The sequence below is a fragment of the Streptococcus pseudopneumoniae genome, assembly GCF_001068775.1.
Classification (GTDB): domain Bacteria; phylum Bacillota; class Bacilli; order Lactobacillales; family Streptococcaceae; genus Streptococcus; species Streptococcus pseudopneumoniae_N.
The window spans coordinates 57,672-100,384 of sequence record NZ_JWAJ01000077.1 but is presented as its reverse complement, the minus strand read 5'-3'; the positions used below and the strand labels follow the sequence as shown (position 1 = coordinate 100,384).

General features: G+C 40.6%; 36 protein-coding genes and 1 pseudogene (1 of these 37 only partly in view). 8 read left to right on the top strand and 29 right to left on the bottom strand.

All coding sequences use genetic code 11. From position 1 onward, the window contains the following. The 3 genes from ADF68_RS03325 to ADF68_RS03315 all read right to left on the bottom strand — a co-directional run. Positions 1–461 (bottom strand): ABC transporter ATP-binding protein (locus ADF68_RS03325; RefSeq protein WP_049548631.1); only part of this gene is annotated, 461 nt, incomplete at its 3' end. Positions 462–787: 326 nt separating this feature from the next. After that, the gene (locus ADF68_RS03320; protein ID WP_049548630.1) at positions 788–1,762 is read right to left on the bottom strand and encodes a sensor histidine kinase; all 975 of its coding nucleotides are present in this window, start codon (positions 1,760–1,762) and stop codon (positions 788–790) included. Further along, positions 1,755–2,432, bottom strand: coding sequence for a response regulator transcription factor (locus ADF68_RS03315; RefSeq protein ID WP_049548629.1), 678 nt, complete (start codon positions 2,430–2,432; stop codon positions 1,755–1,757). Before ADF68_RS03315 ends, ADF68_RS03320 begins: the two co-directional genes overlap by 8 nt. A gap of 95 nt (positions 2,433–2,527) precedes the next feature. On the opposite strand from ADF68_RS03315, the gene ADF68_RS03310 reads away from it, so the two are divergent. Together ADF68_RS03310 and ADF68_RS03305 are read left to right on the top strand one after the other, a co-directional pair. Continuing rightward, complete coding sequence (locus ADF68_RS03310; RefSeq protein ID WP_049548628.1) at positions 2,528–3,604, top strand: DUF2974 domain-containing protein; 1,077 nt, start codon at positions 2,528–2,530, stop codon at positions 3,602–3,604. Between the two features lie 105 nt (positions 3,605–3,709). Further along, positions 3,710–4,339: an MBL fold metallo-hydrolase gene (locus ADF68_RS03305; protein WP_049548627.1), complete on the top strand. Its 630-nt coding sequence runs from the start codon at positions 3,710–3,712 to the stop codon at positions 4,337–4,339. Positions 4,340–4,378: 39 nt separating this feature from the next. Here ADF68_RS03305 and ADF68_RS03300 read toward each other — a convergent pair whose 3' ends face one another. After that, positions 4,379–6,271: a M13 family metallopeptidase gene (locus ADF68_RS03300; protein WP_049548626.1), complete on the bottom strand. Its 1,893-nt coding sequence runs from the start codon at positions 6,269–6,271 to the stop codon at positions 4,379–4,381. 179 nt (positions 6,272–6,450) lie between these two features. Between ADF68_RS03300 and ADF68_RS03295 the strand changes: the two genes are divergently transcribed. The 5 genes from ADF68_RS03295 (at position 6,451) to ADF68_RS03275 (ending at position 10,441) form a co-directional block, all read left to right on the top strand. Beyond that, positions 6,451–7,173, top strand: a complete 723-nt coding sequence (locus tag ADF68_RS03295; RefSeq protein WP_049548625.1) for a metal ABC transporter ATP-binding protein — start codon at positions 6,451–6,453, stop codon at positions 7,171–7,173. Then, positions 7,170–8,018 carry a metal ABC transporter permease gene (locus tag ADF68_RS03290; protein ID WP_049548624.1) on the top strand — a complete coding sequence of 283 codons (849 nt, stop codon included), beginning with the start codon at positions 7,170–7,172 and terminating at the stop codon, positions 8,016–8,018. Before ADF68_RS03295 ends, ADF68_RS03290 begins: the two co-directional genes overlap by 4 nt. Before the next feature lie 31 nt (positions 8,019–8,049). Continuing rightward, on the top strand, positions 8,050–8,979 hold the full coding sequence (gene psaA / locus ADF68_RS03285) for a metal ABC transporter substrate-binding lipoprotein/adhesin PsaA (protein WP_000733076.1): 930 nt from the start codon (positions 8,050–8,052) through the stop codon (positions 8,977–8,979). Positions 8,980–9,206: 227 nt separating this feature from the next. Further along, positions 9,207–9,701, top strand: coding sequence for a thiol peroxidase (gene tpx, locus ADF68_RS03280; RefSeq protein ID WP_049548623.1), 495 nt, complete (start codon positions 9,207–9,209; stop codon positions 9,699–9,701). 89 nt (positions 9,702–9,790) lie between these two features. Continuing rightward, entirely contained in the window at positions 9,791–10,441 is a 651-nt protein-coding gene (locus ADF68_RS03275; protein ID WP_049548622.1) for a metal-dependent transcriptional regulator, read from the top strand. A gap of 43 nt (positions 10,442–10,484) precedes the next feature. Here the strand turns inward: ADF68_RS03275 and dtd are convergent, their stop codons facing one another. The 24 genes and pseudogenes from dtd to ADF68_RS03155 all read right to left on the bottom strand — a co-directional run bounded on the left by dtd (position 10,485) and on the right by ADF68_RS03155 (position 41,488). Beyond that, entirely contained in the window at positions 10,485–10,928 is a 444-nt protein-coding gene (dtd, locus tag ADF68_RS03270) for a D-aminoacyl-tRNA deacylase (protein ID WP_049548621.1), read from the bottom strand. Between the two features lie 29 nt (positions 10,929–10,957). Continuing rightward, the gene (locus ADF68_RS03265; protein WP_049548620.1) at positions 10,958–13,174 is read right to left on the bottom strand and encodes a RelA/SpoT family protein; all 2,217 of its coding nucleotides are present in this window, start codon (positions 13,172–13,174) and stop codon (positions 10,958–10,960) included. A gap of 146 nt (positions 13,175–13,320) precedes the next feature. Then, positions 13,321–14,451, bottom strand: a complete 1,131-nt coding sequence (locus ADF68_RS03260; RefSeq protein ID WP_049532807.1) for an ABC transporter ATP-binding protein — start codon at positions 14,449–14,451, stop codon at positions 13,321–13,323. Between the two features lie 113 nt (positions 14,452–14,564). After that, positions 14,565–15,434, bottom strand: coding sequence for a helix-turn-helix domain-containing protein (locus ADF68_RS03255; RefSeq protein WP_049548619.1), 870 nt, complete (start codon positions 15,432–15,434; stop codon positions 14,565–14,567). Positions 15,435–15,437: 3 nt separating this feature from the next. After that, positions 15,438–15,824, bottom strand: a complete 387-nt coding sequence (locus tag ADF68_RS03250; protein ID WP_049548618.1) for a Mini-ribonuclease 3 — start codon at positions 15,822–15,824, stop codon at positions 15,438–15,440. Further along, on the bottom strand, positions 15,817–17,160 hold the full coding sequence (gene cysS / locus ADF68_RS03245) for a cysteine--tRNA ligase (RefSeq protein WP_049548617.1): 1,344 nt from the start codon (positions 17,158–17,160) through the stop codon (positions 15,817–15,819). Before cysS ends, ADF68_RS03250 begins: the two co-directional genes overlap by 8 nt. Before the next feature lie 17 nt (positions 17,161–17,177). Beyond that, complete coding sequence (locus ADF68_RS03240) at positions 17,178–17,699, bottom strand: dihydrofolate reductase family protein (protein WP_049548616.1); 522 nt, start codon at positions 17,697–17,699, stop codon at positions 17,178–17,180. 162 nt (positions 17,700–17,861) lie between these two features. Beyond that, positions 17,862–18,623, bottom strand: coding sequence for a nucleoside phosphorylase (locus ADF68_RS03235; RefSeq protein WP_049548615.1), 762 nt, complete (start codon positions 18,621–18,623; stop codon positions 17,862–17,864). Between the two features lie 3 nt (positions 18,624–18,626). Continuing rightward, complete coding sequence (locus ADF68_RS03230) at positions 18,627–19,493, bottom strand: GNAT family N-acetyltransferase (RefSeq protein ID WP_049548614.1); 867 nt, start codon at positions 19,491–19,493, stop codon at positions 18,627–18,629. A gap of 11 nt (positions 19,494–19,504) precedes the next feature. Next, the gene (gene cysE, locus ADF68_RS03225; protein ID WP_049548613.1) at positions 19,505–20,122 is read right to left on the bottom strand and encodes a serine O-acetyltransferase; all 618 of its coding nucleotides are present in this window, start codon (positions 20,120–20,122) and stop codon (positions 19,505–19,507) included. A gap of 14 nt (positions 20,123–20,136) precedes the next feature. Then, the gene (gene pnp / locus ADF68_RS03220; protein WP_049548612.1) at positions 20,137–22,359 is read right to left on the bottom strand and encodes a polyribonucleotide nucleotidyltransferase; all 2,223 of its coding nucleotides are present in this window, start codon (positions 22,357–22,359) and stop codon (positions 20,137–20,139) included. 353 nt (positions 22,360–22,712) lie between these two features. Next, the gene (gene metF, locus ADF68_RS03215) at positions 22,713–23,582 is read right to left on the bottom strand and encodes a methylenetetrahydrofolate reductase [NAD(P)H] (RefSeq protein ID WP_049548611.1); all 870 of its coding nucleotides are present in this window, start codon (positions 23,580–23,582) and stop codon (positions 22,713–22,715) included. A gap of 62 nt (positions 23,583–23,644) precedes the next feature. After that, positions 23,645–25,894 carry a 5-methyltetrahydropteroyltriglutamate--homocysteine S-methyltransferase gene (gene metE / locus ADF68_RS03210; RefSeq protein WP_049548610.1) on the bottom strand — a complete coding sequence of 750 codons (2,250 nt, stop codon included), beginning with the start codon at positions 25,892–25,894 and terminating at the stop codon, positions 23,645–23,647. Between the two features lie 259 nt (positions 25,895–26,153). After that, positions 26,154–26,447, bottom strand: coding sequence for a helix-turn-helix domain-containing protein (locus tag ADF68_RS03205; protein WP_000797748.1), 294 nt, complete (start codon positions 26,445–26,447; stop codon positions 26,154–26,156). A 337-nt stretch (positions 26,448–26,784) separates the two neighbouring features. Continuing rightward, complete coding sequence (locus ADF68_RS03200; RefSeq protein ID WP_049548609.1) at positions 26,785–27,150, bottom strand: TIGR02328 family protein; 366 nt, start codon at positions 27,148–27,150, stop codon at positions 26,785–26,787. Beyond that, positions 27,134–27,538: a YbgA family protein gene (locus ADF68_RS03195; RefSeq protein WP_049548608.1), complete on the bottom strand. Its 405-nt coding sequence runs from the start codon at positions 27,536–27,538 to the stop codon at positions 27,134–27,136. The genes ADF68_RS03200 and ADF68_RS03195 overlap by 17 nt, the downstream gene beginning before the upstream one ends. A 92-nt stretch (positions 27,539–27,630) precedes the next feature. Continuing rightward, positions 27,631–29,232 carry a type I restriction-modification system subunit M gene (locus ADF68_RS03190; protein WP_049548607.1) on the bottom strand — a complete coding sequence of 534 codons (1,602 nt, stop codon included), beginning with the start codon at positions 29,230–29,232 and terminating at the stop codon, positions 27,631–27,633. A 45-nt stretch (positions 29,233–29,277) separates the two neighbouring features. Continuing rightward, complete coding sequence (locus ADF68_RS03185; RefSeq protein WP_049548606.1) at positions 29,278–30,033, bottom strand: hypothetical protein; 756 nt, start codon at positions 30,031–30,033, stop codon at positions 29,278–29,280. 115 nt (positions 30,034–30,148) lie between these two features. Next, positions 30,149–31,024, bottom strand: a pseudogene (locus ADF68_RS03180) (HAD family hydrolase); the annotation flags it as partial. Between the two features lie 15 nt (positions 31,025–31,039). Further along, entirely contained in the window at positions 31,040–32,200 is a 1,161-nt protein-coding gene (locus ADF68_RS03175; RefSeq protein ID WP_049548604.1) for a restriction endonuclease subunit S, read from the bottom strand. Continuing rightward, a complete protein-coding gene (locus ADF68_RS03170) occupies positions 32,193–34,883 on the bottom strand; it encodes a hypothetical protein (protein WP_049548603.1) in 2,691 nt (896 codons plus the stop codon). The genes ADF68_RS03175 and ADF68_RS03170 overlap by 8 nt, the downstream gene beginning before the upstream one ends. A gap of 12 nt (positions 34,884–34,895) precedes the next feature. Next, positions 34,896–35,747, bottom strand: coding sequence for a macro domain-containing protein (locus ADF68_RS03165; RefSeq protein WP_080979372.1), 852 nt, complete (start codon positions 35,745–35,747; stop codon positions 34,896–34,898). Between the two features lie 21 nt (positions 35,748–35,768). Continuing rightward, positions 35,769–38,759, bottom strand: a complete 2,991-nt coding sequence (locus ADF68_RS03160) for a type I restriction endonuclease subunit R (RefSeq protein WP_049548602.1) — start codon at positions 38,757–38,759, stop codon at positions 35,769–35,771. Between the two features lie 74 nt (positions 38,760–38,833). Next, the gene (locus tag ADF68_RS03155; RefSeq protein WP_049548601.1) at positions 38,834–41,488 is read right to left on the bottom strand and encodes a DEAD/DEAH box helicase family protein; all 2,655 of its coding nucleotides are present in this window, start codon (positions 41,486–41,488) and stop codon (positions 38,834–38,836) included. Between the two features lie 137 nt (positions 41,489–41,625). Here ADF68_RS03155 and ADF68_RS03150 point away from each other — a divergent pair, with 137 nt between their 5' ends. Further along, positions 41,626–42,243 carry a TVP38/TMEM64 family protein gene (locus tag ADF68_RS03150; protein ID WP_049548600.1) on the top strand — a complete coding sequence of 206 codons (618 nt, stop codon included), beginning with the start codon at positions 41,626–41,628 and terminating at the stop codon, positions 42,241–42,243. Positions 42,244–42,559: 316 nt separating this feature from the next. Here ADF68_RS03150 and ADF68_RS03145 read toward each other — a convergent pair whose 3' ends face one another. Beyond that, a protein-coding gene (locus ADF68_RS03145; RefSeq protein WP_049548599.1) for an MFS transporter crosses the window boundary here: on the bottom strand, positions 42,560–42,713 show its final stretch. It continues 1,001 nt past the right edge of the window; the window shows 154 of its 1,155 coding nt (coding positions 1,002–1,155); the start codon falls outside the window, past its right edge — the gene reads right to left on this strand; it ends in the stop codon at positions 42,560–42,562.

Here is a 42,713-nt window from a genome sequence, read left to right as displayed (position 1 = left end):
ACCCTTTGTTTTTGCCCTCCAGAGATTTCATAAGGGTACTTCTCCTGCAATTGATTGATGCCAAGATTTTCGGCCGTCACGACCAATTTTTTCATCATTTCTGTTATAGGCTTTCTAGACAATACCAAAGGGAGTAAGATATTGTCTTTAACAGAAAGCGTATCTAACAAATTGAAGTCTTGGAAGACAAAACCTAACTTTTCACGACGGAAGCTTGATGCTTCAGTATTTTTAATGGTAGCTGTGTCAGTTCCATTTAGGAAGACCTGACCACGAGTTGGTTTGTCAAGCATGGCGAGAATATTGAGTAGGGTTGATTTCCCAGAACCAGACTCACCCATGATAGCGACGTAGTCGCCTTTTTCAACTGTAAAGTGAATATCTTTCAGGGCTTCTACTTGGTTGCCTTGAAAGCGAGTTTTATAAATCTTTTGAACGTGTTTTACATCTAATACTGTCATTTTAACTTCTCCTTTTTAATATCCCATTAATTGAAACTGAGCTTGCATCATTTCGATGCCGATTTGAACTCGCTCGATATCCTTTGGACTCGGCTTACTTGTATGTTTCTTTTGTAAAATTGTTTTCATGGTTTCTCTCCTTTTTCTTTATGCTCTAAGTTTACTCCAAAAAAAGATGGCTTGCCATAACATAACCTTACAACAGAGGCCTTTAATCTTACATTTTTGTAAGATTACATTTTTATCTAATTGTAGCCTTTTTTCTCACTATATCAAGGTCTAAAGAAGAGCTTGAAAGGTTTCTTCCAAGCTCTTCACAATTCTTTTCATTCAATCAGTAAATTCACTTCAGAGAACTTAATCCTCACAGTTGTTCCTTGCCCAAGCTCGGATTCTATTTGAATCTGATGTCCTAATTCTTGGCTGATTTTCTGGGTTAGATAGAGTCCAAGTCCAGATGACTGCTGGGTCATTCGACCATTATAGCCTGAAAATCCGCGTTCAAAGACTCGCAATTGATCACTGTTTTTGATACCAATCCCAGTATCTTTGATGCAAAGGTCTTGATCTTCCATATAGATCTCAATTCCACCTTCATTTGTGTATTTGAGGCTATTTGAAAGGATTTGTTCAATAACTACTAACATCCATTTTTTATCCGTCACAATGCTTCTGTCCAAATCATGCAGATTGATACTAAGACCTTTCTGAATAAAGAAAATGGCATATTTGCGAATGACTTCCTTGACCAAATCTTCTATATTCTCTTTCTTCAAAACCAAATCATCATGGAAGCTTTCTAAGCGTAGATATTGGAGAACGAGGTTGGTATAGGAATCAATCTTAAAAATTTCCTGCTCCAACTGTTGTTTCAGTTGGCGATCCGCCACCTCGCTCACTAGTAGTTTACTAGCTGCAATTGGTGTTTTTATCTGATGAACCCAGAGTGTATAGTAGTCCACCAAATCATTATAGCGGTTTTCAGCATCTGATTTCTTTTGATAGAGTTCAGCTTCGCTTTTCTCTAATTTTTCAGTTAGAAGGACTTCCATTGGTGACTTAGCTTTTCTTTCGCCATAGAGCAATTCCTTACGATAACGTTGCAATTCTATCAAGAAATCAAATACCAAAAACAAAAATGTCAAAAATGTAGATAGAAAGAAGAAATAGTTAAAGTAGGGCCCTTGCTTATCAAACAAGATTTCAAAGAGAAAAAGCAAACCTGTAAGAGCAAGAATAAAAGCAAAAAAACGGCTACGCGAACGGATATAAGCTAGAAAAAAACTTTTAATATCAAGCATGTTTCAATCCATACCCTATCCCTTTCTTGGTTTCGATAAAACCAATCAAACCTTCTTCCTCCAATTTCTTACGCAAACGAGCGACATTAACGGACAAGGTATTATCATCGATAAAGAAGTCACTGTTCCAGAGTTCCCGCATCAAATCATCACGCGCTACGATATTTCCCGCATGTTCAAATAAAACCCGTAAAATCTGAAATTCATTCTTTGTTAAACTGATAGCTTTGCCATTGACATGCACATCCATAGACTTGGTGTTGAGGATAACTCCAGCATACTCTAGGAGACTTTCATCCCGTCCAAACTCATAAGAGCGACGCAATAATCCTTGTACCTTAGCTAAAAGTACCTGCTGGTCAAAAGGCTTGGTCACAAAATCATCTGCCCCCATATTAATAGCCATAACGATGTCCATAGCCTGGTCTCTTGATGACAGAAACATAATAGGAACTTTGGAAATCTTGCGAATCTCCTGGCACCAGTGATAACCATTAAAGAGAGGCAAGCCGATATCCATGAGAACCATATGAGGTTGAGATTGAACAAATAGTGTCAGAACTTCCATAAAGTCTTCTACCATAACTACTTCAAAACCCCATTCGGAGAGCATTTTCCCAACTTGCTGACGAATAACTGGATCATCTTCTACTAGTAAAATCTTGTGCATCTGCTCCTCCTTTTTCTATATTATAGCAAAATTCTTCTCACTACTAGCGAAATTGATGTAAATCTGATATGATAAAAGTTAAGAAAGGAATTCTCATGGCCAATATTTTTGACTACCTAACTGACGTTCAATACGATTCTTTTTATGATCTCCCTTTAAATGAACTGGATGTACTTGCTTTGACAGAGCTGACCTATCTTTCTTTTGATCATCTATTGGACCAGCCTGTCAATCGTTTAAGCGATGTCGCAACACGCATCCCGCGAGAAAGTACCATGTTGACCAATAAAGAACGGCTTCAGCTCCTCGATCAGTTATCCCAACACAAACGTTTTAAAAATAGCAAACTTTCTAATTTTGTCAACGAGATAGACACAGAACTCCAAAAGCAATTCGCTGCTATGACCTATCGTCTGAACCTAGATACTTATCTGATTGTCTTTCGAGGTACAGACGATAGTATTATTGGTTGGAAGGAAGATTTCCATATGACTTACATGAAGGAAATCCCTGCCCAAAGGCATGCTCTTGAATACTTAGAAGAATTCTTTACCCAACATCCAAAACAGAAAGTGATTGTAGCTGGACATTCTAAAGGTGGGAATCTGGCCGTCTATGCTGCAAGTCAAATCCAACCTGAATTGCAGGAAAAGATATCTGCAATTTATACCTATGATGCCCCTGGTTTGCAGGCTCATCTGACTGAAACCACTGGCTATCAAGATGTTATTCCAAAAATTGGCCGCTATGTCCCACAGGGATCTGTCATTGGCATGATGCTAGAAGTCCCTGATACACCTATCGTCGTCAAGTCTACAGCTCTCGGAGAAATCGCTCAACACAGTACCTTTAGTTGGCTGACAGAGGGACACCACTTTGTCCAACTAGAGGCTATCAGTAGCGAAAGTCTCCAAATCAAAGACACTCTTAAAGAATGGGTGGACAGTGTGCCCGATGAAGAACTAGAGCTCTACTTTGATCTCTTTTTCGGAACCATCCTAGAATCTGGAATCACTTCCATCAACGATTTATCTTCTAGAAATGCTATTGAACACATTCGACAACTTGTTTCTCAAGCTCAGACTCTGGAGCCTGAGCAAGTTGAAATCTTAAAAAATCTGACACAACTCCTACTGGATGCACGCTTCCAAGCCTGGAAAAATCATTTTTAATGTCTAAAAAAGTCCCTTCTTTTATGGAGGGACTCTTTTGTTGATTCCTTATTTTATGCTTCTGTGTTATACTAGAAACTGTAAATCTTTGAAAGAGGAAATCCTATGAAAATCCATAAAACTGTGAATCCTATCGCCTATGAAAATACTTATTATCTTGAAGGAGACCATCACCTGATTGTGGTTGATCCGGGTAGCAACTGGGAGGCTATTCGTAAGACTATCGAGACCATCAATAAACCGGTCTGTGCGATTCTCCTAACCCACACCCACTATGACCATATCTTGAGTCTGGACTTGGTCAGAGATACTTTTGGAAATCCTCCCGTTTATGTAGCGGAAAGCGAAGCCACTTGGCTCTACACTCCAGTTGACAACCTCTCTGGTCTCCCTCGTCATGACGATATGGCAGATGTCGTATGTAGACCAGCTGAACACACCTTTGTCTTTCATGAAGAATACCAGATTGAGGAGTTCCGCTTCACTGTATTACCAACTCCAGGCCACTCTATCGGAGGAGTTTCATTTGTTTTTCCAGATGGTCGCTTGGTCTTAACGGGTGATGCACTCTTCCGAGAAACTATTGGACGAACAGACCTACCTACAGGTAGCATGGAACAACTCCTTCATAGTATCCAAACCCAGCTCTTCACCCTCCCTAACTACGACGTCTATCCAGGACATGGTCCGGCTACGACTATCGCCCACGAAAAAACTTTCAATCCATTTTTCTAGCAAGTGAAAAACCAAGGACAATCATCCTTGGTTTTTTGATTACCAAATAATCACGCGGTCTTCTGGTGAGCGCCACATGCCGTCGCCTTCTTTGACATCATAGGTTGTAAAGAAGTCATCAAAGTTTGGCACTTGGACGTTAACGCGGAGTTTTGCTGGCGCGTGCACATCAACACTAGCCATGAGTTTCATCAACTCTGGGCGGCCTTTCATTCGCCAGATACGAGCAAAGTTATGGAAGAACTCTTCAGCTGAGAAATCTGGTTCTCTCTTGGCAGCTTCTAGCGCTGCAGCGATTCCTCCTAGGTCAGCAACATTTTCTGATACGGTCAATTTACCGTTAATCGTTGCGCCGTAAGATTCTTGGCCGTCAAACTGGTCGATAACCTTCTGAGTTTTCTCTTTGAAGGCTGCATAGTCGCTCTCAGTCCACCAATCCTTGAGACTTCCATTTTCATCAAAGGAAGCTCCATTAGTATCAAAGGCGTGAGAAATTTCATGGGCAATAACCGCACCGATTCCACCATAGTTGGCAGAAGATGACTGATGCAAATCATAGAATGGAGCCTGTAAGATAGCAGCTGGGAAGACAATCAAGTTCTTTTGTGGATTGTAGTAGGCATTGACCATATGAGCAGGCATTCCCCACTCCTTGTAGTCAACTGGCTGGTTCCACTTGCTCCAGCTGTGCTTGATTTCCACACGCGCAAAGGCTAGGGCATTCTCAAAGAGGCTAGCAGATTCATCCACTACCTTGTCCTTATAGCGGGCTGGTAGCTCCTCTGGATAACCAATATAAGGCTTGATGACATTGAGTTTGACGATGGCTTTTTCTCGAGTTTCAGGAGTCAGCCAGTCATTTTGGGCTAAACGTTCCTTATAAACATCAATCATGGTCACCACTTTTTTCTCTACGTCTGCCTTGGCTTCCGGAGAGAATTTTTCGTGGGCGTACCAAAGGCCCAGGGCTTGTTTGAATGGCCCTTGAGCTAAATGGTACGCAGCCTTGCGTTTATCTTGGGCTTCTGGAACTCCTGAAAGAGCACGGCCATAAGCACCTGACAAGATACGAATCTCATCTGTCAGATAACTAGTTGAAAGATTAACCACACTTAAGATCAAGGTTGCCTTGAGTAAAGGCCAAGCTTCTTCACTATAGAATTGCTCTGCTGCTTGCCAGAAACGTTCTTCATCTACAATGACCTTATCAGGTACTTGACCAAGAACAGCTTGGAAAAAGTCATCTAGAGGTAGAGCAGGGGCAAACTTTTTGAAATCTTCATAAGAATATGGATGGTAAAGTTTGGCATATTCTGAACTTTCTTCATTAGAGAGGACTACAGCTGCGATACGACGGTCCAATTCCAATCGTTTCTCTAATAAATCTTCGATTTCTTCATCTGAGAAGTTATAGGCTTTGAGGAGATTAGAAGTACTTTCTTTCCAAAGGTTCAATAATTCCTCACGCTGAGGATGGTCTTCCGCATAGTAGGTTGTATCAGGCAAGATAGTTCCTGGAGCACTAGCCCAAAGAACATTGGTTCTAGCATCCATAAAGTCTGGTGATACACCAAATGGAAGGAAGTTTGGTTTGCCAGCTAATTCAAACTCTGCTAGTTTACCTGCGAAATCCGCAAAACTCTCTAAATTCTGGTATTCCTTCAATAAAGGAAGAATTGGCTCGATTCCATCAGCTTCTCGCTTATCGAAATCTCTCACCATAGCGTGGTATTTGACAAAATTTGCCAAGATAGCATCTTCTGTAACATCTTCTCCAGCCAACCATTTGTCGGTTGTCGTTAGCATCAACTCTTCGATTTCTTCGTCGAGATCGATAAAACCACCTGTTCTCGATTTATCAGCTGGAATGACGGCAGTCTTTTCCCATTCACCATTTATAGCATCATAAAAATCATCTTGATAACGTGTCATCTTGTTCTCGCTTTCCTATTTTCACTTATTCCTAGCTTAGCAAAAATCCCTAGGGATTGCAATTAAAAATGCCGAGTTGACCTCTTATTTTAATCATTAATATTTTAAATTTTTACAAAAATTAACTTGACTTAAAAATAAAATTAAGGTATATTAAAAATTAGGAGGAATATAACTGTATGATACGTATCGAAAACCTCAGTGTCTCCTACAAAGAAACGTTGGCACTAAAGGATATTTCACTAGTGCTCCAAGGACCAACGATTACCGGAATTATTGGTCCAAACGGTGCTGGGAAATCAACACTATTAAAAGGTATGCTGGGAATTATCCCACATCAAGGTCAGGCATTTCTCGATGACAAGGAAGTTAAAAAATCCTTACATCGAATCGCCTATGTCGAACAAAAAATCAATATCGACTACAACTTTCCCATCAAGGTCAAGGAATGCGTCTCGTTAGGACTCTTTCCCTCTATCCCTCTCTTTCGAAGTTTAAAGGCTAAACATTGGAAGAAAGTGAAAGAAGCCCTTGAAATCGTCGGCCTAGCTGACTACGCAGAACGGCAAATCAGTCAACTGTCTGGAGGTCAATTCCAGCGGGTCTTGATTGCCAGATGTTTGGTGCAGGAAGCCGACTATATCCTCTTGGATGAACCCTTTGTTGGGATTGACTCTGTCAGTGAGGAAATCATCATGAATACGCTGAGAGATTTGAAAAAAGCTGGGAAGACGGTTCTGATCGTTCACCACGACCTCAGCAAGGTTCCCCACTACTTCGATCAAGTCTTGCTTGTCAATCGAGAAGTGATTGCCTTTGGTCCAACCAAAGAAACCTTTACCGAAGCCAATCTCAAAGAAGCTTACGGTAATCGACTCTTTTTCAATGGAGGTGATCTATGATTGCAGAATTTATCGATGGATTGCAAAAATTCCATTTCTTACAAAATGCCTTGATAACAGCCATTGTCATCGGGGTCGTAGCTGGAGCTGTAGGATGTTTCATTATTCTACGCGGGATGTCACTCATGGGAGATGCCATTTCACATGCTGTCTTACCAGGTGTAGCCCTCTCCTTTATCTTGGGAGTTGACTTCTTTATCGGAGCCATTGTCTTTGGATTGCTAGCTGCTATCATCATTACCTACATCAAGGGGAACTCGATTATCAAAAGCGATACCGCCATCGGCATTACCTTTTCTTCTTTCTTAGCCCTCGGTATCATCTTGATTAGTGTCGCTAAAAGTTCAACTGACCTTTTCCATATCCTTTTTGGTAATATTCTAGCCGTCCAAGATACGGATATGTTTATCACTATGGGCGTAGGGGCGGTCATTCTCTTGTTAATCTGGATTTTCTTCAAGCAACTCTTGATAACTTCCTTTGATGAACTTCTGGCTAAAGCCATGGGAATGCCTGTCAATTTCTATCACTACCTCCTCATGATACTCCTGACTCTCGTGTCTGTGACAGCCATGCAAAGTGTTGGAACTATCCTGATTGTAGCCATGCTGATTACCCCAGCTGCAACTGCTTATCTGTATGCTAATAGCCTGAAAAGTATGATTTTCCTTTCCTCAACCTTTGGAGCTACAGCTTCAGTTTTGGGACTCTTTATTGGCTATAGTTTAAACTTAGCAGCTGGTTCTAGCATCGTACTTACAGCTGCTAGCTTCTTCTTAATCAGTTTCTTTATCTCTCCTAAACAACGATATTTGAAACTGAAAAATAAACATTTGTTAAAATAAGGGGCAAAACCCCAATAAATTGGAGGATCTAATGAAAAAATTAGGTACATTACTCGTTCTCTTTCTTTCCGTTATTGCTCTTGTAGCATGTGCTAGCGGAAAAAAAGATGCAGCTTCTGGTCAAAAACTAAAAGTTGTTGCTACAAACTCAATCATCGCTGATATTACTAAAAATATTGCTGGTGACAAGATTGATCTTCACAGTATCGTTCCTGTTGGTCAAGACCCACACGAATACGAACCACTTCCTGAAGATGTCAAGAAAACTTCTCAAGCTGATTTGATTTTCTATAACGGGATCAACCTTGAAACAGGTGGCAATGCTTGGTTTACAAAATTGGTAGAAAATGCTAAGAAAACTGAAAACAAAGACTACTTTGCAGTCAGCGAAGGTGTTGATGTTATCTACCTTGAAGGTCAAAACGAAAAAGGCAAAGAAGACCCACACGCTTGGCTTAACCTTGAAAATGGGATGATTTTTGCTAAGAATATCGCAAAACAATTGAGCGCTAAAGACCCTAGCAACAAGGAATTCTACGAAAAAAATCTCAAAGAATATACTGATAAGCTAGACAAACTTGACAAGGAAGCTAAGGAGAAATTTAACAACATCCCTGCTGAGAAAAAACTCATTGTAACCAGCGAAGGATGCTTCAAATACTTCTCTAAAGCCTACGGCGTTCCAAGTGCCTATATCTGGGAAATCAATACTGAAGAAGAAGGAACTCCTGACCAAATCAAGACCTTGGTTGAAAAACTTCGCCAAACAAAAACTCCTTCCCTCTTTGTAGAATCAAGTGTGGATGACCGTCCAATGAAGACTGTTTCACAAGATACAAACATCCCAATCTACGCACAAATCTTTACTGACTCTATCGCAGAACAAGGTAAAGAAGGCGACAGCTACTACAACATGATGAAATACAACCTTGACAAGATTGCTGAAGGATTGGCAAAATAATACTCTTCGAAAATCTCTTCAAACCACGTCAGCGTCGCCTTGCCGTACTCAAGTACAGCCTGTGGCTAGCTTCCTAGTTTGTTCTTTGATTTTCATTGAGTATAAGCCTCTGAAAAACGTCATTCTCACATGAGCTGGCGTTTTTTCTATGCCCATATTTCCGGTCAAATCATTGGAAAATTCTGACTGTTTCAGCTAAAATGGAAGAAAAAAGATTGGAGTATCTTATGGTAACTTTTCTCGGAAATCCTGTGAGCTTTACAGGTAAACAACTACAAGTCGGCGACAAGGCACTTGATTTTTCTCTTACTGCAACTGATCTTTCTAAAAAATCTCTGGCTGATTTTGACGGTAAGAAAAAAGTCTTGAGTGTCGTGCCTTCTATCGATACAGGCATCTGCTCAACTCAAACGCGTCGTTTTAACGAAGAACTGGCTGGACTGGATAATACGGTCGTCGTGACTGTTTCCATGGACCTGCCTTTTGCCCAAAAACGTTGGTGTGGTGCTGAAGGTATTGAAAATGCCATCATGCTTTCAGACTACTTCGACCACTCCTTTGGACGCGATTATGCCCTCTTAATCAATGAATGGCATCTGCTTGCTCGAGCCGTATTTGTTCTCGATGCTGACAATATTATCCATTATGTTGAGTATGTGGACAATATCAACAGCGAACCAAACTTTGAAGCAGCCATTGAAGCAGCAAAGTCGCTTGACTAAAAGAAAGCCCACTTGTAACAAGACAGAAAGCTAGAGAAATCTAGCTTTTTTTGGTATACTAGATGGAGATAATAAACAAGGAAATGCGAATGACACCAAATAAAGAAGATTACTTAAAATGTATTTATGAGATTGGCATGGAAGTTCCTAAGATTACCAACAAGGAAATCGCTGCTCGGATGCAGGTATCACCTCCTGCGGTAACTGAGATGATCAAGCGCATGCAATCCGAAAACCTTATATTAAAAAATAAAGAAAATGGCTATATACTAACGGATATTGGTTTAAAGCTGGTCTCTGAGCTTTATCGTAAGCATCGACTGATAGAGGTCTTTCTAGTTCACCATCTAGACTATACCAGCAATCAGATTCACGATGAGGCTGAGGTATTAGAGCATACAGTGTCAGACCTTTTTGTGGAGCGACTGGAAACTATGTTAGGCTTTCCAAAGACCTGTCCCCATGGAGGAACCATTCCTGCTAAGGGTGAGCTTCTAGTTGAGGTTAATAACCTGCCACTTTCTGATATCAAAGAAGCAGGGACCTATCTACTAACTCGGGTTCACGATAGTTTTGAACTTCTCCAGTATTTGGAAAAACATAGCATCCATATTAGAGACCAACTCCAAGTCAAGCAGTTCGATGGCTTCTCTAATACCTTCACTCTGATTCACAACAATGAAGAACTCCAAGTCAGCCTCGAAATCGCAAAACAACTCTATGTTGAAAAAATGAACTAAAGTCTTTATCAGCAAAAAACCAAGCCCGCTAGCTTGGTTTTTCTTATCTATTTTTGGTGTCAAGAATGATTGTTACCGGTCCATCATTGACCAGTTCCACCTGCATATCTGCTCCGAAAATACCTGTTTTCACAGGAACTTCCTTGGCTAGTTCTCGGTTAAAATCTTGATAGAAATCCTCTGCAACATCAGGCTTAGCAGCACCTGTAAAAGCTGGGCGATTCCCTTTTTTGGTATCGGCAAAAAGAGTGAATTGAGAGATGGAGAGTATTTCTCCTTGGATATCCTTGACTGATAAATTCATCTTGCCTTCGGTATCTGAAAAGATACGCATATTGACAAGTTTTCTCACTGCATAATCCAAATCTTCTTTTTGATCCTCAGGGCCAACACCAACTAGGAGTAATAATCCCTGCTGGATTTGTCCATATACCTGACCTTCAATGCTAACTTGGGCTTTTTTGACCCTCTGAATAATGATTTTCATAATAGCCTTTCTAGATCTATCGCCCCAACTTAACCATTGGTCCGTTTAACAGAATAGACTTCTGGTACACTCTTAATCTTATCAACTACCGTTGTCAGAGTTGAAAGGTTAGAAATCCCAAATGAAACGTGAATATTCGCAAATTTCATATCTTTGGTAGGCTGGGCATTGACCGTTGAGATGTTTTTAGTTGTATTTGACAAGACCTGTAAAACATCGTTCAAAAGTCCAGTACGATTGAGACCGTAAATATCGATATGAGCCATATATTCCTTGCTTGAGAATTGATCTTCCCACTCAACATCTAATAGACGTTGTTCGTAGTTTTCCTGTGAACGAAGGTTCATACAGTCTACACGGTGGATGGCAACTCCGCGTCCTTTGGTAATATAGCCGACGATATCATCACCTGGAACAGGGTTACAACATTTGGCAATCCGGATCAAGAGTCCAGAAGCACCTTGGATGACTACTCCACCCTCATGCTTAACCTTAAGCGTATCCTTGTTCTCCACCTTGACTTCGCCACCCTTGACCAATTCTTCAGCCTCTGCCTTGGCCTTGGCACGCTCTTCTTCACGACGTTCCTTCTCCGTCAAACGGTTAAAGACAGTGATGGCTCCGATTTCTCCAAAACCAATGGCTGCGAAAAGGGCTTCTTCTGTTTTGTAACTAGTTTTTTGGAGGACTTCATCCATATGACGCTTGTCCATAAATTTATTAGCCACATAGCCATTCTCCTGGAATTGACTCATCAGCATTTCACGGCCCTTGTTGATGGACAATTCTTTGTCTTGGTTCTTAAAGAACTGACGAATCTTGTTCCGAGCTTTGCTGGTCTTGACCATGGTAAGCCAGTCACGACTTGGCCCAAAGGAATTTGGATTGGTGATGATTTCAACCTGGTCACCCGTTTTTAGCTTGGTAGTCAAGGGAACCATACGACCATTAACCTTGGCACCAGTCGCCTTTTCACCGATTTTGGTGTGAATCTCATAGGCAAAGTCAATCGGTCCAGAATCCTTTGGAAGAGAGCGAACGGCTCCGTCTGGAGTAAAGACGTAGATTTCTTCTGCTAGGTAATTCTCTTTAACCGTCTCTACGAAATCCTTGGCATCATCGGACTGGTCTTGAAGCTCCATCATCTCCTTGATCCAGTTCATACCGATAGCAGATTCCTTGCCATTAACCTGCCCCTTAATACCTTTTTTATAGGCCCAGTGAGCAGCAACCCCGTACTCAGCAACCTCATGCATTTCCTTGGTTCGAATCTGGAATTCAATAGGTCCCTTTGGTCCATAAACAGTTGTATGGATGGACTGGTAACCATTGGCCTTACGGTTGGCAATGTAGTCCTTAAAGCGTCCAGGCATTGGTTTCCAAAGCTCATGGACATATCCCAACATAGCATAGACATCACTTTGAGTATCTAGGATACAACGAATGGCAATCAAATCGTAGATCTCTTCAAAGCGTTTCTTCTTGTCCTGCATCTTACGATAAATCGAATAGATATGCTTGGGACGACCATAGATTTTTCCTGTAAGGTGGCGTTCTGATGAATATTCCTCAAGTTTTGTCACAACCTCATCTACCAAGGCTTCACGTTCTTGACGTTTTTCCTTCATCATGTGACTAATCTTGTAAAACTCAGTCGGATTTAAATAACGGAAGGATAGGTCTTCTAGTTCCCACTTAACACTTGAAATCCCTAAACGATGGGCAAGCGGAGCATAGATTTCCATGGTTTCTCTGGAAATTCGTTCCTGCTTATCTTTACGAAGGTGATTAAGGGTTCTCATGTTATGCAATCGGTCAGACAGTTTGACCAAGATAACACGGATATCCTCTGACATAGCCATGAGCATCTTGCGGTGGTTTTCAGCTAGCTGCTCCTCGATAGACTTATACTCAACCTTCCCTAATTTGGTAACCCCATCCACGATAATGCGAACATCGTGACCAAACTCTCTCTCTAAATCATCCAAAGTCGTTTCCGTATCTTCAACCACGTCATGCAAAAAACCACAGGCAACAGTGACAGCGTCTAGCTTGAGCTTAGCCAAAATACCTGCTACCTGAATAGGATGGATAATGTAGGGTTCGCCAGATTTACGATATTGACCACTATGGCATTCTACAGCGTAAACCAAGGCTTTATGTACAAAAGCCACATCTTCTTTCGATAAATATTTCTGTGTTAAAGCGACAACTTCATCGCCTGAATAAATTACTTCTTTGGGCATGCATACTCTCCAGTTCTTCCTACCATTTTAACACTTTTTTGACAATATGAAAACTAGAAAAGCCTAGTTCTGTAAGAGTTTGCTTATCTTAGCAAAAAAGCACTACTAGAAAAACTCTAGTAGTGCTGACACATTTAAAATCTATCTTAGTAAACTGTTCTTTCAGTTTCTACGTCGAAGAAGTGAGCTTTGTTCAAGTCAAATCCAAGTTCAACTGTTGCACCAGCTTGCAAGTAGTCACGAGCGTCAACTTTTGCAACGAACTCATCTTTACCAACTTGGCAGTATAGGTGAGATTCTGAACCAAGCAACTCTGATACAGAGATAGTTGCTTTCACAACTGATTCTGGGAATGTTTCAAGGAATGCAGGTTCTGCATTTACGTCTTCTGGACGGATACCGAAGATCAATTCTTTACCTTCGTAGCCTTTTTCACGAAGAACTTTCAAGGCACCTTCTGGAACTTTCAAGTTAAAGCCGTCAGCAACGATGTGGTCACCGTTCAATTTAACGTTGATAAAGTTCATAGCTGGGCTTCCGATAAATCCTGCTACGAATTTGTTAACTGGGTTTTTGTAAACTTCTTGAGGAGTACCGATTTGTTCAACACGTCCGATAGTACCTGTTCCAGCAGGGTTCTTAGTTGCTGACATGATAACGATACGGTCTGCAAGCGTCATCGCTTCTGTTTGGTCGTGAGTTACGTAGATAGTTGTAGCTCCGATACGACGGTGGATTTTAGCGATTTCAGCACGCATTGATACACGAAGTTTCGCATCCAAGTTTGACAAAGGCTCATCCATCAAGAATACTTTTGCATCACGGACGATCGCACGCCCCATGGCAACACGTTGACGTTGACCACCAGAAAGGTCAGCAGGTTTGCGTTCCAAGAATTCTTTCAATCCAAGGATTTCAGCTGCTTCTTGTACACGTTTGTCGATGTCTTCCTTGCTGTATTTACGCAATTTCAAACCGAAAGCCATGTTATCGTATACAGTCATGTGTGGGTAAAGAGCGTAGTTTTGGAATACCATGGCGATATCACGGTCTTTTGGAGCTACGTCGTTGACTACCACGCCATCGATAGATGCAGTACCTTCTGTGATGTCTTCAAGACCAGCAATCATACGGAGGGTAGTTGATTTACCACATCCTGAAGGTCCTACGAAAACGATAAACTCTTTATCTTTGATGTTCAAGTTGAAATCTTCAACTGAATAGTGTTCGCTGTTTGGATATTTTTTGTAAATATTTTTAAGATTTAATTCTACCATTGTGGAGAACTCCTTTTGTCATTTGATAGTTTTATTATAGATGAAAACGCTTAACTAATCTATGGCAAGTTGACCAAAAAAATAAAAAAGTTCTGTGCAACTTGCACAAAACTTTAGATTATATCTGGTAAAATCAACTGATAACACAAGGTTAGGTCAGTCAATTCTTTCAACTGAAGACCGGTCAATTCTTCCCATTTATCAATCTTGTACTGGAGAGAATTGCGATGCAGATAGAGTTGTTGAGCTGTTTTTGTAAGGACAGCACTGTTTTCCCACAGTGAAAGGATGATTTCCTGAATCTGATCCTGGTCCACAATCATCCGATGCAGATATTCCTTGATTACTCGGAGATCCACAATTCTTTCACCCATACTCCACAGATAAAGTTGAGAAAAGGTATGAACTCCTTGATGACCGTGACGCCACCAAATCTTAAAGAGTTCACGCTCTGCCTTAATCAAGTCCGCTAAGGTTTGGTAGGCATTCTGAGCCCAGACCTGCCCCAGCATAATCGATAGACGAACTCCAAAGTCATACTCTACCGCTTCGATAGTGTCTGTTAGGATAGAACGAACTGAAGAGTACTTGTCCTGTTGAAGAACAAAAATGTAATCCTGAGCCCCCACCTGAATCGTAGTCAAGTAATTTGGAAACAGGGTTCGCATCATCTCTAACCAAGAAGACAAATTCTCCTGTTGAAAATAGGATAGATGACAATAGACAAGTTGCAACTTTTTAAAGTTTTGCGGTGCCTGTCCCTTACCTTCGATCAGATAAGTATACCAAGGATTGAGGGAAATGGTTTGCTCCTGTTTGGTTAAAAGAGCTACCAGTTGTTTTTCACGCTCGCTAAGGCTAGCTTCCTCAAGCAAAAACCACTGATAATTTGACAGAGGTAGACTTAGATAACCCTCTTTATCAACTGGCTGATCTAAGATTTTACCGTCAGGAAACCAATCTAGTAGTTCTTTTGCAATCATGTGCTATTCCTCCACTTTTTGGATGCACCAAGAGATCAAAGCTTCTAATCGCTCCATATTTTCAGTCATATGGAGATAGCCCATGACCGCTTCAAAACCTGTAGACATACGGTAGGTAACAACATCCGCGTTCTTTGCCTTGGTATGACTATTGGTATTGCGACCACGTTTATAGATTTCTTCTTCCTTTTCCGTTAGGACTTCTTCTTCTAGCATGAGGGAAATCAAGCGTGCCTGAGCCTTGGCCGATACATACTTGGTTGCCTCTTGGTGGAGTTTATTGGGCTTGGTCATGCCTTTGAGAATGAGATGGCGACGAATATACATAGAGTACACCGCATCTCCTTCAAAGGCTAGAGCAATCCCGTTAATGAGATTGACATCAATCACGTGTCCACCTCACTCCATCCTTGGTATCCAGTAGCTTAATCCCTTGAGCAGCCAGTTGGTCACGGATTTGGTCAGCTGTCGCAAAATCACGATTGGCACGCGCTTCTTGGCGTTTTTGAATTAAGGCTTCGATCTCTTCATCCAAAACTTCCTCGACAAAAACAATACCAAAGACCTCTAACATAGCTGCAAGAGCTTCCTTAACCGTTGCATCATAGTTGCCTGAGTTGATCCACTTAGCCATTTCAAAGACAACGGTGATTCCGTTAGCTGTATTGAAATCTTCATCCATGGCCGCTACAAACTTATCTTTAAAATCTTGCAACTCTTGGGCATCCACATTCCCTATAAATGGTTGATCATAGGTGTTCTTCAAATACTTGAGATTTGTCTCCGCATCACGCACTGCTTTTTCCGTAAAATTGATAGGCTTACGGTAGTGCTGAGTCGCAAAGAAGAAACGCAAAACTTGACCGTCGATCGTTTCGAGGGCATCGTGTACCGTAATGAAGTTACCCAAAGACTTAGACATCTTGACATTGTCGATATTGACAAAACCATTGTGCATCCAGTAGTTGGCAAAGGTCTTTCCTGTTTTAGCTTCAGACTGGGCAATTTCGTTAGTATGGTGAGGAAACTCAAGATCAGCTCCACCACCGTGAATATCGATAGTATCACCCAAAATCTCCGTTGACATAACCGAACACTCGATATGCCAGCCTGGACGACCAGGACCCCAAGGGCTGTCCCAAGAAATCTCACCTGGTTTGGCTGCTTTCCAAAGAGCAAAATCTACCGGATTTTCCTTGCGAGCAGTTTCTTCATCTGTACGACCTGAAGCACCTAACTCCAAGTCTTCTAGGGTTTTATTGGCTAACTTAGCATAGTTGTGGGATTTTTCCACACGGAAATAGACATCGCCCTGACTCTCATAGGCATAGCCTTTTTCAATCAGGTCTTCCACAAAACGGATGATGTCAGCCATAAACTCGACTACTCGTGGATGACGGGTAGCAGGCTTGACGCCCAAGGCCGTCACATCCTCACGAAAGGCTGCGATATACTTATCCGCTACTTCCTGAGGAGTAATCCCTTCTTCCTTGGCACGGTTGATAATCTTATCATCCACATCGGTAAAGTTGGAAATATAGACAACTTCGTAGCCACGGTATTCGAAATAGCGACGAATAGTATCAAAAGCTACTGTCGAACGGGCATTCCCCACGTGGATATAATTGTATACAGTTGGCCCACAGACATACATCTTGACCGTCTTTTCGGTAATAGGCACAAAATTCCGCAAGCTGCGGGTCATGGTATCGTAAATTTTAATCATGCGGTCCACTCCCTTCTCTATTTCTGACTTTTTCGGCTGAAAACCAGCTCTGCAAAAGGACCAAATTGTCTGAGGCTATCCAGTTGGTAAAAGCGCTGCCCTTCCTCTTGGGTAAAGAGGGGAACCCCCTTTCCCAGGATAAGAGGCGCTATCTGAATAATGAGGTGGTCGAAAAGATCCGCATCCAAGAGCGGTCCTACCAAGGAATTACCACCAATCACAAAGACATTTTTGCCTTTGTCAATCTGGTGAACAAAGTCCACCACATCCCCAGCCACTGGCTGATAATTGCTGACAGGCAGGTGCCTAGCATGCGTAAAGACATAGTTTTCCGTAGCTTGATAAAAACTTTCTACATCTTGCAAATCTTGGATTTCCTCAAAGGTCCGCTTGCCCATGATGGTGATATCCATTTGCCTGTAAAAGTCATCATAGCCTGTATCCTCTACAGAACTAAGTTGATGCAGCCAGTCTATCCTGTGCTGGCTGTCTGCCAAGTAGCCATCCATGGTGATGCAGCCGTAAAAATATACTGCCATTCTTGTAGTTTCCTTTCTAGTTCTGCTTCTCCTTCACTTAGCGGGATAGACCCAGATGATTAGACCTAAGCTAATCAAAGTATTCAGCAAAATCCTTGCTGGACAAGAAAAATAAGCCAGACAACAGTAATTCCAATTCGTACCTATTAGTAGAGAGTAGTTTCAATCCAAATCTCTAGCAATAACTAGGGCAATCTCAAAGAAAGTCATAGCATCCGCTTTTCTATCCTCGCGTCTAGCATCCCATTCGTGATTGTGATGATCGACATAGTCAGCTGTGTAGAAAAATTGATAGACATTGGCTTGTCGATATTGGGCCCAGGCCATGATAGCTGAAGCTTCCATATCAACAACTCTAGCTCCTGCCGCTAGTCTTCGTTTGACTTTAGCAGCTGTCTCACGATAGAAGGCATCTGTGGTCCAAGACTTTGTTCGAATATGCTCAATACCAGCTTTATCCAAGGCTTTTTCCATAGTTAAGAGTAGAGATCGCTCATAAGCTATTTCATCACTTGCTGGAGCATAGTGATAACTAGTACCTTCATCACGTAAAGCCGAGCTTGGTAGGATAATCTTATCTGCTTGAATAGACTGGTCCAGAACTCCACAAGACCCTAAAACGATAAAGTTCTTAAATCCTCTTGCTTTGAGTTCTTCTAAGAGTCCAACAACCATTGGAGCTCCAATAAGAGCCATAGCAACTGCTACCTTACTCCCATCTTTTTCATAGATATACCATGGCAGTTTGCCACTTAGATTGGTAAGATAGCCACCTTCGTAGACACCATCTATCTGCTTTACTCGTTCAAGGATTTCTCCATTAAAAGACAAGATAATGGTATCACAAACTTCCCCACCACTAAGGAGGCTTCGATCAGTTGGCTCGATAACAGCAGGTACATTTTCAAATTCTTCTAATAGCATTTATTACTCTTTCGCATTCAGATAAACCACTTGGGTTTGTTTGACAAAGCCGATTTTTTCATACAAGCGCTTAGCACCTACGTTGCTATCCTCTACTGCAATCTGAAATTCCTTATCATTTTGCTCAATCAGTTGGTTGACGAGGGATTTTGCTAGATAGCTTCCGTAGCCTTGCCCACGTTCAAGCTCATCTATTGCTAAACCATAGAGGTAATTCGTATTACTCGATAAATCAACTGTACAAGTTCCAATAACCTGACCGTCTTTTAACAAAATATATAAGCGACTTTCTGGATTCTTCAGAGCTTCAGCGACATATCTATCCACAACTTCTTTAGATTCATGTTCCTCTGAAAATACCTGAAATTTTAACTGACTAATTTGATCCTGATAGGAACGATCTGCTAACAAAACGTCCAGATTGGAAAGTTTTGCTAACGGATAAGGTCTTCTATCCTTACCTAACCAGGTTTCTGTCTCTTCATCCTCGACCAATCCCCAGTTGTTGACAAAATCAGGATGGCGCTCTAGAAAAACACGCTCTGTCTGAAAAGTCACAGACTCAATTGGATAAGATGCCGTTTCTTTCTCAAAACTTCTATACAAAGCCCGCGCAATTCCTTGACGGCGATGATCTGGATGAACCAGTATCGTCACTTCCACATCTTGATCATCTGCATAAACCGTTAATAGGCCAACAAGTTCGCCTTTTTCGTAATAAAGGAAAAAGGCGGGCATGTTTGGGTCAAAATTAAGCATGTTAGAGAGATAGGGATCACGATAGGTACCGTCATAGTTTTGGCAACAGTTAATTAGTTTTTTCGCCTCAGATAACTCCTCTTTGCTTAACTTGTTTCTTGCTTGAATCATATAGGTATCCTCTACAAACCAGACGATCTGTGACTGGCTTCTCTAGCATGCTCAAGTTTATTGACGTAGTATTCACGTTTTTCTTCGACTTCGTGAATGGTTGGTTCATCCTTTTGTCCGTGAACACGGACAATTTTAGCAGGAATGCCGACAACCGTCACATCACTAGGAACATCTGCCACAACGACCGCAGCGGCACCGACTTTGGCATTTTCACCGATTTCTACAGGTCCAATGACTTGGGCATGAGCAGAGATGAGCGCTCCTTTACGAACAGTCGGATGGCGTTTACCACAATCCTTCCCTGTCCCACCAAGAGTAACCCCATGGTAGAGAAGAACACCTTTTTCAACGATAGCTGTCTCCCCAATCACAAGTCCTGCCCCATGGTCAATAAAGACACCTGATTCGATCTGAGCACCAGGGTGAATCTCTATCTGCGTCCAAAAACGCCAAAACTGGCTGTGCATACGAGCTAAAAGCTTAAAGCCATGTTCCCAGAGAAAATGAGAGAGACGGTGAGCAGCCAAGGCTTTCACACCAGGATAGGTCAAAAGAACCTCCAAAGTGGTGCGAGCCGCTGGATCATTTTCTTTTACGATATCAATGGTTTCACGCCACCATCCCATACATTTCTCCTTTCTTATTCTGAGTCTTTTGGTGTTTCTGTAGTTTCTTTCTTAGGTTTGTGGTCCTTGTGGTGGTGACGAGGACGATCGCCATGACGATGACCTTTATCCCCTTTTTCTTCTGAACGTTCAGGTTTTGGCGGACGTGGCAAGAGTGCCTTCATAGAAGCATCTACACGACCTTTTTCATCAATCTTAATAACTTTCACATCAACAAAATCACCAATTTGAACTAAATCTTCTACATTGTTAGTACGAGTCCAAGCCATTTCAGAGATGTGTACGAGGGCATCTGTCTTGTCAAAGAGGTTGACAAAGGCACCAAATTTCTCGATACGAACAACCTTGGCATGGTAGACTTCGTCCACTTTGGCTTCACGAACCAAACCAGCAATGATTTCTTTAGCACGGTTGATGGCATCTTGGTCGCTAGAGTAGATAGATACGTTACCTTCTTCGTCGATGTCAATCTTAACGCCTGTTTCAGCGATGATTTTGTCGATGGTTTCTCCACCCTTACCGATGACAATCTTGATCTTATCAACATCAATCTTGATGGTATCAATTTTCGGAGCTGTTGGAGCCAATTCTGGACGAACTTCTGGAATAGTTGCTTCGATCACATCAAGGATTTCAAAACGAGCTTTCTTGGCTTGAGCAAGAGCCTCCGTCAAGATTTCAGCAGTGATCCCTTGGATCTTGATATCCATCTGAAGGGCTGTAATACCGTCGCGAGTACCTGCAACCTTAAAGTCCATATCTCCAAAGTGGTCTTCCAAACCTTGGATATCTGTCAATACGGTGTAGTTATTTCCATCTGAGATGAGACCCATAGCAATCCCTGCTACTGGTGCCTTGATTGGCACACCACCAGCCATAAGGGCAAGAGTTCCCGCACAGATAGAGGCTTGAGATGAAGAACCGTTTGATTCCAAGACTTCTGCTACTAGGCGGATAGCGTATGGAAATTCTTCCAAGCTTGGCAATACTTGAGCAAGAGCACGCTCACCAAGAGCACCGTGACCAATTTCACGGCGACCTGGAGCACCGTAACGTCCAGTTTCCCCTACAGAATATTGTGGGAAGTTATAGTGGTGCATAAAGCGTTTCTTGTACTCTGGATCCAAACCATCGATGATTTGAGTTTCACCCATTGGCGCCAAAGTCAAGATAGAAAGAGCCTGAGTTTGTCCACGAGTAAAGAGACCTGAACCGTGCACGCGAGGAAGGAAGTCAACAACCGCATCCAAAGGACGGATTTCATCGACCTTACGACCATCAGGACGAACCTTGTCTTCTGTGATCAAACGGCGCACTTCTGCGTGTTCCATTTGTTCCAAGATTTCAGCTACATCACGCATGATACGGTCGAATTCTTCGTGGTCTGCATATTTTTCTTCGTAAACTGCCGTTACTTGATCTTTTACTGCTTGAGTCGCAGCTTCACGCGCCAATTTTTCTTCAACTTGAACAGCTTTTTGAAGGTCACTGTTGTAGGCTGCGATGATTTCAGCCTGCAATTCAGCATCTACATGAAGCAATTCTACTTCTGCTTTTTCTTTACCAACTGCCGCAACGATTTCTTCTTGGAAGGCAATCAATTCTTTAACGGCTTCGTGTCCTTTGAGAAGAGCTTCCAACATGATTTCTTCTGACAATTCTTTGGCACCAGACTCTACCATGTTGATAGCGTGCTTAGTACCAGCTACTGTCAATTCAAGGAGAGATTGCTCTGTTTGTTCTTGACTAGGGTTGATGATGATTTGACCATCTACATAGCCCACTTGGACACCAGCGATTGGACCGTCAAACGGAATATCTGAGATAGACAAGGCCAATGATGAACCAAACATAGCTGCCATTGGTGCAGATGCATTTTCATCGTAAGAAAGAACAGTATTGATGACTTGCACTTCATTACGGAAACCTTCCGCAAACATTGGACGGATTGGACGGTCAATCAAACGCGCTGTCAAAGTCGCATCTGTTGAAGGACGTCCTTCACGTTTCATGAAGCCACCAGGAAACTTCCCAGCTGCATACATTTTTTCTTCGTAGTTGACTTGAAGTGGGAAGAAATCCCCAGTTGCCATCTTCTTAGACATAACGGCAGCAGTCAAGACAGTTGATTCACCATAACGCACGACAACAGCACCATTTGCTTGCTTAGCAACCTGACCAGTCTCTACAATCAACTCACGACCCGCAAAAGTCGTTTGAAACACTTGTTTTGTCATTTTAATCCCCTTTGGATTGATAATATTATACGCCTTGCCTACAAAAATCAGGATACAAAGGGCGTTAAGAATCCCGTATGAAAATAGGAGATTGACGCAGTGTGCGATGCACACCAGGAAATCTATCTTTTTCACTAGGGATTTAGCCCGTGTTCAACTCCGAAATTACTTTAGTTCTGATTCTTTAACTTACATCTCTTTGATATAAGATTAAGACTGCTTAAATATCGTTTATACCCTCATCTTTGTATCAAGTACGTACAGAGTCTATTTTATCATATTTTTCTTAAAAAGTGCTGGCTTTTCTATTAAAAAGGAACCATTCCTCCATGAAAAGAGGAATGGTTTATTGTTTATGATCCTTGAGGTTGATGATTGAACAAGGCATGGGTTGCTTGATGGATGTATTGGGCAGTTTCTGCATTGTTCATAGTGTAGAGATGCACACCTGCAACGTCCTGAGTTACCAAGTCCACGATTTGGTCCACGGCATAGGCAAGTCCTGCTGCTCTGAGTGACTCAGGGTCATTCTCATACTTGTCTAAGATAGCTTTAAACTTACGTGGGAGATGGATATTCTCACAAGTCTTCAAAAGACGAAGAGCTTGGTTACGGTTGAGGATTGGCATGATACCCGCATGAATAGGCACATCAATTCCAGCCAAGGTACACTTGTCTTGGAAATCATAGAAACGCTCATTGTCAAAGAAGAGTTGCGTTACTAGACTAGAGCATCCTGCATCCACTTTTTTCTTAAGATTTTGGATATCTGAGATTTGGTTTGGCGAATCAGGGTGTCCTTCAGGATAACAAGCACCAATGATATCAAAGTGTGGGGCCTGCTCCTTGATAAACTCGATCAGGTCTGTCGCATAACGGAAATCCTTCTGTGGCTCAACACCTGGAATGATATCTCCACGAAGAGCCAAGATTTTCTGTACTCCAACCTTATCCAAATCTACAATTGTCTCAGCAACCTTATCTTTGGTCAAGTAAATAGCTGGCAAGTGAGCGATTGTCGGAATAGCCAAATCATTTTGGATATAGTCAGCCAAACGAACCGTCGTCTCTTTGATATTAAATTTATTATTGCTGGCAGTCACACTGATGAAGTGTGGAGCCAAGTCTTGCATGTTTTGCAGAGCTCCAATAATTTTATCATTGCCTACTGCTGGGTTTGGAGGGAAAACTTCAAATGAGAGGGACGGTGTTTGACGTGACATATGTATGAACCTTTTCTAGTTGATTTCTTACTGATCAACCATGTATGGAGAAATGTCTTTTCTTACAATTTCTCACGCGCAGCTTTAGCTGCTTCTACAAGGCGGATCAAGCTTTCTTTAGTTTCTGGAATACCACGTGTTTTCAAACCACAGTCAGGGTTGATCCAAACTTTTCTGCTTGGTACTTTAGCAAGAATCGCTTCGATGGTGTGGTCGATTTCGCCTTCATTAGGCACACGAGGTGAGTGGATATCGTAAACTCCAGGTCCAACTTCTGTTTGGAAGTTTTTCGCTTTGAGTTCGTCCAAGATTTCAAGGTTTGAACGGCTAGCCTCAAATGAGATAACGTCTGCATCCAAGTTGTCGATAGCTGGGATGATATCTGTAAATTCTGAGTAACACATGTGAGTGTGGATTTGTGTGTCTGGTGCTACTGTTGAGTGTACCAAGCGGAAGGCAGGAATTGCCCAGTCAAGGTAGTCTTCGTACCAGTCGCTACGACGGAGTGGCAATTTCTCACGAAGAGCAGCCTCGTCGATTTGGATGATTTTCACGCCTGCAGCTTCAAGGTCAAGAACTTCATCCTTGATTGCAAGAGCGATTTGAAGAGTAGAATCCTTGATAGAGATGTCTTCACGTGGGAATGACCAGTTAAGGATGGTAACAGGTCCAGTCAACATACCTTTAACAGGTTTGTCAGTACGACTTTGTGCATAGCTAGACCATTTAACAGTGATTGGGTTGAGACGAGTCACATCACCCCAGATGATCGGTGGTTTAACTCCACGCATACCGTATGATTGTACCCAACCGTTTTTAGAGAAGAGGTAACCTGACAAGTTTTGACCGAAGTACTCAACCATGTCGTTACGCTCGAATTCACCGTGTACAAGCACGTCAAATCCAACTTCTTCTTGCCATTTGATCCATTCGTCGATGGTTTCAGCAAGGAAGGCATCGTATTCTTCTTGTGACAATTCACCCTTACGGAAGGCCAAACGTTTAGCACGAACTTCTTTTGTTTGAGGGAATGAACCGATGGTTGTTGTTGGAAGAGCTGGAAGTTTGAAGGCATCTTCTTGGATAGCTTCACGTTCAGCAAAGGCTGGCAAACGAGTGTAGTCTGCATCTGTCAATCCTGCGATACGAGCACGAAGTTCCGCATTGACACCAACACGTTCAGTCGCAAAGAGTTCTTTGTTAGCAACAAGAGCTTGTTCACCTTGACCGTTGCGGATAGCATCCAAGTCACGGATCTCATCCAATTTTTCAACTGCGAAAGCAAAGTGGTTCAAGATTGCTGGTTCAAATTCTTCATTAGCAGTTGTAAATGGCACATGAAGGAGTGAGCATGAGCTTGTCAAGACAATGTTTTCAGCTGGAATTTGCTCAAGAACAGCCAAGCTCTTTTCGTAGTTGTTACGCCAAATATTTTTACCATTGACAATACCTGCGTAGAGAGTCTTATCAGCTGGGAAACCACCTTTAACGAGTTCAAGAGTTTTCTTACCTTCAACGAAGTCCAAACCAATGGCATCTACTGGCAAGTTTACAAGGTCAGCGTAGACGTCACGAACGTCACCGAAGTATGTTTGAAGCAAGACTTCAAGACCTTTTTTATCAGCTAAAAGCTTGTTGTAGAGGTTTAAGAAGAGGGCTTTTTCTTCAGCTGTCAAATCTTTGACAAGAGCCGCTTCGTCCAGTTGGATACGAGTCGCACCAAGTTCAGCCAATTTTGCAAAGACTTCTTGGTAAGCAGCTACAAAGCTATCTACAAAGTCTTCTGCTTTTACGCCTTCTTCAAAGTCTGATAATTGAAGGAAAGTGAATGGACCTACAAGGACTGGACGAGTGTTAAGACCAAGTTCTTTGGCTTCTTGGAACTCATCAAAGATCTTGTGTCCAGCCAATTTCACTTGAGTGTCTTTTTCAAACTTAGGAACGATGTAGTGGTAGTTGGTGTTGAACCATTTTTTCATCGGAAGGGCACGAACATCCCCTTTTTCTCCTTGGTAACCACGTCCCAAAGCAAAGTAGCGCTCAAGATCAGATAATTCTAAGTTTTGTACTGATGCAGGAACTACGTTGAAAAGGAAAGCAGCATCAAGGAAGTTGTCATAGTGAGAAAAGTCATTTGATGGGATTTCAGTAATACCTTTTTCTTTGACAATGTTCCAGTGTTTAGCACGCAAGTCTTTAGCAGCAGCCAAAAGTTCTTCTTCTGAGATTTCTTTTCTAAAGTATTTTTCAGTTGTAAATTTTAATTCGCGGAATTCACCCAAACGAGGGAAACCGATAATTGTAGTTGACATGTTTTGTCCTCCAAAAATTGTTGTTGAAACTATCTTAACAGAAAAGAAACTGTCTGTATAATTGTAAAAAATTAGGCTTTGATATAGTTTCAAACTATATCGATATTTCGAGCACAAAAAAAGATTTGAGACAAATACCTCAAATCCTTTGGTAGACAATGATTGATAGAGTTTTTAAATATCTACGTTTAGAACAAAAAATTAGTGAACCGAGAACTGACTATGGCTTGTTATTAGAAAAGACTATAGGTCAGTTTAATCAACTTTTTTCCTGTTCAAGTGGAACGACTGCTAGTGTCTTTCCTAAACTGGCTAAAACTTTTAAGACCGTATCCAACTGAGGGCTCGTCTTTCCTGTTTCCATCCTAGCTATGACAGGCTGGCTCACTCCACTAAGTTCTTCTAGCTTTTTTTGACTGATTCCTTGCTCATGTCTAGCCTCAATCAATTCACTCATGATTGCCACCCGCATATCACTTTCAAGGATTTCCTCCTTGGTGAAGAGTTGAGACCGGACATCCTTCCAATTACTCCCAATGGCACTATTTTTCATCACTTAACCCTCTTTCTTTTAAGTCCTTCAGTTCATGCTTGGCTTTTTTAAAATTATAACTTAAAAGTTATTAAAAGTAAATCCAAATATTCATAAAAAGAAGAGGCTGGGACAAAAGTCCTAGCCTCTCAATTTTCTATGGATTGTCGAGCAAGGCGCAGTGGTTGAGTGGACTCTACTACGCTGATTTCATCAGCTTTTACAGCCCTACTCAACTGTGCGGAGGTGGGACGACGAAATCGAATTCTAACGAATTACCGATTTCTGTCCCACTCTCTCATTTTTATCATTCGAAAAATTTACGAAAAGAGTTAACCATTGGAGATAATCCTTACTATTACTCCAGCTCTATCCCCTTATCACGGAGATTAGCCAGACACTCCTCATAGTAGGCAGAGTCGTGTTCGCTATAGATAGGACTTTTCAGCCTCTCCTCTGTTAAATTTTCATAAGGAGGGCAGGTCTTGCCACGGTAGTTCTTATCCAGCCACTCTGGACTGACATTGTAGCCACGACGCGCCATCTCCCCCATGATCAAGTCATGATAGGCATAGAGACGATAGGGCGAGTGGGTAAAGACATAGTCAACTGTCGCATGCTTTCTGCCCCAGCCATTGCCACGCAGAGCGCAACACTCTCGATGTTGCCCCAAGAGCTGAGGACGGGGCAGTTGTGGGATCAAAGACTCATGCCAAAGTCTCATGGGAGTCTCCTTTCAACAAGGTAGAATGTTGCAGATAAGCATTTGGGTATCGTTCAAGCAAGTCTCGAGTCTTAGCAATCAAGTCTTCCTTAGAAGCCTGACCAAAGCGGTAGCGATCCAACAAGAGCATGTAATCCTTGCACTCAGCATCTGTCGCTTTCTTTTTGAAATAGCCCCAAATATGCTGGAAGGCATTGCAAACCTGACCCCTGTGTTCTGGAATCTGGCAGGCACGGTCAATCATCTCTTGAACCTGACTCACTTCCACCACTTCTTGCTTGAGATACTGGCGAATATCCTTGTAAATATTGCTAGAATGACTCAAAACAAGGTATTTGTTTTCTGCCCAGAGTTGCTGACAAAGGGCACGTTGGTTGTTATTTTCCATATTTCTCCTAACCTTCTACTAGTTCCCAGGAAATACGGAAACAAAGTTATATCTATAAAATGAGCGAATTATGAGCGAATTGATTACGCCTATCACCCTTTAAATTCCTTCAAGAACTGTTTTAGTTCGGCATCGGCTTCTGGTGTTGTTCCGTGGAGTTGACCGAGCATTTCAAGCAATGAAGCTGTTTGGTTTTCGATTGCTTCATTTCTCTTGTTAATCTTGCTGACGATGTCTGTCAGTGGCTCGACTTCTTCTTCCTCAAAGGTATCTACATAGCGAGGGATATTAAGGTTGTAGTCATTTTCGACGATTTCTTCATAACTTGCCAGATGGGCAAACTTATCAATCTCTTCACGAGACTTGTAGGCTTCCAGAATCTTCTCGATATGAACATCCGTCATGATATTCTGATTTTTCCCCTTATCAAACTCCTTAGAAGCATCGATAAAGTAAACATCACGATTGGTACGGTTCTTCTTGAGAATGATGACCGTGGTCGGAATGCTGGTATTAAAGAAGATATTTGCAGGTAAACCGATAACCGTATCAATAGCTCCTTCTTCTAGCAAGGCCTTGCGAATGGTTCCCTCCGCATTACCACGGAAGAGAACACCATGGGGAAGAACGATAGCCATGACCCCATTATCCTGCTTGAGGTGGTAATATCCATGCAAGAGGAAGGCAAAGTCAGCCTTGGACTGGGGCGCCAGTTTCCCAAAAGGAGAGAAACGAGGGTCCGCCATAAAACCAGAGCTTGCTGACCACTTGGCAGAGTAGGGAGGGTTCATGAGAACACCATCAAAGTTAGTCGGTTCTTGAGTCGGCCAGTCTTCATCCAAGGTATCGGCATTGTGGAGAAATTGATTCTCAACTGGAACCCCGTGTAGAATCATGTTCATCCGAGCCAAGTTATAAGTGGAGGTATTGAGCTCCTGACCAAAGTAGACCACCGTTTGCGGTTTATGAGAGTATTTCTTGGCATTGAGCAAGAGAGAGCCAGAACCCATGGTCGCATCATAGATGGTAAAACCTTGCTGATCCTCACGACCTAAAAAAGCAATCTGAGTCATGAGCTTGGCAACAGGCTGAGGTGTATAAAACTCACCAGCTTTCTTACCCGAGTCAGTCGCAAACTGTCCAATCAGATACTCATAGGCATCCCCAAGCATATCACCAGCATGATCAGCCACATCTAGCACAGCCAACTCCTTCATGACTGCTGCCACTGTTTGATTTTGCTTTTGCGGAGTTGCCCCTAACTTTTTAGAGTAGAGGTCGATATCTTCAAAGAGATTTTCATAGAGGTCGTCGCTTTGCTCGATATCACGAAAACCTTGAGCTAGATCTTCCAGCTGGAAAGTCCCCTCATTGACCCTTGCTACTAGAGCGGTAAAAGTCAGGTCTGGCTTGATACTATAGTTGAGCTCGTCGCTCATAACTGATAACAGGTCCTCATGGGTATCCGCATCCTCGTAGTAGTTGCGATAAACCTCAAGGGCATCCTCAAGACTATCTGTCCCTTCTTCCATGGTCTCAGCTACGAAAAAGAGCATCTTGTCTGACAGATACTTATAAAAGACCATGCCCAAGAGATAGGACTTATAGTCATTAGCATCCATCTTAGAGCGGAGAACATCCGCTGAGTTCCACAGGGCTTGATAGAGCGACTGGGAAGTTTGTGTTGTTTCCATAGTGTTTCTTTCTAAGTTTTGCAATTAATTTTTTTAAATAAGCAATCATTTATAACATATCACTTCATTCTCAATCGTTCGAATCAAATCTAAAGGAATAGAAGAAACTGGAAGTTGATAAACGATATTTTTTCGAGGGTTATAAAATCCAAGATTTTCGATAGAAAGGAAGTCAGGGTCAAAGGAATGTAAACCCATGATATAGTATACAAGGACTTGTAGTGTATGGTCTTTATTAGGAGCTGTTTTAGTCACCTTAAAATCCCATAATGTATCCTTGGTTAGAAAATCTCCATCCCCCTTATCAATCGTATCTGTATAGCCTCCCAAAAAGTTAAAGCCATCTTTTACTAAAGGACCATAGAGGTCGAAAAAGCAAAGACTTCGTTCCACCATGATGCGAATATTTTCTATCGTTTCGGCATCCACTGTAATTTCCTCAAAAGGCTTATAATACTGTTTCCCCGCACGAAAAACGACATCAAAAGAAACCAAACGACAAGCACTTTCTATCGATAAATCGTCCAATCCTGTCACCAAATCGAGCAGTGCTTCTGCTAGGTCTCCCATACCCACCATCTGAGCTCCCAAGAGAGATATTCTGAAAGCATCACGGGCTTCTGCCCCTTTCATAAATCGAGTTAAGTAGTCCACACAAATCCCCACTAAACTAGGAGACACAGACTCTACCGGATGCAGAACTCTGTGATCTTCGAACTGCTCTACTGAAAATAACTTGATGGGCAGGTAGCCTCCTCGAGGTTGGTTAATTTCTTTTATACGTTGTGTTACAGATACCATGAGTTCTCCCTTTAATTATATAAAATACGTAATACCCAGTAATGTTTAGTTCACGCTTATCCAAATTTGAAAATGACTCAATTCATTTTTTCTTTGCTCTCAGTTTTCTTGTGCCTGCTTCAACTTTATCAGCATTTTTCTTATTTTCCAATTTTTCATTAAATACTGTTTTATCAATAATTGTCTTGATTAAATTATCAAGTTCCGTATTTTCCGAGTAATCTGCTGGTACAAAGTAATCAATACGACTATCACGAGTCATTTTGTGAACTTTAGTTCTGTCATTCGTTTTTGGATTGAATACACCAATAGAATAGCCTCCTCGCATTTTAACTAATTTCATGCAGGGGATATCAGTATCACTATCACCCAGATAAATCATATTTCTAAAAGGAACTCGTAAATCACTCTCTGGGAAAAATTCATTGACTGCAGAGTCATTCACATCCAGAACACCTTTGGTGATTCGAAATAGGAATTGCGTCTTATTGGTATAATTCACTACTTGAGCTGGCCAGACTGCAACCCCATTTTCATCACAATAAAAAGAAGTCGCATAAATTTTCTTAAAGGCCCCCTTTTTAGCTATAGAAGTACCTTCTATCATCTCTTTCAACCCCGATGAAATAATATAGTGCTCAACAGTAACACCTCGTTCTTCCCCATACTTTCTAATTCGTTCAAACCAGCCTTCAACTCCATCGAATAATTCTACTTCTGAGCCAAACCTAGCTAGTTCAGTTTTTGTAAATAAAACTTTTCCTGCAGATTCTGTTTTCATAGTATACATATAGGCTAGATTTTGGTCCATATCATTTTTATGAGCAAAACCATTTGACTTCTTCCAAAACTCTCCAATTTCATACCCTAGCTTCTGGATAAACCCTTGAGCTTGCATATCATCAGGAGACAGAGTTTTATCGAAATCATAGCATATAGCTACTACAGGTTTTTCTTCTTTCTTTAGAGTTTCTGATTTTACTTTTGACATTTTACTGCACTCCTTTTATATAAACATATCCTGCAAGAGTTTCTTTTTCAAAGTTTCTAGCTGAGAAATTTTTTCTTGATGAGAGTTGATGAGGTTATCAAGATTAGAGAAATAGGAGCCGATGGCTTGTTGTTCTTCCATACAAGGAACTAATATCTTTTGATTTTTTACAATATCACTATTGAGATTAACTTGACTTCCTGGTTGACCGTATCGATTCCATTTTTCTCTATACATTTCTAGCCATTGAAACATAAATTCTCTATCAAATTTTGGATTCATAAAAATTAAAAATCCATCATGTACGCCAGTTTTAACGTAGTTAACAACGGGCTTTCCAACAGTGGCAGCAATACTAAGTAATAAATGAGGTTCCGTCAGAACTCTTGTTTTTTCTTGACCTAATTTTGATATTTTTTGTTCCAAACTATGAATTCTGCCATTCTGACTTGTCACATCAGAGATACGTAACCAGCCAATTTCTGAATTTGGATCAAACCATTTTGGATCTTGTATTGGTCTCGGAGAAGCACCTCGAACAATATCAGCTAGCTCCCCAATATACTTTTCTTCCCACTCACCTTCAAATCCATCCAAACGAATCTCAGGTACCGTCTGTCCAGTTTTTGGAAACATCTTAGAAAGCATGGTAACCTTGAGAGATTGGTAGTTGGCAAGATTGTCCTTGTAACTAGTAAGAAGTTCGTCGAGGGTGCGGAAGAGAGAACCGATGGTGGATTGTTCATCAATTTCAGGATGATACACTTTGTAGTTCCCAAGTTGAGGAGCTGTTAGTTGAGGAACACCCGTAGACTCATTTAAAATTCTCATTGAATTAATCTGATTTTCAAGATAATCAACATCAATATTTTCCGATTGAAGAGTCAGAAGTCTAACAACCGGAGTAAAATTTTCATGTCGAGCTACTGCATATCCAACATCTCCGCGACCTGTAACAGTCACTGCCGGAGCTTTCACTTTATAATCGTCATAAAACCCAACGATTCCTTTGTTTGTCAAAGCATTTGCAATAACGGGATATTGCCCACTTTCTTTCAATTTTACTTTATCTACATCACCACCAGCAGATATTTTGACTATATCTGCAATTCTTTTTTCTACCCAAAAAGCTTCAAAATTGTTAAACCTAATTTTTGGAATTTTAAAATTATTCATTAGAATTTTCCATTCTATATTCATTTGCATACTTAATTACTAAATAGTGATTATCTAATCTTGCCTTCTCTATAATATATTCTTTATAATCACCATTTGAAATAATTTTATCTCTATTTTTTACAATAACTAGCTTTATATCAGAGTTAGAATTATCCATCATATTCGATAGTTGATTTAATATAATCTGATTAACTATTTCATATTTAGTTAGTTTAATCAACAAATCTGTTGCATTCATCTTAATATTTCTAGAATAATGTTTGGTCATGTTTAAACAAAAATAAGTACAAAACATAATAAATTCACCATTTGGAGAAAATTTATCAAACTCGAAGATTGTTTGCAAAAATGATATTACTCTCTTAATTTCAAATATATTTTCATCAGATAGTTTGAGTATATCGTTAATAACAAGATTATAATTACCATCAAAAATACTTTTCATTACATTCAGTTGAATAGATAAAATAATTGGATTTTCGTCAATTAAATCACTATGTACTAGTAATGTATTTTTACTTGATTGAAATACATCTGCTAGTTTTTCCCAATTATAGTCATGAGTCTGAGAAAAATAGATTTGAAATAAAAGGTTAAATGAAGAATATTTATCACTTAATATTTGATTATCTGAAATAATAGTCTGCTTACAAACATCAATAAGTCTATTAAAAATCTCTTCAGATAATTTTACATTATCTATCTTAATAATATTAAATATTGTTTGGAAATTATTTACTTCCGAAAACGTAAATATCCCATTTTCTCCTTGAGTTCTATTATAGTTGATTATGTCCTCAATATATTTATCAATATATTTTTCAGGAACAATACTGTGTTCCAGTTCAAGCCTGATTTTCTCCATTAATACAGAATTATTCTCTTTAATATACTTTAATAAATCGGTATTATCAATAGCAGAATTTCTTACAAAATTAATCAAAGCATTACTATAACTTCCATATGCATCTAATTGATATTCATTATTTTTAAATATAAAATAATTTCCAACTTTTTTCTGAGTTTGGTTTGTTAGCCAACGATAGTCCATTCTACATAATAGAGAAAATGCGCTATCATAAAACCGAATTAGTTTTTTTTCAAAAATTATGTTTAAGATTATAATAGTATCTTCATAATTAAAACGTGTTATTACTTTTTTTAAAGCATCAAAAATTGGCTTTTCCAAATTCAACTCGCGATTATCTTGATTCAACCATTTTATGACCTCTCCTTTAAATTCCATAAGAAACGAAACAATTATAGAATCATTTATATAGTCTGAAAAATGGTGTAACAAATAACATTGAGAACGCAAACGATTATTAAAAAATTCAATATTACGAATCAATCTTATAGTATACTCAATCTCTTCTGAACTAATGGTTCCTATTATCTGTTTAGATTTAAGCAAGAAATTCGCTAGTTCTTTGTCCGAAGAAGTTACTGCTAAGACAAATAATTCTTTTTTAAATTCATAACCATCATACATTTCGGCAAGTGTTCTTAATAGCACTTTCATCAAATTTTTTGCATGTTGTATATGAGTAATAGAGGCATAACCCAATGATAATATAAATGATTCCGATATCCATTGAAATAGTCCAATATTACATAGATTATAACTCTTTACAGATTCTGAATATAAATTATCTGCTTGAAATTTGTCTATTTGCTCAAAAAACATTTTCTCTCTTCTATCTAACAATGGAAAGTAAAGAGGCTCTTTTGATTTATTTATATATTCCTGACCAGTATTTGAAACTGGCCATCTATTTTCATAATTCCCTTTCTCATTTTGAACATTTCTTAAATCTATTGCTATATTGTTAACTATCCATTTTGGAATATTTACATCGTCAGTTGCTTTCACTAAACTATCAGATAGAATGGATATTGCACCATTTAAATCACCCCTAAAATATAGTTTTAAAGCATTGAATCTTTGAGTTAGGATTTCTTTTAATTCCTCTTCAGTTTTTGAAACAAAATACTCCTCTAGAATATCAAAATTAATTTCTAAGAATTTATGTTTATTAAAAACAAATTGGAAAAACTTTATTATCTCCTGCTCAATGTTTGATATTTTATTTTCATCTTGTGATAAGTTCAACTGAAACACTTTGAAAAGATATTCACATAACACTTTTGATTCTTTTGAAATATCAAGAATTGTTGAAGAATACTTATCTGTATTGATGTCAGAAATTTTGTAATCAACAGTATCACTATTTTTATTACGATAATAAAAAATAATATCTCCAACAATTGATTCAATTACTGTTTCAGGGATCTGATCAAACACAGGTACTTCTGAATATTTTACTTTGGCATAAAGATCTTCCTGTAATTGAGTCTTTTCACTAGAATTTTCAGTACAAAAGAAATATAAACATTTTTTATTATGCTTCTTTGCAGTGTCAATTTCCTTCAAAACCGAAGGACTAATTCCATCTTCATTATCAATGATAATCAAGCATACGTCACAAGACTTTACATGATTTACATAAAATTCCTCCGATTTAACACTACGACTTCCTTCTTCTTCATAACAAATTGAATTCATTAAAGGCGAATCATTAATGAGTTTAGAGAGCCTTTTACGCATCTCTCTATACTTCCCATCGCATTTAGAACTAATAAAAACTATAATCGGATCTTTTACCTTATTCGTATTCATCTCTCACCTAAATTATAATATAGAAATTGTATCTCCATCTTCCTTTCGGATCACGATTTCGACATCAGATGTTAATTTTGTTTTACGTAGCATGAAGTATTTAACCATAAATTCTAATTGTTGCTGATGATTATAATTTAGTTTTGACAAACCAGAACCAATCAAGGGTAGATATATTGGATTACCATTAGAATTCCTAAAACAATTATCAACTATTGCATTCAAAACTATAAGGTAGTCTTGATCACTAGTTTTAGCATTCTTATTATTTTCTATAATAGATAATGCTATAAAATGATATCTAACGTTACCAATATCCACAAAAGCAGTACTTCCGATAGGGTACCTTTTATAATTTCCTACTGATTTTCCACCTTGTTTTACATCATTACTAATACTTAATGATGATATATTCTGCTCTCTCAAACTACGCTTAATCTTCTTATCGAGAACTGACTGTGATACTAAATTATTATCGTATAAAAATTTAATAACTTGCCCATGAAGTGAATTGGCAGAAATAACTGAATCATCTATTTTTGTATCAAAACAACTATTTACAGGAACTATTAAATTAACTTTACTAGCGCCAATGTAATCTAGTATATTTCCATATGTCCCTGAAACTACAAACCTATTATATTTAAAATATATTACTCTCCTTTTGAAATAGTAATATAAAAATGCACAAACAAAGCTTAATGTATATAATACAAGAAAAGTTATTATAACTTTAATTATATGGCTTATTAGATTATTACTTTCATAAATATCACTGATATTTATAAAAGTCGCCAATAATGATAACAAGGATAAAAAACTAAAAAAATACTTGCACGATAATTTTAATGATTTTTTTATCAAATGTATTTTACTTCCCTTCTCCTACCTCCCAACTCTCAACGGCTCAATCACTTCTTCGATCAGTTGGGTATAGGCTTCTTTGATTTGTTTTTTATAGAGGAGTGGGTTGAGGGCATCTGACACCTCAACTTTGTAGTCCTTGTAGCGCTGACTCTTAGTCAGTTGACTTTCTCCTAGTTGTTTTTTCGCTCCCTTGCGGTAGTGATTGACATAGTAGCGGAGTTCATCTTCACCGACATACCAGTTCTTACTAAAGTCTCGGATATGTTGCTGGATGACTGCTTCAATCATCTGGTCAAGGATATTGGCGATGGATTGACCTCTGTAGCGGTCAGGATTTGCCTGTACTTCTTGCCAAAGCTCTGAGATAATCTGGGCAAGGTTTGGATTGGTCTTCTCCAGACTTTGGATATAGGTATCCACTGCTTCTCTGTCCTGTGCACTGAGACTCTTTTCCTGGCTTTGCTCTTGCTCGATCAGGCTTTGGATCAGGGTCAGTATATAGGCATAGTTAATCTCATCGACTTGGATAGACTCCAGTTCGTAGTGGATATCCAGTGGCTCCCCATCCTCATCACCATCTTCTGAACGACTTTTAAGTTCGGCAAGGATATTTTGATAGAAGCCTAGATAGTTTTCCAATTCTTTTGCAGTTAGTCCAGTCTCTGCATAGATTTCTTCCTCGTCATACTCTTTATAAACTCGGATAGAAGCCAAGTATTTATCAAAGGATTGATAAGCCTTGGCTAGTTTTCTCAATTCAGGTGTTGAGATTTGATCGATTTGGAGTCCTTCTTCGGGGTCATCGGTGATTAGATTTTGGAAGTCGCTACAACTTCTCAAAAAGTTTCTCTTTTCTTCTTCCCAGCTAGGTGCTAGGACATCATTTTCTCCACCATTTGAGTAGAGTTTGAGGGCATTATCCACTGCTTCCTTAAAGGTTAGAGGCTTTTGGAAGGTGATGATATGACCATAGGTCTTACTAGAATCAAAGATACGATTGGTACGACTAAAGGCCTGAATCAAATCCTGCGGTTGCATTGGTTTACGATCGATAAAGAAGGTCGATAAACAAGGGGCATCAAATCCAGTTAAGAGACGATTGACCACGATAACCAAGTCCAACTGCTCATTGCGATAGAGATACTTGTCCTGTTTTCGGGCTAGACGGTTATTGACATCGATATTAAAGCCACGAAGATCCGCCATAGTAAAGTGAGTATCAAACTCTTGGTTATAGTCTAGCAAGACCTGTTTCATGTGGTCTTGGTTGGCTCTTGAGTCTTCTTCATTTTCAGTGACAGAGTAGGTAATGGTAAATTTCGGAAAGTCTGGAAGGACCATCTTGACTCTCTCTGATACCTTGACCCGTGTTTGACCAGCCTTGACCCTTTTGAGAAGGTCATAGTAGGCTTGAGCTTGAGGGATAGACTTGACCGTCAGGATGGCATTGTAGGTATTGCCGACTCCTTTTTGAAAGCCTAGTTGTTGGCGGGATTTATTGATAATGGCATCCAAGACTTCCAGCATGTGCTCCTCATTCTCATAGACAGTATCTGGTATTTCATTTTCAGACTGGTCTGTGATGAGTGTATTGCGATAATCCACCTTAAAGCCTAAGACAGCTCCGTCATGGATGGCTTCCTTGACTGTATACTCATGGAGACGGTCTCCATACTGTTGCTGGGTGGTTTGGGCTAGGTCGCCGACTTGCTGGCGTTTATTTTCCTTAAAGATGGGGGTGCCTGTAAAACCATACCATAGTGACTGAGGGAAAAAAGTTTTAATGTCTTTTTGTGTTTGTGGCGTCACGGCACGGTGGCATTCATCTACAACAAAGGCCACTCGGAGTCCCTTGATTTTGTCCGCATCTCGTTGGTAAAGACCTTGGTCAAACTTGCGCATCATGGTGGTGATTTTCTGGATGGTTGTCACCACGACACGTTTATCATTACTTCCTAGTCGCTTGACCAAATCATGTGTATTGTCCGTCTCATCGATATCGATGACATCATTGGTCGCATATGAGAGGAAGGATGATGTGGTTTGTTGGTCCAAGTCCCTGCGGTCAACTACAAAAATCGTCTTTTGGATGGAAGGAATCTGAAGGAGGTTCCTCGCTACCTTATAAGAAGTCAAGGTCTTCCCTGAACCTGTTGTATGCCAAACATAGCCTGATGCTTGCTGGCGAGAGGCTTCTTGCACCGCTTCGATAGCATGGATCTGGTAGGGGCGCAAGAGGATGAGAGATTTCTTGCTATCATCAATGACCGAATACTGCATGACCATCTGGTGCGCACGAGGGATAGAAAGGACTTCGTGGGCAAAGCTAGTCAAGTTTGTCACAGGATGATTGTCCTTATCCACCCACTTAGTTAGAAATTGCTTGTTGAGTTTATTTTCACGAGCTGCAGCGATATAGCGAGTGTCTACCTTATTGGTCACAACAAACATCTGCAAGCTAGAGTAGATACCACGGAATTTCCCTTCACGGTCATATTTTTTAATCTGATGAAAGGCATCGATAAATGCTGCTTGGGAACTCTTGAGCTCAATTTGAATCATGGGTAAGCCGTTAATGAGAAGAGTAACATCCAATCTACGGTCTTGGTCCAGAGGGTTTACTTTTTCTCTCTGGACTTGATTGACAACTTCGTAGCTAGACTTTCCTGCTGCGATATTGTCACGCCAAATGACTGACAAACGGATGGTACCTAGGCTCGCATCCTCTCTTTGAACCTCGACTTTGGCAATGCCATTTTCTCCGACCAACCACTTGGCAGCATCATAGTAGCTGACAAAGTTGAGTTGGTTCTGAATCTGGCGTTTTTCCTGTTCAGTCAAGGGATGGTCTGCTAGCAGAGCAACGTTGTTTTGGGCTAGTTTCTCAAAGAAATTGTCCCATAGTTGTTCTTCTGTTTTTAGGTCTTCTCTATAAGTCCATTGGCTTTCACCAGTTACCAACTGGTTTATCAGTTGTTTTTCTATTTCCAGTTCTGGTTTTACCTGCATCTATATTTCTCCTTCAGGGACAACATTCTTGCTATTATTATATCATAGTCCTAGTAGAAAACGCTCGCTTCTCCCTACTTCAAAGCACTCTTAACCTTCTTCTTGGTGATGAGGCGGTCATTTTTGTTGACTAGAGATTTGAGTCGGGCTTCGAGTAAGACTTTTCTGCCTGCTTCGTTGCGGGTGTAGACTAGCTGGTAATCACCTAGCTGAGGGGCGACTGCGTCTAGAAAGAGCTGTGCTTCTTCCTTACGCTTTTCAAAGAGGCTAGGAACTACAAAATACTTGGATTGACCTGCTGGTGCTTTTTTTGCTACTAAGAGGTAGCGTTGATTGTCCACGGGAGCAAAGAATTCACCCAAGGTCTGAGAAAAGAGTTCCTTGTCTCGCATACTGCCACCCTTAAGATAGGCAAAAATGCAATAGCTATCCTTATCTTCTTCCACCTGCACGCGCGACTGATCATCGGAAAGATGCCCCATCTTTAGCATGGCATTACGAATACCTTCACCCACCTGACGTAGACGTACATAAGGACTCTTGTAAAAGAAATAACGGACCAGAGCAATAGTAAGCAAGATAAGACTAATAGCCGTTAACCAAGCCAGACGAATACCATTTGTTCTAAAGAGATAGATGAGGAGATTAACTGCAATCAATAAGAAAGAATAGCGAACCCACTTTTCAGCATCAACCAGTGTCAAGAGAGGGATTTGCTTGCGATCGGTTGCTACCTCATTGACAATCTCCAGTTTATCCGCAACTACTAACGCCTCCTGCCATTTTTTGCGAAAGGAGCTACGATCCTTGGACAATTCCTTGATTTTCTGATTATAGGCCTGAATCTTACTTTTCTTAAAAGGAGCTTTAGGAAAGTCCAAGCGATCCAGACCTGTCTCGATGGTATCCTCCTTATAGGATAAACCTAGAAAGTGCTCCATCCGACGACTTAGATTGAGTAAATCTTGATAGGGATTATCCTTATCTACCTCCTCTTCATTTTCCTTTTCCCGCAAGAAAAGATTTTTGGTATAGGGTTTGATAGCGACTAGATGCCAGATATTGCTGGTCTTTTCTGGATGGCCTGGCCAGACACGAATGGCACGCCCTCGCATCTGATTACTGAGCATAAAGCTCCCCACAAAACTACCCAAGATCAGAGAATTAACACAAGGCGCATCCCATCCTTCACCTAAGAGAGACTTGGTCCCGATCAAGACCTGGATGGCCCCCCTTTGAAAGAGCTCAGTTACGGCTCCTACCATACCTTTACAGGTTGAGGGAAAACCTACCTGAAGATAGCCATCTTGATCTAGTTGACCAATGGCTGAGAAGGTCAAAGTGACTGTTGGCAAGAGTGCTTGGAGCTCCTCCCTGACACTAGTTGGCACGATAACCACACTTCCCGAAAGCACTGCTAGGGGAACAGAAATCCCCTGTTTCTGAGCACTTCGGCGAATGCTTTCAAAGTAAGGGAGAACCCCCAGTTGGCTGATGGGGGCCTGATCATCCCCTAGATAGTTAGCAAAGTCCTTGCGGATATAGTCTGCTAGGACTAGTTGTCTCAAGTCTTTTCCGAGGCTAGCATACTCGGTCGCAAAGATATCAGCAATTCCAGATAATTTCCCCAAGGATTGATTGAGAATTTGATCATTGATCTTATTTCGAACCAAGAAAAGCTGGCGTTTGTCAATCAAGCCCCTGGCCTTCATGTCCCTTTCTATCTCTTTGATATAGTCTGGGCTTGCCTGGTACCAATCAGGTGTCTGGTAGAGAAGTCCTTGGAGAAGGACCTCCATCCAGTAGTAGTTCAGCGAAGGAAGGCTTTTACTGCCAATGAGATCCTTTAAGTATTGAGGGATTTCTAGCTTTTGAGAATGAAGATAAATGAGGATGGCCGAGAGATACTTGGGATCTTCAAGAAGTAGATCTGCCGAGATTTGACCATGAAGAACCTTGGAGCTAGCAATTAACTCCTTAAACTCAGGTTCATCCACTAAGTGACTGAGATACTGCCACTTGGCATCTTCAAAGTCCTGAAGAACCTTCTCCTCTTCCTTGGTCGGAGTACAGATATAAACAAAGTCTTGGTGAGGACAAAGTGTCTCCTCCTTGACCAGTTCTGGCACTGTGATCTCTTGGTCGATCTCCCCACACATCTGGAGATAGCGAGCCCAGAGTTCTGGTTCACTATCATAGGGAGGGGTTGCGGTTAGAGAAATGACCTGAAGTTGCGGATATTTCTTACGGAAGTCTTCTAGACTTCTCCACCATTCATTTCTCAAATGATGACATTCGTCCAGGCAGAGGGTTTCAACTCCCTGCTCCTTAAGACTGGCAATGAGATCAAAACCGCCAAAATCCACCGTCTCACCATTCTCTTCTTGAGACTGGACCTGTTGCATAGCACTATGAAAGGCTTGGTAGGTGGCGATGGTAATTTGCTTCATGTCCTTGAGATTTTGAGACACAAGACTTGTGACTTGGTTCTCATCCTCTAAAAAGGCCTGGCGAATTCTATCCACCCATTGTTCCCGAATGGTAACCGTCGGTACCAAGACTAGGGCAGGCTTATCAAAGCGAGCCATCAACTCGATACCAATGGTTGTCTTACCAGATCCTGGTGCTGCCACAAGGTGAACATGTCCATCTGCTTGATATTCTTGGAACTTATCCAAGACTTGCTTTTGGTAGTTGCGCCAAGTTCCATTAAAGCTTAATCCTAACATGTTAGTTTCCTCATTCTAAGCTGTCATTTTCTTACTATCATTTTATCATACTTGTGTCAAAGTCACACCTAGAATACAGATAGTCTTTCTCCTCAAAATATGGTATAGTAGATTTATACTACTTAAGAGGATTTTACATGTCACAGAATAATCAAATGAAAACTATTTCACCCCTTCTGCAGCAAGTGATTCATATTTCATCTATCGTTGGTGGAGTTGGCACCTTGATCTTCTGCATCTGGGCCTATCAGTCAGGGATTTTACAGTCCAAGGAAACCCTATCTGCCTTTATCCAACAGGCAGGCATCTGGGGGCCTCCACTCTTTATCTTTTTACAGATTTTGCAGACGGTGGTTCCTATCATTCCTGGTGCTCTGACATCGGTCGCTGGTGTCTTTATCTATGGTCATATCGTGGGAACTATTTACAATTACATTGGCATTGTCATTGGTTGCGCCATTATCTTTTACCTAGTGCGACTTTACGGTGCTCCCTTTGTCCAGTCTGTCGTTAGCAAGCGTACCTATGATAAGTACATCGGCTGGTTAGACAAGGGCAATCGCTTTGATCGCTTCTTTATCTTTATGATGATTTGGCCAGTTAGTCCAGCTGACTTTCTCTGTATGCTGGCAGCTCTGACCAAAATGAGCTTCAAGCGTTACATGACTATTATCGTCTTGACCAAGCCCTTTACCCTCGTGGTTTATACTTATGGCTTGACCTATATTATCGACTTCTTTTGGCAAAGACTTTAATACTCTTTGAAAATCTCTTCAAACCACGTCAGCTTCCATCTGCAACCTCAAAACACTGTTTTGAGCAACCTGTGGCTCGCTTCCTAGTTTACTCTTTGATTTTCATTGAGTATAAAATTACAAAAAAGAATGAGGCCGGGACAAAATCCCGACCTCTTTTTGTATGAGTAATGATCCTTTGATAGGGGAACTGATTGGAGCATTTCTGAGCCTTCTATACTCCATAAAACTCTGTTAATAATTATTTTTACTCTACATAACTTTCAACACTTCACTGTATGCTTAAGGACTCGCAAACTCATCATCTTTTCGCTTTTTAAACTCTCTTTTTCAACAGATAGGAAACCAGACAAGAAGTAACAATCATCCATGCTCCTAGAATGATAAAAGTCATTCGACCATTCGTTGTTACTAAGCCAATTCCTGAAAGAACAAAGGGTGTTAATGACGCACCAAAACTACATCCCAAA

What these genes read in the sequence shown, in the direction of transcription:
- ADF68_RS03320 (WP_049548630.1), bottom strand. Translation starts at nt 1,762, where the DNA reads ATGCTTGATATTAAAAGTTTTTTTCTAGCTTATATCCGTTCGCGTAGC.
- ADF68_RS03315 (WP_049548629.1), bottom strand. Translation starts at nt 2,432, where the DNA reads ATGCACAAGATTTTACTAGTAGAAGATGATCCAGTTATTCGTCAGCAA.
- ADF68_RS03310 (WP_049548628.1), top strand. Translation starts at nt 2,528, where the DNA reads ATGGCCAATATTTTTGACTACCTAACTGACGTTCAATACGATTCTTTT.
- ADF68_RS03305 (WP_049548627.1), top strand. Translation starts at nt 3,710, where the DNA reads ATGAAAATCCATAAAACTGTGAATCCTATCGCCTATGAAAATACTTAT.
- ADF68_RS03300 (WP_049548626.1), bottom strand. Translation starts at nt 6,271, where the DNA reads ATGACACGTTATCAAGATGATTTTTATGATGCTATAAATGGTGAATGG.
- ADF68_RS03295 (WP_049548625.1), top strand. Translation starts at nt 6,451, where the DNA reads ATGATACGTATCGAAAACCTCAGTGTCTCCTACAAAGAAACGTTGGCA.
- ADF68_RS03290 (WP_049548624.1), top strand. Translation starts at nt 7,170, where the DNA reads ATGATTGCAGAATTTATCGATGGATTGCAAAAATTCCATTTCTTACAA.
- psaA (WP_000733076.1), top strand. Translation starts at nt 8,050, where the DNA reads ATGAAAAAATTAGGTACATTACTCGTTCTCTTTCTTTCCGTTATTGCT.
- tpx (WP_049548623.1), top strand. Translation starts at nt 9,207, where the DNA reads ATGGTAACTTTTCTCGGAAATCCTGTGAGCTTTACAGGTAAACAACTA.
- ADF68_RS03275 (WP_049548622.1), top strand. Translation starts at nt 9,791, where the DNA reads ATGACACCAAATAAAGAAGATTACTTAAAATGTATTTATGAGATTGGC.
- dtd (WP_049548621.1), bottom strand. Translation starts at nt 10,928, where the DNA reads ATGAAAATCATTATTCAGAGGGTCAAAAAAGCCCAAGTTAGCATTGAA.
- ADF68_RS03265 (WP_049548620.1), bottom strand. Translation starts at nt 13,174, where the DNA reads ATGCCCAAAGAAGTAATTTATTCAGGCGATGAAGTTGTCGCTTTAACA.
- ADF68_RS03260 (WP_049532807.1), bottom strand. Translation starts at nt 14,451, where the DNA reads ATGGTAGAATTAAATCTTAAAAATATTTACAAAAAATATCCAAACAGC.
- ADF68_RS03255 (WP_049548619.1), bottom strand. Translation starts at nt 15,434, where the DNA reads ATGATTGCAAAAGAACTACTAGATTGGTTTCCTGACGGTAAAATCTTA.
- cysS (WP_049548617.1), bottom strand. Translation starts at nt 17,160, where the DNA reads ATGATTAAAATTTACGATACCATGACCCGCAGCTTGCGGAATTTTGTG.
- ADF68_RS03240 (WP_049548616.1), bottom strand. Translation starts at nt 17,699, where the DNA reads ATGGCAGTATATTTTTACGGCTGCATCACCATGGATGGCTACTTGGCA.
- ADF68_RS03235 (WP_049548615.1), bottom strand. Translation starts at nt 18,623, where the DNA reads ATGCTATTAGAAGAATTTGAAAATGTACCTGCTGTTATCGAGCCAACT.
- ADF68_RS03230 (WP_049548614.1), bottom strand. Translation starts at nt 19,493, where the DNA reads ATGATTCAAGCAAGAAACAAGTTAAGCAAAGAGGAGTTATCTGAGGCG.
- cysE (WP_049548613.1), bottom strand. Translation starts at nt 20,122, where the DNA reads ATGGGATGGTGGCGTGAAACCATTGATATCGTAAAAGAAAATGATCCA.
- pnp (WP_049548612.1), bottom strand. Translation starts at nt 22,359, where the DNA reads ATGACAAAACAAGTGTTTCAAACGACTTTTGCGGGTCGTGAGTTGATT.
- metF (WP_049548611.1), bottom strand. Translation starts at nt 23,582, where the DNA reads ATGTCACGTCAAACACCGTCCCTCTCATTTGAAGTTTTCCCTCCAAAC.
- metE (WP_049548610.1), bottom strand. Translation starts at nt 25,894, where the DNA reads ATGTCAACTACAATTATCGGTTTCCCTCGTTTGGGTGAATTCCGCGAA.
- ADF68_RS03205 (WP_000797748.1), bottom strand. Translation starts at nt 26,447, where the DNA reads ATGAAAAATAGTGCCATTGGGAGTAATTGGAAGGATGTCCGGTCTCAA.
- ADF68_RS03200 (WP_049548609.1), bottom strand. Translation starts at nt 27,150, where the DNA reads ATGAGACTTTGGCATGAGTCTTTGATCCCACAACTGCCCCGTCCTCAG.
- ADF68_RS03195 (WP_049548608.1), bottom strand. Translation starts at nt 27,538, where the DNA reads ATGGAAAATAACAACCAACGTGCCCTTTGTCAGCAACTCTGGGCAGAA.
- ADF68_RS03190 (WP_049548607.1), bottom strand. Translation starts at nt 29,232, where the DNA reads ATGGAAACAACACAAACTTCCCAGTCGCTCTATCAAGCCCTGTGGAAC.
- ADF68_RS03185 (WP_049548606.1), bottom strand. Translation starts at nt 30,033, where the DNA reads ATGGTATCTGTAACACAACGTATAAAAGAAATTAACCAACCTCGAGGA.
- ADF68_RS03175 (WP_049548604.1), bottom strand. Translation starts at nt 32,200, where the DNA reads ATGAATAATTTTAAAATTCCAAAAATTAGGTTTAACAATTTTGAAGCT.
- ADF68_RS03170 (WP_049548603.1), bottom strand. Translation starts at nt 34,883, where the DNA reads ATGAATACGAATAAGGTAAAAGATCCGATTATAGTTTTTATTAGTTCT.
- ADF68_RS03160 (WP_049548602.1), bottom strand. Translation starts at nt 38,759, where the DNA reads ATGCAGGTAAAACCAGAACTGGAAATAGAAAAACAACTGATAAACCAG.
- ADF68_RS03155 (WP_049548601.1), bottom strand. Translation starts at nt 41,488, where the DNA reads ATGTTAGGATTAAGCTTTAATGGAACTTGGCGCAACTACCAAAAGCAA.
- ADF68_RS03150 (WP_049548600.1), top strand. Translation starts at nt 41,626, where the DNA reads ATGTCACAGAATAATCAAATGAAAACTATTTCACCCCTTCTGCAGCAA.